The sequence below is a fragment of the Pseudomonas sp. F9001 genome, from assembly GCF_013385435.1.
In the GTDB taxonomy this organism is placed as follows: Bacteria; Pseudomonadota; Gammaproteobacteria; order Pseudomonadales; family Pseudomonadaceae; genus Aquipseudomonas.
The window spans coordinates 437-58107 of the sequence record NZ_JACAPX010000004.1 but is presented as its reverse complement, the minus strand read 5'-3'; the positions used below and the strand labels follow the sequence as shown (position 1 = coordinate 58107).

50 protein-coding genes and 1 pseudogene (1 of these 51 cut by a window edge) are annotated in these 57671 nt (G+C 61.0%); 38 read left to right on the top strand and 13 right to left on the bottom strand.

What is annotated here, in order from left to right; all coding sequences use genetic code 11:
- From HX818_RS02415 to HX818_RS02390, 6 genes are all read left to right on the top strand, one after another.
- Nucleotides 1–1605, top strand: the 3' portion of a protein-coding gene (locus HX818_RS02415; protein WP_023658920.1) for an ABC transporter ATP-binding protein. The gene continues 39 nt to the left of window position 1, outside the view; only the last 1605 of its 1644 coding nucleotides appear in the window; its start codon lies beyond the left edge, outside the window; it ends in the stop codon at nucleotides 1603–1605.
- 112 nt (nucleotides 1606–1717) lie between these two features.
- Nucleotides 1718–2971 (top strand): OprD family porin, encoded by a 1254-nt coding sequence (locus tag HX818_RS02410; protein ID WP_177019421.1) that lies wholly within the window; start codon nucleotides 1718–1720, stop codon nucleotides 2969–2971.
- Between the two features lie 207 nt (nucleotides 2972–3178).
- Nucleotides 3179–4297 (top strand): succinylglutamate desuccinylase/aspartoacylase family protein, encoded by a 1119-nt coding sequence (locus HX818_RS02405; RefSeq protein WP_102369307.1) that lies wholly within the window; start codon nucleotides 3179–3181, stop codon nucleotides 4295–4297.
- Nucleotides 4298–4463: 166 nt separating this feature from the next.
- The gene (gene rocD / locus HX818_RS02400; RefSeq protein WP_087694138.1) at nucleotides 4464–5657 is read left to right on the top strand and encodes an ornithine--oxo-acid transaminase; all 1194 of its coding nucleotides are present in this window, start codon (nucleotides 4464–4466) and stop codon (nucleotides 5655–5657) included.
- The gene (gene acnA, locus HX818_RS02395) at nucleotides 5654–8305 is read left to right on the top strand and encodes an aconitate hydratase AcnA (RefSeq protein WP_177019420.1); all 2652 of its coding nucleotides are present in this window, start codon (nucleotides 5654–5656) and stop codon (nucleotides 8303–8305) included. Before rocD ends, acnA begins: the two co-directional genes overlap by 4 nt.
- Complete coding sequence (locus HX818_RS02390; RefSeq protein WP_003214641.1) at nucleotides 8298–9011, top strand: transporter substrate-binding domain-containing protein; 714 nt, start codon at nucleotides 8298–8300, stop codon at nucleotides 9009–9011. The genes acnA and HX818_RS02390 overlap by 8 nt, the downstream gene beginning before the upstream one ends.
- Here HX818_RS02390 and HX818_RS02385 read toward each other — a convergent pair.
- A complete protein-coding gene (locus HX818_RS02385) occupies nucleotides 9008–9370 on the bottom strand; it encodes an NUDIX hydrolase (RefSeq protein ID WP_102369305.1) in 363 nt (120 codons plus the stop codon). The genes HX818_RS02390 and HX818_RS02385 overlap by 4 nt on opposite strands.
- A gap of 141 nt (nucleotides 9371–9511) precedes the next feature.
- On the opposite strand from HX818_RS02385, the gene HX818_RS02380 reads away from it, so the two are divergent.
- Nucleotides 9512–10492 (top strand): Gfo/Idh/MocA family protein, encoded by a 981-nt coding sequence (locus HX818_RS02380; RefSeq protein WP_087694134.1) that lies wholly within the window; start codon nucleotides 9512–9514, stop codon nucleotides 10490–10492.
- 36 nt (nucleotides 10493–10528) lie between these two features.
- Entirely contained in the window at nucleotides 10529–11167 is a 639-nt protein-coding gene (locus tag HX818_RS02375; RefSeq protein WP_371315687.1) for a ribonuclease, read from the top strand.
- A 6-nt stretch (nucleotides 11168–11173) separates the two neighbouring features.
- Here the strand turns inward: HX818_RS02375 and HX818_RS02370 are convergent, their stop codons facing one another.
- From HX818_RS02370 to HX818_RS02360, 3 genes are read right to left on the bottom strand one after another with little or no spacing between them, the layout of a single operon-like run.
- Nucleotides 11174–12016, bottom strand: a complete 843-nt coding sequence (locus HX818_RS02370; protein WP_177019419.1) for a metal-dependent hydrolase — start codon at nucleotides 12014–12016, stop codon at nucleotides 11174–11176.
- Between the two features lie 15 nt (nucleotides 12017–12031).
- Nucleotides 12032–12931: an SDR family oxidoreductase gene (locus tag HX818_RS02365; RefSeq protein ID WP_003214652.1), complete on the bottom strand. Its 900-nt coding sequence runs from the start codon at nucleotides 12929–12931 to the stop codon at nucleotides 12032–12034.
- Nucleotides 12928–14463, bottom strand: coding sequence for an NAD(P)/FAD-dependent oxidoreductase (locus tag HX818_RS02360; RefSeq protein ID WP_177019418.1), 1536 nt, complete (start codon nucleotides 14461–14463; stop codon nucleotides 12928–12930). The genes HX818_RS02365 and HX818_RS02360 overlap by 4 nt, the downstream gene beginning before the upstream one ends.
- 303 nt (nucleotides 14464–14766) lie before the next feature.
- Between HX818_RS02360 and HX818_RS02355 the strand changes: the two genes are divergently transcribed.
- From HX818_RS02355 to HX818_RS02310, 10 genes are all read left to right on the top strand, one after another.
- Entirely contained in the window at nucleotides 14767–15765 is a 999-nt protein-coding gene (locus HX818_RS02355) for an alpha/beta fold hydrolase (protein WP_023658917.1), read from the top strand.
- 318 nt (nucleotides 15766–16083) lie between these two features.
- A complete protein-coding gene (locus tag HX818_RS02350; protein ID WP_102369301.1) occupies nucleotides 16084–17364 on the top strand; it encodes an alkane 1-monooxygenase in 1281 nt (426 codons plus the stop codon).
- Nucleotides 17365–17511: 147 nt separating this feature from the next.
- Entirely contained in the window at nucleotides 17512–18006 is a 495-nt protein-coding gene (gene praA / locus HX818_RS02345) for an alkane oxidation protein activator PraA (protein WP_177019417.1), read from the top strand.
- 132 nt (nucleotides 18007–18138) lie between these two features.
- A complete protein-coding gene (praB, locus tag HX818_RS02340; RefSeq protein ID WP_177019416.1) occupies nucleotides 18139–18636 on the top strand; it encodes an alkane oxidation protein activator PraB in 498 nt (165 codons plus the stop codon).
- A 154-nt stretch (nucleotides 18637–18790) separates the two neighbouring features.
- Complete coding sequence (locus tag HX818_RS02335; RefSeq protein WP_177019415.1) at nucleotides 18791–20206, top strand: outer membrane protein transport protein; 1416 nt, start codon at nucleotides 18791–18793, stop codon at nucleotides 20204–20206.
- A gap of 287 nt (nucleotides 20207–20493) precedes the next feature.
- On the top strand, nucleotides 20494–23031 hold the full coding sequence (locus HX818_RS02330; RefSeq protein ID WP_177019414.1) for an acyl-CoA dehydrogenase: 2538 nt from the start codon (nucleotides 20494–20496) through the stop codon (nucleotides 23029–23031).
- A 159-nt stretch (nucleotides 23032–23190) separates the two neighbouring features.
- Nucleotides 23191–24534: a 3-oxoacyl-ACP reductase gene (locus HX818_RS02325; RefSeq protein ID WP_087694129.1), complete on the top strand. Its 1344-nt coding sequence runs from the start codon at nucleotides 23191–23193 to the stop codon at nucleotides 24532–24534.
- 2 nt (nucleotides 24535–24536) lie between these two features.
- Nucleotides 24537–25427 (top strand): MaoC/PaaZ C-terminal domain-containing protein, encoded by an 891-nt coding sequence (locus HX818_RS02320; RefSeq protein WP_177019413.1) that lies wholly within the window; start codon nucleotides 24537–24539, stop codon nucleotides 25425–25427.
- Nucleotides 25424–26722, top strand: coding sequence for an acetyl-CoA C-acetyltransferase (locus HX818_RS02315; RefSeq protein WP_177019412.1), 1299 nt, complete (start codon nucleotides 25424–25426; stop codon nucleotides 26720–26722). Before HX818_RS02320 ends, HX818_RS02315 begins: the two co-directional genes overlap by 4 nt.
- A 31-nt stretch (nucleotides 26723–26753) precedes the next feature.
- On the top strand, nucleotides 26754–28457 hold the full coding sequence (locus tag HX818_RS02310) for an AMP-binding protein (RefSeq protein ID WP_003214676.1): 1704 nt from the start codon (nucleotides 26754–26756) through the stop codon (nucleotides 28455–28457).
- Nucleotides 28458–28571: 114 nt separating this feature from the next.
- Here HX818_RS02310 and HX818_RS02305 read toward each other — a convergent pair whose 3' ends face one another.
- Nucleotides 28572–29468 (bottom strand): MurR/RpiR family transcriptional regulator, encoded by an 897-nt coding sequence (locus tag HX818_RS02305; protein ID WP_003214679.1) that lies wholly within the window; start codon nucleotides 29466–29468, stop codon nucleotides 28572–28574.
- A gap of 303 nt (nucleotides 29469–29771) precedes the next feature.
- Between HX818_RS02305 and iolC the strand changes: the two genes are divergently transcribed.
- The 16 genes and pseudogenes from iolC (at nucleotide 29772) to HX818_RS02230 (ending at nucleotide 48065) form a co-directional block, all read left to right on the top strand.
- Nucleotides 29772–31709, top strand: a complete 1938-nt coding sequence (gene iolC / locus HX818_RS02300; protein WP_177019411.1) for a 5-dehydro-2-deoxygluconokinase — start codon at nucleotides 29772–29774, stop codon at nucleotides 31707–31709.
- Between the two features lie 147 nt (nucleotides 31710–31856).
- Entirely contained in the window at nucleotides 31857–32750 is an 894-nt protein-coding gene (iolE, locus tag HX818_RS02295) for a myo-inosose-2 dehydratase (protein ID WP_087694126.1), read from the top strand.
- Nucleotides 32747–33541, top strand: coding sequence for a 5-deoxy-glucuronate isomerase (gene iolB, locus HX818_RS02290; protein WP_003214687.1), 795 nt, complete (start codon nucleotides 32747–32749; stop codon nucleotides 33539–33541). The genes iolE and iolB overlap by 4 nt, the downstream gene beginning before the upstream one ends.
- A 22-nt stretch (nucleotides 33542–33563) precedes the next feature.
- Nucleotides 33564–35066 carry a CoA-acylating methylmalonate-semialdehyde dehydrogenase gene (locus HX818_RS02285; protein ID WP_003214689.1) on the top strand — a complete coding sequence of 501 codons (1503 nt, stop codon included), beginning with the start codon at nucleotides 33564–33566 and terminating at the stop codon, nucleotides 35064–35066.
- A 27-nt stretch (nucleotides 35067–35093) separates the two neighbouring features.
- Entirely contained in the window at nucleotides 35094–35909 is an 816-nt protein-coding gene (locus HX818_RS02280; protein ID WP_177019410.1) for a TIM barrel protein, read from the top strand.
- Nucleotides 35910–35919: 10 nt separating this feature from the next.
- Complete coding sequence (gene iolD, locus HX818_RS02275) at nucleotides 35920–37851, top strand: 3D-(3,5/4)-trihydroxycyclohexane-1,2-dione acylhydrolase (decyclizing) (protein WP_177019409.1); 1932 nt, start codon at nucleotides 35920–35922, stop codon at nucleotides 37849–37851.
- Nucleotides 37852–37870: 19 nt separating this feature from the next.
- Nucleotides 37871–38881, top strand: a complete 1011-nt coding sequence (locus tag HX818_RS02270) for a Gfo/Idh/MocA family protein (RefSeq protein ID WP_008437157.1) — start codon at nucleotides 37871–37873, stop codon at nucleotides 38879–38881.
- 160 nt (nucleotides 38882–39041) lie between these two features.
- On the top strand, nucleotides 39042–39902 hold the full coding sequence (locus HX818_RS02265; protein ID WP_003214697.1) for a sugar phosphate isomerase/epimerase family protein: 861 nt from the start codon (nucleotides 39042–39044) through the stop codon (nucleotides 39900–39902).
- Between the two features lie 131 nt (nucleotides 39903–40033).
- The gene (locus tag HX818_RS02260; protein WP_177019408.1) at nucleotides 40034–41074 is read left to right on the top strand and encodes a Gfo/Idh/MocA family oxidoreductase; all 1041 of its coding nucleotides are present in this window, start codon (nucleotides 40034–40036) and stop codon (nucleotides 41072–41074) included.
- Between the two features lie 365 nt (nucleotides 41075–41439).
- Nucleotides 41440–42375, top strand: a complete 936-nt coding sequence (locus HX818_RS02255) for a sugar ABC transporter substrate-binding protein (RefSeq protein WP_017479903.1) — start codon at nucleotides 41440–41442, stop codon at nucleotides 42373–42375.
- 63 nt (nucleotides 42376–42438) lie between these two features.
- The gene (locus tag HX818_RS02250) at nucleotides 42439–43992 is read left to right on the top strand and encodes a sugar ABC transporter ATP-binding protein (protein ID WP_008437161.1); all 1554 of its coding nucleotides are present in this window, start codon (nucleotides 42439–42441) and stop codon (nucleotides 43990–43992) included.
- A gap of 59 nt (nucleotides 43993–44051) precedes the next feature.
- Complete coding sequence (locus tag HX818_RS02245; RefSeq protein ID WP_003214704.1) at nucleotides 44052–45089, top strand: ABC transporter permease; 1038 nt, start codon at nucleotides 44052–44054, stop codon at nucleotides 45087–45089.
- Nucleotides 45090–45491: 402 nt separating this feature from the next.
- The gene (locus tag HX818_RS02240) at nucleotides 45492–45896 is read left to right on the top strand and encodes a TraR/DksA C4-type zinc finger protein (RefSeq protein ID WP_003214706.1); all 405 of its coding nucleotides are present in this window, start codon (nucleotides 45492–45494) and stop codon (nucleotides 45894–45896) included.
- A 22-nt stretch (nucleotides 45897–45918) separates the two neighbouring features.
- Nucleotides 45919–46005: pseudogene (locus HX818_RS31120) on the top strand (outer membrane lipoprotein carrier protein LolA); the annotation flags it as partial.
- Between the two features lie 60 nt (nucleotides 46006–46065).
- Entirely contained in the window at nucleotides 46066–47736 is a 1671-nt protein-coding gene (locus tag HX818_RS02235) for a methyl-accepting chemotaxis protein (RefSeq protein WP_371315686.1), read from the top strand.
- A gap of 125 nt (nucleotides 47737–47861) precedes the next feature.
- On the top strand, nucleotides 47862–48065 hold the full coding sequence (locus tag HX818_RS02230; protein ID WP_177019406.1) for a hypothetical protein: 204 nt from the start codon (nucleotides 47862–47864) through the stop codon (nucleotides 48063–48065).
- Nucleotides 48066–48069: 4 nt separating this feature from the next.
- Here the strand turns inward: HX818_RS02230 and HX818_RS02225 are convergent, their stop codons facing one another.
- The 3 genes from HX818_RS02225 to HX818_RS02215 all read right to left on the bottom strand — a co-directional run bounded on the left by HX818_RS02225 (nucleotide 48070) and on the right by HX818_RS02215 (nucleotide 49016).
- Entirely contained in the window at nucleotides 48070–48306 is a 237-nt protein-coding gene (locus tag HX818_RS02225; protein WP_003214711.1) for a DUF2789 domain-containing protein, read from the bottom strand.
- An 83-nt stretch (nucleotides 48307–48389) separates the two neighbouring features.
- A complete protein-coding gene (locus tag HX818_RS02220) occupies nucleotides 48390–48620 on the bottom strand; it encodes a hypothetical protein (RefSeq protein ID WP_003214713.1) in 231 nt (76 codons plus the stop codon).
- 141 nt (nucleotides 48621–48761) lie between these two features.
- Nucleotides 48762–49016, bottom strand: coding sequence for a hypothetical protein (locus tag HX818_RS02215; protein ID WP_177008200.1), 255 nt, complete (start codon nucleotides 49014–49016; stop codon nucleotides 48762–48764).
- A gap of 415 nt (nucleotides 49017–49431) precedes the next feature.
- Between HX818_RS02215 and HX818_RS02210 the strand changes: the two genes are divergently transcribed.
- The 3 genes from HX818_RS02210 to HX818_RS02200 all read left to right on the top strand — a co-directional run bounded on the left by HX818_RS02210 (nucleotide 49432) and on the right by HX818_RS02200 (nucleotide 51218).
- The gene (locus tag HX818_RS02210; protein ID WP_003214715.1) at nucleotides 49432–49881 is read left to right on the top strand and encodes a hypothetical protein; all 450 of its coding nucleotides are present in this window, start codon (nucleotides 49432–49434) and stop codon (nucleotides 49879–49881) included.
- Complete coding sequence (locus HX818_RS02205; protein WP_003214716.1) at nucleotides 49881–50078, top strand: hypothetical protein; 198 nt, start codon at nucleotides 49881–49883, stop codon at nucleotides 50076–50078. The genes HX818_RS02210 and HX818_RS02205 overlap by 1 nt, the downstream gene beginning before the upstream one ends.
- A 123-nt stretch (nucleotides 50079–50201) precedes the next feature.
- Entirely contained in the window at nucleotides 50202–51218 is a 1017-nt protein-coding gene (locus HX818_RS02200; protein ID WP_177019405.1) for an ABC transporter substrate-binding protein, read from the top strand.
- 156 nt (nucleotides 51219–51374) lie between these two features.
- Here the strand turns inward: HX818_RS02200 and HX818_RS02195 are convergent, their stop codons facing one another.
- Nucleotides 51375–53501 carry a TonB-dependent siderophore receptor gene (locus HX818_RS02195; protein WP_003214718.1) on the bottom strand — a complete coding sequence of 709 codons (2127 nt, stop codon included), beginning with the start codon at nucleotides 53499–53501 and terminating at the stop codon, nucleotides 51375–51377.
- Nucleotides 53502–53596: 95 nt separating this feature from the next.
- Nucleotides 53597–53986: a DUF2946 domain-containing protein gene (locus HX818_RS02190; protein WP_003214719.1), complete on the bottom strand. Its 390-nt coding sequence runs from the start codon at nucleotides 53984–53986 to the stop codon at nucleotides 53597–53599.
- A gap of 93 nt (nucleotides 53987–54079) precedes the next feature.
- Between HX818_RS02190 and HX818_RS02185 the strand changes: the two genes are divergently transcribed.
- On the top strand, nucleotides 54080–54517 hold the full coding sequence (locus HX818_RS02185) for a DUF3995 domain-containing protein (RefSeq protein ID WP_003214721.1): 438 nt from the start codon (nucleotides 54080–54082) through the stop codon (nucleotides 54515–54517).
- 349 nt (nucleotides 54518–54866) lie between these two features.
- Here the strand turns inward: HX818_RS02185 and HX818_RS02180 are convergent, their stop codons facing one another.
- The 3 genes from HX818_RS02180 to HX818_RS02170 all read right to left on the bottom strand — a co-directional run.
- Nucleotides 54867–55280 carry a hypothetical protein gene (locus HX818_RS02180; protein WP_177019404.1) on the bottom strand — a complete coding sequence of 138 codons (414 nt, stop codon included), beginning with the start codon at nucleotides 55278–55280 and terminating at the stop codon, nucleotides 54867–54869.
- Nucleotides 55281–55486: 206 nt separating this feature from the next.
- Nucleotides 55487–56125 (bottom strand): hypothetical protein, encoded by a 639-nt coding sequence (locus tag HX818_RS02175; protein WP_177019403.1) that lies wholly within the window; start codon nucleotides 56123–56125, stop codon nucleotides 55487–55489.
- Nucleotides 56122–57671 (bottom strand): RHS repeat domain-containing protein (locus HX818_RS02170; RefSeq protein ID WP_177019402.1); only part of this gene is annotated, 1550 nt, incomplete at its 5' end. The genes HX818_RS02175 and HX818_RS02170, both read right to left, overlap by 4 nt.

Here is a 57671-nt window from a genome sequence, read left to right as displayed (position 1 = left end):
AAAATCCGCGTGGGGGCCAACGGCCCGCTGGCGGTCAACGACCTGAGCTTCACCATCGCCCCCGGCGAAATCGTGGCGCTGGTGGGCGAGTCCGGCAGCGGCAAGACCATGGCCGCCCGCGCCGCCATCGGCCTGCTGCCACCGCCGCTTGAGCAATGCAGCGGCCAGGTGCGTTTCCAGGGCCATGACCTGGGCAGCCTTGCGCCGGAGCAATTGCGCCAGTTGCGCGGGGCGAAGATCGGCATGGTGTTCCAGGAACCCATGGTGTCCCTCAACCCGTCCATGAGCATCGGCGAGCAAATGGCCGAGGGCCTGCGCCTGCACACCAGGCTGAGCGATGCGCAGATCCGCGAGCGCAGCCTGGAGATGCTCGGGCATATCGGCATCAAGGACGCCGAGCGTTGCCTGGCGGCGTTTCCCCACGAGTTCTCCGGCGGCATGCGCCAGCGCATCATGCTCGCCTCGGTGATGCTGCTGCGCCCGGCCTTGCTGATTGCCGACGAGCCCACCACGGCCCTGGATTGCCTGGCGCAACTGGACGTGTTGAAACTGATGCTCGACCTTACGCGCGAGCAGGGCACGGCGATCCTGTTTATCAGCCACGACCTGTCGCTGGTGGCGCGCTACGCCGACAAAGTGGTGGTGATGCGCGAAGGCCGCGCGGTGGAGCAGGGCACCATCGAGCAGATCCTGCTGGCGCCCAAGGCCGAGTACACCCGGCAACTGCTCGAGGCCCTGCCGCGGCGCGGCACCCTGGCAGCCTTGCCCAAGGCGGACCGGCCGTTGCTGACGGTCAAGGACGTGTGCATCGAGCACCCGGGGCCGCGCAGCCTGTGGGGCCGCAGCCAGTTCAAGCGGGTGGTGCATTCGGCAAACCTGTCCATCGCCCCGGGGGAAACCCTGGCGCTGGTGGGCGGCAGCGGCTCGGGCAAGACCACCCTCGGCCGGGCGATTGTCGGCCTGAACAGCCCGTGTTCCGGTGCCATCGAGTTTGAGGGCGTGGACATTCTCAAGGCCGGCAACCGTGACCATCGCCTGCAATGCCAGATGATTTTCCAGGACCCGTATTCGTCCCTCGACCCGCGCATGAAGATTGGCGACATCCTCGCCGAACCCCTGCGCCATGTGCCCGGCATGACGCCCGCGCAGCGTCGTGAGCGGGTGGCGAAAACCCTGGTGGACATCGGCCTGGCGGAACAGTTTGTCGACCGCTTCCCGCACCAGTTGTCCGGTGGCCAGCGTCAACGGGTGGCCATTGGCCGGGCGCTGGTGCGGCACCCGCGACTGGTGATTGCCGATGAGCCGATCTCGGCGTTGGACATGACCATCCAGAAGCAGATCCTCGAGCTGTTCGAACGCCTGCAGGCGCAGTACGGCTTTGCCTGCCTGTTCATCTCCCACGACCTGGCGGCGGTGGAACGCATCGCCCACCGGGTGGCGGTGATGAGCGAGGGCAGGGTGGTGGAAATGGGTGCCCGCGACGAGATCTTCGACCGCCCGCAGCACCCCTATACCCGCAAGCTGCTGGCCGCCGCCAGCCCCTTGGAGAAACTTGAAAACGGTGGCTACCGCATCCGCCAGGGCCCCGTACCGCTAGCGCTGTAACCCAGGACTGACGTCACCCGCCGCGCAAATCGCCGATTTGCGCGAACGGCGAAGCCATGCCCGAAGAACAATAAAAACACCAACCCCCACCCCACTGCCAGGAGCTAAAAAAATGAAAAAATCCCTGACTCAACTCATCACCAGCGTCGGCGTTGTCAGCAGCGGGCTGGTCCCGTCACTGGCCCATGCAGACTTCATCAAGGACAGCAGCGGTACGCTGGACTTGAAGAACTACTACTTCAACCGTGACTACCGCGAGGCCGCTTCCCAGTCGATGCGCGCCGAGTGGGCCCAAGGTTTTATCCTCGGTATCAAGTCCGGTTTCACCGAAGGCACCGTGGGCTTCGGCCTGGACCTGACCGGCATGCTGGGGGTGAAACTCGACTCCAGCCCGGGGCTGTCCGGCACCGGTTTGCTGCAGCGTGACAGCGACAAGAATGTCTCCGACGAGTACTCCAAGCTTGGGGTGACCGCCAAGGCCCGCTTCGCCAAAAGCGAGCTGCGTGTGGGCTACCTGGTGCCGGACCTTCCGATCCTGCAACCCAACACCAGCCGTCTGTTTCCGCAGTCCTTCAGCGGCACCCAGCTGGTGTCCAACGATATCAGCAACCTGAAAATCACCCTCGGGCAGATCGACCAGGCCAAGGACCGTGACTCCACCAACTACGAAGACATGAAGCTGACCACGGTGAGCAAGGTCTACAAGAGCACCGCCCTGAGCGACCAGTTTCGCTTTGCCGGTGGCGACTACTCGCTGACCCCCAACACCTTGCTCAGCTACCACTTCGCGGCGCTGGACAGCATCTACCAGCAGCAATACGTGGGCTTCAAGAACAACTTCGGCCTGGGGCCGGGCACGCTGAAAACCGACGTGCGCTACTTCAAGTCGGACAAGGACGGCGCGGGCCTGGCGGGCAAGGTCGACAACAGCGCCTTGAGCAGCCGCCTGACCTACCAGTACGGCGGCCACAGCATCGGCGGCGGCTTCCAGCAGCAATACGGCACCACGCCGTTTACCTACCTGGACGGCTCCATCACCTACCTGTTCACCGAGTACCAGTTCAGCAACTTCACCCAAACCAGGGAGCGAGCCTGGCACGCCCGCTATGACTACAACTTCGCCGATCTCGGCTTGCCCGGCCTGTTGTTTGGGATCAAGTACGCCAAGGGTGATTCGGCTGAAGTGCTCGGTTTCAACCGCGAAGGCCGCGAGTGGGAGCGTGACCTGGACCTGGGCTACGTGGTGCAGAACGGGCCCTTCAAGGGCGTGTCGATGCGCTGGCGCAATGCGCTGAGCAAAGGCAACTACTTCAACGACGTTAACGAGAACCGCGTGATGCTGGGTTACACCCTGGCGCTCTGGTAACCACCCACTGTGGGAGCGGGCTTGCCCGCGATGGCGGTGGGTCAGTCACGGAATAGGCTGGCTGACCCACCGCCATCGCAGGCAAGCCAGCTCCCACACTGATCGGATTACCAGATCAAGATAGTGTGGGCCGCCCTTACAGACGATCACGCCGGCTCGTTAATATTTCTTCAGCGTTCATCACTCGAATATCGAGATTTCCGGTTTATGAAACTTAAATCACACCCCTTGCTGCAAGCGACACAAGGCACCCACAGGCACGTGGACAGTGAGCATTACGGTGCAATGGGTGCAAGTCGAAAAATCTATATCCAGGCGGCGCTGCATGCCGACGAAACCCCGGCGCTGCTGGTGGCCGCGCACCTGCGCCGGCAATTGGTAGAACTGGAAAATGCCAACCGGCTGAATGCGCAAATCGTGCTGGTGGCCGTGGCCAACCCCACCGGGCTGAGCCAATACATCATGGGCGCGCCCAGCGGGCGTTTCGAACTGGGCAGCGGGCGTAATTACAACAGGGGCTTTCCGGTGCCGTACCAGGCAATCGCCGACAAGATCGAGCACCTGCTGGGCCAGGACATCGACGCCAACCGCCAACTGATCCGCCAGGCCTGGGGCGAATGTCTGCTGGACGCGGCGCCGCTGGACGAATTCCAGTCGCTGCAACGCACCCTGATGCTGCTGGCCCACGATGCCGACATCGTGCTGGACCTGCACTGCTCCCGCGAAGCGGCGATGCATGTGTACACCGGCGAGGCAGTGTGGGCGACCGTGGAGCCGCTGGCGCGCTACATCGGCTCTGAAGCCTCGTTGCTGGCCACCGATTCCCAGGCCAACTCGTTCGATGAGGCGCTGTACCTGCTGTGGGTCAACCTGCGTGAGCGGTTTGGCGATCGGTTTCCGATTCCGGACAGCAGCGTGGCGGTGACCGTCGAGCATCGTGGCCAGCGGGATGTGTCCTATGAACTGGCAGAACATGACGCCACGGCGATCATTGATTACCTGACCCACCTGGGCGCGGTTGAAGGCACGCCACGGCCATTGCCAGCCCTGCGCAACCCGGCGACGCCGTTGGCCGGCAGCGAACAGTTTTATGCGCCATGCGCCGGGGTGCTGGTACACCGGGCGGCAGTGGGCAGTCGCATCGAGGCCGGGCAGGCGTTGTTCGATATCGTTGATCCCCACAGTGGGCAGGCCACCACGGTTTGCAGCCACAACACCGGCGTGTTGTACATGCGCCGCGACGTGCGCTTTGTGAAGCCGGGGGATCCGCTGGGCCGGGTGTCCGGTGCCACGCCGATTCGCAGCGGCAAGCTACTCAGCGCCTGATTTGCCAGCTATGGAATACGGTCAAAATGTGGGAGCGGGCTTGCTCGCGAATGCGGAGGGTCAGCCAACATCTCCGGCGACTGACCCTCCGCATTCGCGAGCAAGCCCGCTCCCACATTGGGTCTTTGTTGTTCATTCATTATTTATTCGGCAGGACATCCCCACCATGCACCCCAACCCGGCAATCACCCTCGAAAACCAATTCTGCGCCCACAACTATTCCCCCTTGCCGGTGGTGATCGTCAAGGGCGAGGGCGTCTGGGCCATTGGCGATGATGACAAGCGCTACCTGGACATGATGTCGGCCTATTCCGCCGTCAGCCACGGCCATGTCCACCCGCGCATCCGCGCCGCCGCCGTGGCGCAGATCGACAAGATCAGCGTGGTGTCCCGGGCGTTCTACAGCGAACCCTTGGGCAACTTCCTCAAGACCTTGTGCCGCATCACGGGCTTCGACTCGGCCCTGCCGATGAACAGTGGCGCCGAAGCTGTGGAAACCGCGATCAAGGCGGCGCGACGCTGGGGCTACCGGATCAAGGGCATCCCGGCCAATCAGGCCAACATCGTGGTGGCCGACAACAATTTCCACGGCCGCACCTCGACCATCGTCGGCTTCTCGTCGGAGGCGGACTACAAGGCCGACTTCGGCCCATTCTGCAACGGTTTCACCGAGGCGCGCTTCGGTGACATCGAGAGTTTCCGCCAGGCCATTACCGCCGACACCTGCGCGGTGCTGATCGAGCCGATCCAGGGCGAGGCCGGCATTCGCGTGCCGCCCGCAGGTTTCCTGCGGGAACTGCGCCAGCTGTGCGACCAGACCAACACCTTGCTGATCCTCGATGAGATCCAGTCCGGCCTGGGCCGTACCGGCAAGTGGTTTGCCTTCCAGCACGAAGGCATTCGCCCCGATGCATTGATCCTCGGCAAAGCCCTGGGCGGCGGGATCATGCCGGTGTCGGCGTTCGTCGCTGATCATTCGATCATGGACCTGTTCGACGCCGGCAGCCACGGCTCGACCTTCGGCGGCAACCCGTTAGCGGCGGCCATTGGCCTGGAAGCGTTGAAGGTGCTGGAAGAGGAGGGCTTGATCGATAACAGCGCGCAACTGGGCCATTACCTGGTGGAGCGCCTGAAGGCCATGCACTCGCCGGCCATCCGCGAGATTCGCGGGCGTGGCTTGTGGGTCGGCGTGGAACTGGACCGCGATGCGCGGCCCATCTGCGAAGCGCTGCTGGCCGAAGGGCTGCTGACCAAGGAAACCCACGAAAACGTACTGCGCATCGCACCGCCGTTGTCCATTACCCGCGAAGAACTGGACTGGGGCCTTGAGCGTATCGAGCGGGTATTCAAACAGCTATGAGTGAGTATCTCAGTCACCTCGACATCGACGGCCAGCGCTTTGCCTGGATCGACCTGCACCAGTTGCTGACCCCGACGCAACTGCAGCGCCTGCCGTATTCCGTGCGCATTCTCCTGGAAAACATTGCCCGCTGCGCCCCGGCTTCGTTGCCACAGGTAGTGGCGCGGGCCATCGGCGAAGGGCCGGATTGCGAGGTGCCGTTCCAGCCCAACCGGCTGATGTTCCACGACACCACGTGCCTGCCGGCCCTGGCGGATTTCGCCGGCATGCGCGATGTGGTGGCCGAACTGGGCGGTGATCCCCGGGCGGTGAACCCCTCGATCCCGGCGGTGCTGACCATCGACCATTCGGTGATCGTCGAGCACTACGCCGAGGCGGGCGCGGTGGATGCCAACCTGGACATCGATTTTCGCCGCAACAGCGAGCGCTACCGTTTTATCAAGTGGGCCCAGGCCAGCCTGGATAACTTCAAGGTGATCCCGCCGGGCACCGGGATCATCCACCAGATGAACATGGAGTCCATCGCCCAGGTGGTGTGGGAAAGCGCGCCGCGCAACGGCCACGTGCTGTTGCACCCCGACTGCATGGTCGCCACCGACAGCCACACGCCGATGATCAATGCCATCGGCGTGCTGGGCTGGGGCGTTGGCGGGCTGGAAGGGCAGGCGGCGATGCTCGGCGAACCGGTGCCGATTCCTTATCCGCAGGTGGTGGGCCTTCGCGTCACCAATGCGTTGCGCGACGGCGTGACGGCCACTGACCTGGCACTGACGGTGACTGAACTGCTGCGCCGGCGCAGCATGGTCGGCAAGTTTGTCGAGTTCACCGGACCGGGCCTGGCGTCCCTGAGTTGGGCGGCGCGGGGCACCGTGGCGAATATGGCGCCGGAATACGGTGCGACCGTGGTGTTTTTCCCGTTTGATGACGAGACGCTGGCGTACCTGACCCTGAGTGCGCGCCCGCAGGCCTTGATCAACAAGGTCTCGGCCTACATGTCGGCGCAATCTCTGTGGCGCCGGGACGACGATCCCGAGCCGGTGTTCGATGAGTTGATCGAGCTGGATCTGGCGCAGGTTGAACCGAGTGTCGCCGGCCCGCATCAGCCCCATCAGCGCCAGTCCCTGGCCCACGCCGGGGCGTCGTTTCATCAGCATGTAAGCGCGCAAAAGCAGGATTTCTTCGAGCCGTCATTCCAGGTGCCGATCACCCATGGCGCGGTGGTGATGTCGGCCATCACCAGTTGCACCAACACCGCCAACCCGGCGCAGATGATCCAGGCCGGGCTCTTTGCCCGCAACGCCCGCGCCCGTGGGCTGACGCGCAAACCGTGGGTCAAGACGTCGCTGTCGCCAGGCTCACGGGTGGTGGCCGATTACCTGGAAGCCGCCGGCTTGCTGGAGGATTTCGCCGCGCTGGGTTTCGACCTGGCGGGCTTTGGCTGCATGACCTGCATCGGTAATTCCGGCAGCCTCGAACGCCATGTCGAGACCTTCGCCGAGCAGGGCTTGAAAGGCGTGGTAGTGCTTTCGGGCAACCGCAATTTCGAAGGCCGGGTCAACCCGAAAGTCCCTGCCGGCTACCTTGCCTCGCCCGCGTTGTGCGTGGCCTATGCGATTGCCGGCAGCATCGACACTGACCTGTCGGCCCAACCGCTGGCGATGGATGCCCACGGCCAGCCGGTGTTCCTGCATGAGTTGATGCCCAGCGAAGCCGAGGTGACCGCGCAAGTGGCGGCGGTGGTGCGCCCGGCGCTGTTTCACCAGCGCCAGGCACTGCTGTGGCAAGGCACTCACCATTGGCAGGCGCTGGAAGCCGACGCCAGCGTGCAGTTTGCCTGGCACCCGGCCTCCACTTACCTGCGCCGCCCGCAGTACCTTGCCGGGGTAACGCCGGTGCCGGCCGCGTCCTTGGCCATCAGCAACGCCCGAGCTTTGGTGGTGCTGGGGGATAACGTCACCACCGACCATATCTCCCCGGCGGGCACGATTCCGGCCGACAGCCTGGCCGGGCATTGGCTGCGGGAGCGCGGTGAAGCGCTGGCGGACCTCAACCAGTATTCGACCCGGCGCAGCAACCACGAAGTGATGGTGCGCGGCGCGTTTACCAACCCGCGCCTGAACAATCTGCTGTCCTGCGACCAGCCCCCGCGCCAGGGCGTCTGGGCCTGGAATGCCGACCGCAGCGACTACCTGCCGCTGTACCTCGCCGCGCAAAGCTATGCCGGTACACCCACCGTGTTGTTCGCCGGGATCAACTACGGTGCCGGCTCCAGCCGCGACTGGGCAGCGAAGGTCCTGACCCTGCTGGGGATCAAGGTGGTGGTGGCCCGCAGTATCGAGCGAATCCATCGCAGTAACCTGATCGGCATGGGTGTGTTGCCGCTGGTGTTCGATGAAGGCGCATCGGTGCAGGACTTGAACCTCGACGGCAGTGAGTCCCTGAGTTTCCTCGGCCTGGACGCGTTGCAGGTCGGCGACAACCCGATCACCTTGCAGATTGACCGCGCCACCGGTGAGACCACGCGTACCCCCCTGACCTTGCGCCTCGACTCGTTGCAGGAGGTTGGTTACCTTGAACACGGCGGCGTCTTGCCCTTCGTCATTCGCAAGACCGTGCAAAGAACCGTTCAAGGAGCGCGTAATGATTGACCCGCAGGTACTGCAACAACTGGCCCCCGAGGGTGTGCTCAGAGCTGCCATCAACTTTGGCAACCCGGTGCTGGCCCAGCGCGGCGAGGACGGCCAGCCCCAGGGCGTGTCGGTGGCGCTGGCCAGGGCCCTGGCCGATGAATTGGCGGTCGACCTTGAGTTGATCACTTTTGATGCGGCGGGCAAGGTCTTCGCCGCGCTGGGCGATGACCGCTGGCGCGTGGCATTCCTGGCCATCGAACCGGTGCGCGAGCAGGAAATCGCCTTCAGCGCGCCCTACGTGATCATCAAGGGTACGTACCTGGTGGCGGTGGATTCACCCCTGGGCAGCGTGACCCAACTCGATGCTCCGGGCCAACGCATCGCTGTCGGCCAGGGTGCCGCGTATGACCTGTACCTGAGCCGCACGGTGCAGCATGCCGAACTCGTACGCGCGCCGACCTCGGCGGGTGCCGTAGACCTGTTTATCGAGCAAGGCCTGAACGCCGCGGCCGGGGTTCGGGATTACCTGCGAACCCGGCTGGATGAGCGCTGGCGCCTGCTGGAGGATGACTTCATGAGCATCAGCCAGGCGGTCGCGGTACCGGTAGCGCACGCAGCCGCTGCCGCGTTCGTCAAATCCTTTGTCGAACGGCAGAAAGCCAATGGTCTGGTAAGACAGGCGTTGTTGTGCAGCGGGCAAAGCCCGGAACTGGCGGCGCCTTAGAGACGGCGCAGGAAGGATTTGACGATTTTCTGGGTGGCCTGGGTGGTGTCCAGGTCATCCAGGCGACTGTAGGGATGCCACTGGCATTCCTTGATTTCACTCAGGGGCCGGGCATCTTCGATATTCACCACCGACGCCTCGAACACATGGTGCAGGGTGTCGCTGGCCTTCAGCTCCTGCAATAACAGCAAACCGTCCACGTTCAGCCCGGTTTCCTCTTCCAGCTCCCGCGCGGCCGCGCCCACTGGCCGCTCATCGCGCTCGACCTTGCCGCCGGGCAATGCCCATTTCGAGCGGGCTTTACGCACGAACAGGATGTGCCCGTCGTGCTCGCAAATCACCGTGGCCCTTATTTTCATCGTCTGTGCCCCCGCAGCTGGATGATTGTCATAAAAGTGTAATGCAATTGTCATGCTCAGTCTTTATCCGGCAGGGTGGAGAGGGGGCCGGAAAACACCGATACTGCCCCATCGAAAAAAACTCACCTGAAGGAGATGCAGATGAACACCGTACGCTGGGGCATGATCGGCTGTGGCGATGTCACTGAACTCAAGAGTGGACCCGCCTTCTACAAAGCGCCAGGTTCTGCGCTGGTGGCCGTGATGGGGCGGCGCGAGGAGGCCGTGCGCGATTATGCGGCACGCCACGGCATTGCCCGTTTCTACACTGACGCCCAGGCGCTGATCGACGACCCGGAAGTAGACGCGGTCTACATCGCCACACCGCCCGACAGCCACCTCGAATACAGCCTGATGGTGGCCGCTGCCGGCAAGCATTGCTGCGTCGAGAAGCCCATGTCCCTGAATGCCGAGCAAAGCGCGCTGATGCAGCGCACCTTCGAACAGGCCGGGCTGCACCTGTTTGTCTCCTATTACCGGCGTTCCCTGCCACGCTTCCAGCAGGTGCGGGACTGGCTGCAGGACGGGCGCATCGGCGAATTGCGTCATCTGACCTGGACCCTGTGCAAGCCGCCTTCGGAAGACGATGCCAGCAGTGCCAACTGGCGCACCGACCCGGCGATTGCCGGCGGCGGGTATTTTGCCGACCTGGCCAGCCACGGTTTTGACCTGTTCCAGTACCTGGTCGGGGATATCGTCGAGGTGGCCGGGTTTACCGCGCGCCAGGCCGGGCGCTACGCCGCCGAAGATGCCGTCACCGCCTGCTGGACGTTCGCCTCGGGCGCGCTGGGCATGGGCTGCTGGAACTTTGTCGCCGACCGGCGCGAAGACCGGGTAGAGATGATCGGCAGCAAGGGCCGCATCACGTTTTCGGTGTTCGATGAGGCGCCGTTGCGGCTTGAGGGCGAGACCAGCGAGGTGCTGGAGGTGCCCAACCATGCACATATCCAGTGGCATCACGTGCTGGGGATGAATGCGCATATTCGTGGCGAGAGCAAACACCCGGCACTGGCGATCGAGGCGTTGAAGACCGACCGGGTCATGGACCGGGTGCTACAACGTAACCCCAACCTGGCGGTCTAGCGGTGCTTTGATTTTGTCTTTTTAAGGAATGAACGGATGAAAATGAAAGCAGCCTGGATTGTGCTTTGCCTGGCGTTGGCCGGGGCCGCGACAGCAGCGCCGCGGGCCCAGGGGCAGGCCGGGGAGTTTGACTTTTATGTGTTGTCGCTGTCCTGGTCGCCGACCTTCTGCCTGACGCACCCGGACGACCAGCAGTGTTCGGGCAAGGGCTACGGGTTTGTCCTGCATGGGCTGTGGCCGCAGTACGCGAAGGGCGGCTGGCCGGCGTCGTGTGAGCCGCAGTCGCGCTTGTCGGATGCAGACTTCGCCCGGGGCAGGTCGCTGTTCCCGTCGCCCAAACTGCTCAGGCATGAATGGGCCAAGCACGGCACCTGCAGCGGCCTTGAGGCTTCGGCTTACCTGAACAAGACCGATGCAGCGCTCAGCGTGGTCAAGATCCCGCAGCAGCTTGAGCCCTTCAATGTCCGAAGCGGCCTGGGCGCGCGGGACATCGAAGCGCTGTTTCGCGAGAGCAACCCGGCCATGGGCAACCATGGCCTTGCGGTGATCTGCAAGGGTGCCGTGCTGACCGAGGTGCGGGTGTGCCTGACCAAGGACCTGGCGTTTGCCGGCTGCCCGCGCAGCGTCAAGAGCCAGTGCCGGGATGGCGATATTCGCATCCCGACCCAGCGCTAAGCGGACTCAGGCGGGCCCATAACCTTTATGGGCCTGCTCGATCTCCTCCACCAGGCGGTCAATACCCGCCAGGCGTGCCCGGTTGTCGTGGTCCCAGGGATGGAACCCGGGCTTGAAGTAATGCAACCAGGGCAGCGCCATGCGCGGGAACACGCCCTTGGGCCCGTACAGAAACTTGAGCATCCGCCAGAAGCCCTTCAAATGCCCGCCCGAACGCCGGTCGGCAAACAACAGGCGCAAGTGAAAGTCCAGGATCGTCAGCCAGAACAGCGCCGTGGTGATGAGCATGGTGGAAGTGCGCAGCAGATAACGCTTGGGCCCGGGCTTGATCACGCTGTTCCACACATCAAACGCCACCGCCTTGTGCTCGGTTTCTTCCAGGGCATGCCAGTACCACATCTGCTGGTAACCCTTGACCGAATCCCCGAACCGCGACGGGTCGCTGAGGAGGATTTCCGCGAGCATCGCGGTGTAGTGCTCCAGGGCAATGGTCACCGCCAGGTTGAAGGAGGCGGGCAGGTATTTCTTTTGCGCGTCGAGGATCATCTTCAGCCGACGGTCGAGGGTATTCGCCGGCAGCCCTGCGGCTTGCAGCAGGTCGTTGTAGGCCACGTGCTCGCGGCTGTGCATGGCTTCCTGGCCGATAAAGCCCTGGATTTCTTTCTTCAGCTCCGGGTCTTCGATGCGCTGGCGGTAGTGACGCACGCTGTCCATGAAGAACAGCTCGCCCTGGGGAAACAGCAACGACAGTGCGTTGAAAAAGTGGGTAATGAACGGGCCTTGTTCATGCCAGTCCTTGATGCGTTCGGCCGGCAGGGCAAAACGGAGGTCGCGGCGAATCGGCAGCATGGTCGGTACTCCAGTTCAGAGACGGTGCTCTTCGTTGGTTTCAAGGACGGGCGAGGGCGCATTGCGTTGCTTGGGCGCCATGCGTTTGCTGGCCAACACCACCAGCGCTTGATAGGCGGCAGGCAGGCAGCGCGCGAGCAGGTCCAGAAAATAGGCGTCGCGGCCAATCAGCACGCGGCGTTTGTTTTTGCGTACGCCTTGCAGGATCACTTTGGCGGCCTGGTCGGCGTCGGTGATGAACAGCTTTTCGAAGTCGGCCCGGGCCTGCTGTTCGCTGTGAATCAGGAAGCCGGTCATGTTGGCGTCGATCCGGCTGCTGCGGCAGATGTCGGTGCGGATCCCGCCAGGGTGCACGCAGGTGGCCGAGACCCCGCTTTTTTGCAGGTCGAGTTCCTGGCGCAAGGACTCGGTAAAACCACGCACGGCGAACTTGGTGGCGTTGTAGCCGCTCATGCCCGGCTGGGCGAACAGGCCGAACACGCTGGAAGTGTTGACCACATGCCCATCGCCGCTGGCCTTGAGGTACGGCAAAAAGGCCTTGGTGCCGTACACCACGCCCCAGAAGTTGATCCCGACGATCCATTCCAGGTCGGTGTAGTCCACGCCTTCGACGGTGCTCGACAGCGCGACGCCGGCGTTGTTGAAGATCAGGTTGATCTGGCCATGTTCGGCGGCGCATCGGGCGGCCCAGTCTTCCACGGCCTGGCGCTCGGAAACGTCCAGCACCTGCGAGGTGACCAGCACCGGTGCAAGCACCTGGGCCTTGATCAGTGCGACGGTCTGCTCCAGGCCCTGGCTGTTTTTATCCGCCAGCGCCAGGTGGCAGCCTTCACGCGCCAACGCCAGGGCCAACGCGCGGCCCATGCCGGAAGCGGCGCCGGTAATGGCCGCCACGCGGCCGTTGAATGACTTCATGACAGGCTCCCTTCTGCGGTGGTGTGGGGCGTTGCGGCCGGGCGCGCGGTGGACGGTATCGACACCAGGCTGGCGACGTAGTCCTTGAGGGCGAAATGCCGGGTGACCTGCTTGAAACGCCAGGTGGAGCCGGGCCACAGCGTGGTGTTCTTGCCGGTGCGTGGGTCCAGGTACCAGCTCTTGCAGCCGCCGGTGGACCAGATGGTGCCGTTGAGTTTTTCCTGCAGCCTGGCGTTGTAGGCCAGTTCCACCGCCGGCTTGACGTCCACCGTGGCGATGCGATGACGCTGCATTTGCTGCAGGGCATCGAGGATGTAGGTGACCTGGGCCTCGATCATCAGAATCATCGAGTTATGCCCCAGCCCGGTGTTGGGGCCGACGATCAGGAACAGGTTCGGATAGCCCGGCACCGTGGTGCCCAGGTAGGCGTGGGCGCCGTCTTGCCAGGTGTCCATCAGGTCGATGCCGTGGCGCCCGATGATGCAGTTGCGGGGCAGCGGATCGGTGGCCTGGAAGCCGGTGCCGAAGATGAGGCAGTCGGCCGGGTGCTTGATGCCGTCGGCGGTGATCACCCCGTCGGCCTCGATGCGCAGCACGTTGTCGGTTACCACCTGCACATTGCTGCGGGACAGGGCCGGGTAGTAGTCGTTGGAGATCAGCACGCGCTTGCAGCCGATGGTGTAGTCCGGCGTCAGGGTCTTGCGCAGGGAAGGGCGGGCCACTTGTTTGTGCAGGTGGCGCACGGCGATTTTCTGCACCATTTTCATCAGGCGCGGGTGCAGGGCAAAGCCCACCACGCGACCTTCCAGTGCCCAATAGAACGCGCCGCGTACCAGGCGCTGGGTGAACGGCAGGTGCTTGAAGGCCCAGCGCTCGAAGCGTGAAATCGGCCGGTCGGGCTTGGGCATGATCCACGGCGGGGTGCGCTGGAACAGGTCCAGGTGGGCCACCTGCGGCGCAATCTGCGGCACGAACTGAATGGCACTGGCGCCGGTGCCGATCACCGCCACGCGCTTGCCCTTCAATGAATACTCGTGGTCCCACTGCTGGGAGTGGAAGCGCTTGCCCTTGAAGCTGTCCAGGCCCGGAATATCCGGCAGTGCCGGGCGCGACAGGCCGCCCATTCCCGACACCAGCACCCGCGCACTCACCTGGCGGCCATTGCTGAAGCTCAGGCTCCAGCGCTGTTGCGCCTCATCAAATACCGCCTTCTCCAGGCCCATGCCAAAGCGCAGGAACGGCGCCAGTTCGAAGCGCCGGGCGCACTGCTCCAGGTAGGCGCGAATCTCCGCCTGTGGCGCAAATTGCCGGGTCCAGTCCGGGTTGGGCGCAAAGGAAAACGAATAGACATGGGATTGTACGTCGCAGGCGCAACCGGGGTAGTGGTTGTCCCGCCAGGTGCCGCCGAGAGCATCGGCCTGTTCGGCAATAAAGAAGTCGTGGAACCCGGCTTCCTTGAGCTTGATCGCCATGCACAGCCCGGCAAATCCGGAACCGATGATGGCGATGTCGATGGTGTCATGGGCATTCATAGGCTGTCCCTCATGGGCCGGTGGCGCCTTACGGGTGTCGACATCGGATGTGCTCCTTGTTTTTGTTTTGGCTTTTTAGATAGAACACCATTGCAAAGGAAAATTGAATTATTTATTTTAAAAAAGATTTTAAATAATCTACCTGAAAATATCGTCTAGGCTACGACCCAGTTCCTCATGTGCGACTTATCCGACGGACGAGAGCTTGTACGCACACAGTTAAGGTCCAGGGTGGACGATGGCTGAGGCGTTGACCAATACCGGTCGGGCCGCCAGCAACGCAGGGATGCAGAGGACCGAGCTATGGCTGTCGAATGGGTTGTCGCTGCGGGTGTGTGTGTAGGGTTAAGCGTAGTGTTGTGGGCCTTCAGTGCCCGGATGACACGGCGTATAGAGGCTGCTGTTCCGATCAACGGGCGCTTTCTGGAGATCAACGGCGAGCGCTTTCATTATGTAGACGAGGGCAAGGGCCCACCGCTGGTGATGATCCACGGGCTGATGGGCAGCAGTCGCAACTTGACGTACGCCTTGTCTGCCCAATTGCGTGAGCACTTTCGAGTGATCACCGTGGATCGTCCGGGGTCGGGTTATTCCACCCGGCATGCCGGCACGGCCGCGGACCTGCCTGGCCAGGCCCGGCAAGTCGCCAGCTTTATCCAGACGCTTGACCTGGATAAGCCGCTGGTGCTGGGGCATTCCCTCGGCGGGGCGATTTCCCTGGCCCTGGCCCTGGACCATCCCCACGCGGTGTCCGGATTGATCCTGGTGGCGCCCCTGACCCATCCCCAGCGCCTGCTGCCGCTGGTGTTTATGTCGTTGGCGATACGCCCGGGATGGCTGCGACGCTTTATGTCGCACACCCTGACCATGCCGATCGGATTGCTGACCAAAGGCTCGGTGGTCAAGGGCGTGTTTGCCCCCGACCCGGCCCCGGAAGACTTCGCCACCCGTGGCGGCGGCTTGTTGGGCATGCGGCCCGAGAACTTCTATGCCGCCTCCACCGAGATCAACCTGGTCAACGATTTCCTGCCGGACATGGTCAAGCGCTACCCGCAGCTGACGTTGCCGATCGGGCTGATTTATGGCGCGCAGGACAAGGTGCTGGATTTCCGCAAACACGGGCAGGCCCTGGCCAGCTTGGTGCCGGGCCTGAAGCTGCAGCTGGTGGAAGGGCGCGGGCATATGTTGCCGATCACGGCCACCGAGCGTGTCGCGGCGGTGGTCGAGCAGATAGCCAAGCGCGTCCGGCCGCCGGAAAGCGCCACGGTGTTGCACCCGCCGTTTGCGTTGGCGAGTAAATAATTGTGCGACTGAACTCGCGGTTCGAACTCGTCAATGCTTGCCCTAGACACCTGACCAAACGGCTGAAAAAGAGACTGCCCGGTCACGTTCAAAAGGGTTCAAGAAACTAGTTGACGACCTAACGATTCCGCGCTATTTATTTAAAAAAATTATTTCAATGTCTAATTTGAAACAATTTTTGAAATGCCTAAGAGCGAATAAAATAATGAAAAAAACGCCTTTTATCGCATGGTTGAATTCTCGGGGCAGTCACCGCTCCGTGTACCTGTCCAGTGTTGATTTTTGCTCCCTGCCTGCCTGCGTCGTGCGGAGGCTGCCATGAATCAGACCCTGGCTGCCCCGAACGTCTGGACCGACGGCAAGCGCCACCTGTGGTGGCTCGGCATCATGCCCCTGGCAACCCCAATTCTCTCTGGCGCCCTGGCCATCACTACCGGCGTGCAACAACTGTGGTGGGTCGGTGTGCTGGTGATCTTCGGCCTGATCCCGCTGATCGACGGCCTGCTGGGTGAAGACGTCAGTAACCCGCCCGAGTCCGCCGTCAGCAACCTCGAATCCCAAAGCTACTACCGCTGGATCGTCTACACCGGCGTGCTGTTTGTCATCTCATCCCTGGTGGTCACCGGGTGGCTGGCCGCAGGCGGTATCGACTGGATTATCAATGGTGGCCTGTTGCATGCCACTGCCACCCTGGACCCGTCGAGCTGGCTGGCGAAAACCGCCGCGTTCATCACCGCGCGCACCGAGCTGCATGGCCAGGTGAGCTGGTTCACCTACCTGGGCATGGCAATGTCCACTGGCGCTGCCACCGGCATCGCCATCAACACCGCCCATGAGCTGGGGCACAAGCCGCGCCTGCTGGAAGTCGTGCTGGCCAAGATCACCCTGGCGCCGACCTTCTACGGGCACTTCTACACCGAACACAACCGTGGCCACCACGTGCGCGTCGCCACCCCGGAAGACCCGGCCAGTTCGCGGTTGGGGGAGAGCTTCTGGGCCTTCCTGCCGCGCTCGGTATGGTTCAGCGCCCGCTCGGCGTGGAACCTGGAGCGTGAACGCCTGCGCAAACTCGGCCTGCCGGCCTGGCACTGGAAGAACGCCGTACTCAGCGCCTGGATGTACAGCGTGGTGTTGTGGGGCGCGATGATTGCCTGGCTGGGCGCGGCAGTGATTCCATTCCTGATCATCCAGGGCATCTACGGTTTCTCGCTGCTGGAAGTGGTGAACTATGTCGAGCACTACGGCCTGAAACGCCAGAAGTTGCCCAACGGTCGTTATGAGCGTTGCTCGCCACGCCATTCCTGGAACAGTAATCGGATTGTCACCAATATCTTTCTGTTCCAACTGCAGCGGCACTCCGACCATCACGCCAACCCAACCAGAAGTTATCAGTCACTGCGTCATTTTGATGAATCGCCGCAACTCCCATACGGTTATGCCAGCATGATTGTCTGGGCGTATGTACCGTACTTGTGGCGACGACGCATGGATCACCGGGTACTTAATCATTACGCCGGGGATATCACCCTGACCAATCTTCAACCTTCACAGCGTTTGAAGTACCTGGAGAAGTACAGCAACACCACCAGACCCTTCTAACGAAAGCAGTCAGTTGTAGGGCGTACTCGGGATCTGTGTATCGCGCAGGTTTTCATCGCCCAGGCTTTACCGGTTTCGAGTACGGCTTAGTTGCAAGACAGTTGTTTGACCCGAACAAAAAATAAAATGAAGGGAAGGACGTACACCATGCAAAACCCTGCCAAGTTCACCACGCACATTGTATTGGCCGCGCTGGGCCTGATCGTTTACCACCAGGCCCAGGCCGCCCGTATCGAACCCGCCGGCAGTGCGTTTACTGCCCAGGGCCCCATCAGCTTTTCCAAAGGCGCGCTGATCAGCGCGGACTGCACCATCAAGGTCGCCGGCAAAGTGGCGGCGGATGGCTCGTCGGTGAATGTCGACAAAGTTGAGTTCGACGGCGGGCTCAAGTGCAGCCGGGTGGAAGCGATCAACTTGCCGTGGGTATTGGTGGCTAAAGATACCAGGAGCGGCTCGATGTCGAAGATCGCCGTGGATGTGCATGCCTTTGGTTTGGGCGGCAAGTGCGGGCCTTCTACTGCCGATGGAACCTGGGATAACGCCACCGGTAAGTTGGAAGCGTCGAATGTGCCTATCGGCGAAGACTGCAAGATCAAGACGGTGTCGATCAAGATGCCGCCGAGTTTCAAAGTTGTTGAGTAACAGTGGGATGTTACAGCGGTAATTGAATTGAGATTTGGCTGGAAAGGGAAGTTCTGCTTGTTTCACCGTGACCTCTCGATCATGGCCATTACCCCGGCGAAATGATTCGCCATAACATGTGAGGAAAAAACAATGAAAAGCCTTAAAACCCTCGTTTGTGTAACTTCGTTTGCTCTGTGCTTCGGCGCTGCTTCGATGGCCACCGCGGCGACTATTGGCCCGGTAAATACAAACTTCACCACCCCTGGCGGTACCATCACGGTTAAGTCTCCTTCTTCGCTACAGGCGCCGGTTACTTGCACTATTAACTTCGCCGGGAAGGTAAATGCCAACGGTACAGCCTCGATTACTAACGCAACTGTTTCGGGTTCGAGCCCACTGTGCAGCCTGCCGAAAATGAAATTCCCTGCAGGCGGATGGCTGTTAACTGCCACCAGTACTTCTGCCGGTAATGTGCAAAGCGTGGGTTATACCATCGACTCTGCGATCGACACCGACTGCGGGCCTAGCACTATTCAGGTCGGTTGGACGGGTACTGCCTTGACTGCAACCAACCAGGCTCTGGCGCCTAATTGCACTGTGACCAATCTGTTGGTGACACCAACTCCTGCACTGACCATTACGCCATAAGAGTTACCGGAACACCGGGCTGATCACCCGCAAAAAGGCAGGCGCCTGAATAAGGCGCCTGTCGTTCAAAACTGGTCTGAACCACGCGCGGACGAGAACTTGCTTTAAAGGGCAAGCCGGTTATGCCGGGGCTAAAAATAATAAGGAGTGGTAAATGAATAATAAAAAACAACACGCTCGCACATTATTGGGGTTGGCAATACTGGGGGGATTGATGGGTGCCGGATCCGCCCAAGCTGGTGGCTTTGCCACGCCAACGTTTGGGGCCGAAGGTTGGGGGCGTGCGTTCGGCGGTGGTTCGATGTTCAAGGACGATCCGTCAGCGGCGTATAACAACCCTGCGGCCATGGCGTTCATTGATCACAATATCGCGCAGTTCAACATCGACTACGCGCGCATCAACATCAAATATAAAGGGACCGCGAAAGATTACATGGGGAAAGACCCCTCCGTAACGACGTTTGATCCAGACGGTAATACGACCTCCGTTCCCCGCACAGGCGATGGTGGCCAAGGTGGTTTCACTGCATGGCTGCCCACTGGCTTCATGGTGATGCCTATCGGCGATCGCTTCGCGTTTGGTCTCAGCCAGGTCGTCCCGATGGGCGCACGCACCACTTGGGATGATGATTGGATCGGCCGGGATTTTGCCGTTGATACACGCATCGAAACCGTTGGCGTGACCGGCTCGCTTTCGTTCAAGGTCAACGATCAGTTCTCCATCGGTGGTGGTGCCATCGTTCAGCACACCAAAGGTTTCGTCAGCCAGAACATCGACCTGTATGCCGCTGCAGGCAGCGTTCCGGACATTGGTGTTCCGTTTCCTTCGGGGGTGGGGCATTCGTTGATGCGAGTCAAAGTGGACAATACTTCGGTTGGATGGTTTGCCGGCCTGGCCTGGAAGCCCACGCCGCAAGATACCCTTGGCTTGAACTATCACGCCAAGATCAAGAACAAGCTCGAAGGTAAATACAGCATCTATTCAGACCCGGGATCCAAGGCGCTGATTGACTCCGGTCTACCAGGCCTTTTGTATCCTGGCCTGAGCCTCAATTCCGACGGCGCCAACGCCAGTACCCAGCTGGACATTCCTGCCAATGCGTCGTTTGACTGGGTACACCAGTTCAATGATCGCCTGACCCTCGGTGCCAGTGTTACCTGGACCCAATGGTCTTCGTTCAAGGACCTGACGTTGAAGTCCGAGGGCTCGACAATCGTTTCGATTCCTTACAACTACAAGGACGCGTGGATGGTCTCCCTCGGCGGCGACTACAAGTTGACCGACGATTTCACCCTGCGTGCCGGTGTGGCCACCGACCAGACGCCGACTCGTAACTCCACCCGGGACCCGCGTATTCCGGATGGCGACCGGATCTTCACGTCCCTGGGTTTTGGTTACAAGATTCGGGCGATTCCGGGCTTGGGTATCGACGGTTCCTACTCTCACCAGTTTGTTGAAAAGGCCAAGCTGCAAACCCACAACCAGGACCGCCTGGGCGGTGCAACCCTGGATGGCAAGGCCGATGCTTATGGCGACGTGGTTAGCCTGGGCATGACCTACGAGTTCTGATCCGCTGCGGCAACGCCAAGAGTGGTCGGCAGTCAGCGCATCTTTCTGGCCGGCCTGATACGGGTGTTGCATCGACGGGTCGCCCACGCGACCCGTTCCGATCCCTTTTTCCACTAACCCACCCGGCTGACCCATTCAGCCCGCTTTTTTTTCGCCCAAGCATTAAATAAAAATTTCAAAACAAAATTTGAATTTATCTTTTCAAGTTTGTAGTGTGGCTTTACGTCACAGGTCATTCCGATCTGCCCGGGCGTTGGCCGTACCCTGAATTGAGTAGAGGTATCCCCATGGTTATCTGGTTATTGGCGGGACTCGCAGCAGCGATTGCCCTGGCGTATCGACAAGCCGCTGCCACCCTCTGGCTGGGTGCCGGCCTGGTCTGGCTGGCGGCCGGTTACCTGTTCAACGCAGTCGCCGGTTTCGGCGCCGGCGTCGTGGCGGTGCTGGTGGTGTTGCCCGCGCTGCTGCTGACGATCAAACCCCTGCGCCGCACCCTGTTGACCAGCAAGGCCCTGGGCCTTTTTCGCGGCATCATGCCGGCGATGTCCGACACCGAGCGTGCTGCCATCGAGTCCGGCACCGTGTGGTGGGACGCCGAGCTGTTCAGCGGCAAACCCCGCTGGGAACGCCTGCTGCAAGCCGCACCGGCCAGCCTCAGCGCTGAAGAACAGGCCTTCCTCGACAACGAAGTGGAGACCCTGTGCGACATGTCCAACGACTGGGAAACCACCCAGGTCTGGCAAGACATGTCCCCCGAAGGCTGGCAGTACACCAAGGATGCCGGCTTCCTCGGCATGATCATTCCCAAGCAGTACGGCGGCAAAGGCTTCTCCCACTATGCGCATTCGCAAGTGGTGATGAAGCTCTCGACCCGCTGCTCGGCGGCGGCGATTTCAGTGATGGTGCCCAACTCCCTGGGCCCGGCCGAACTGCTGCTGCACTACGGCACCGACGCCCAGCGCAACTACTACCTGCCACGCCTGGCACGGGGCGAAGACATCCCGTGCTTCGCCCTGACCAGCCCGTATGCCGGCTCCGACGCCGGCGCGATTCCAGACCTGGGCATCGTCTGCAAGGGCATGCACGAAGGCGAGGAAGTACTGGGTTTCCGTGTGACCTGGGACAAGCGCTACATCACCCTCGGCCCAATCGCCACCGTGCTCGGCCTGGCCTTCCGCGCCGAAGACCCGGACGGTCTGCTCGGCCAGCCGGGTTCCCTGGGCATCACCTGCGCGTTGATCCCCACCACCCATCCGGGGGTGAACAGCGGCCGGCGTCACTGGCCACTCAACGCGGTATTCCAGAACGGCCCGACCACCGGCAAGGATGTGTTTATCCCGCTGGAATGGGTGATCGGCGGCCGCGAGCAAGTCGGCAACGGCTGGCGCATGCTGATGGAATGCCTGGCGGCTGGCCGGGCGATTTCCCTGCCGTCGGCCAACGTCGGCCTGGGCAAGGTGGCTGTGCGCGGCACCACCGCTTATGCGGCGATGCGCAAGCAATTCGGCCTGCCCATCGGCAAGTTCGAAGGCGTGCAGGCGCCCCTGGCGCGCATGGCCGGGCATCTGTATGCCTGCGACGCGGTGCGCAAGGTCTCGGTAGCGTCATTGGATGCCGGTGAAAAACCCTCGGTGATCTCGGCCATCGCCAAGTATCACGTTACCGAGCGGGCACGCATCATCGTCAACGACGGCATGGACATCGTGGCCGGCAAGGGCATCTGCATGGGGCCCAACAACTTCCTCGCCCGGGCCTACCAGCAAAGCCCCATCGCCATCACGGTGGAAGGCGCGAACATCATGACTCGCTGCCTGATCATCTACGGCCAGGGCCTGATCCGCTGTCATCCGTATGTGTTCCGCGAGATGGAAGCGGCGCGCAATACGGACCGGCGCAAGGCCCTGGCGGATTTCGACAGCGCAATGTTCGGCCACCTGAGCTTCGTGCTGGCCAATACCGTGCGTGCCGCAGTGTATTCGCTGACGGGCGGGCGGTTGATTTCCGTGCCGGGCAAGACCGATCCGGCGTTGGCGTCCTACTACCGCCAGGCCAATCGGCTGTCGGTGGTGTTGGCGTTGATCTCGGACATTTCCATGGGCGTGCTGGGCGGTGCCCTCAAGCGCAAGGAAAGCATCACCGGGCGGCTGGGGGACATTCTGTCCCAGCTGTACATCCTGTCCTGCGTGCTCAAGCGTTTTGAGGATGATGGCCGGCCACAGGCAGATTTGCCGCTGGTGCATTGGGCGGCCCAGGACGCGTTGCTGCGCGCCCATGAGGCCCTGGCCGAAGTGCTCGACAACTACCCGTCGAAAGCCGCGGCGGCGGTGGTGCGTGGCTTGACGTTCCCGTTCGGTATTCCACAGCGCAAACCGTCGGATCGCCTGTTGGCGCAAGTGGCGGAGCTGGTGCAGGTGCCGGGGGAAACCCGCGACCGCTTGCTGGGCAATTCCTACATTCCTCGGCCGGAAATCGACAAGCTGGCTTACGGCGAGCTGGCCTTGCGCCTGTTGCCGCAAGTGGAGCTGATCGAGGCGCGGCTCAAGGGGGCGATCAAGCAAGGCCTGATCGAGCCAATGCCGATTTCCAGTGCGGCGTTTACTCCGTGGCGAGTCAAGGCGCGGGCGCTGGACCTGATCAGCGAGGAAGACGACAGCTTGCTCGCGCGCTATGTGGAATATGGCGATCACGCGATCCAGGTGGACGACTTCCCGCAGGACTTCGGTTTGCTGGAAGCCTTGCAACAGCGCCAGCAGGCGTTGGAACAGGCCGCCAAACCGAGCGCAAGACGCCGCGCCAACCAAGGCGAAAACGCGCCGGTCAACTGACTGGAACTGGAGGAACACGGCCCCTGTAGGAGCTGGCTTGCCTGCGATAGCGCTGGTTCAGTGCCAGATGTGTTGGCTGACACACCGCAATCGCAGGCAAGCCAGCTCCTACAAGGATCGGGTTTCCATGGCAACACCGTGTTGTGAGTGAGTTTATCCATGAGTGACAGCTACCTTTCTTTCGTCAATTCCCCCTGGGGAGCCTGGTTGGCCCGCACTGCCGGGCTGCCCCAACCCCTGGCATTGCAACGTCACCGCAGCGGCCAGCAAGGCCTGGCCAACCCGGTAATCGTCGCGGGGGTAGGGCGCCTGGGGGCGCAAATCCAGCGCATCTTCACCGCCACCGACACAGTGACCGCCACCGCTGCGACCCTCAAGGCACCCTCCACGGTCAAGGTCCAGGGCGCGGTGTTCGACGCCAGCGACATTGCCGACCTCAAGCAGTTGGACGAGCTCTACGAATTCTTCCACGCCAACGCCAGGCGCCTTGGGCAGCACGCCCGGGTGGTGGTGCTCGGCACCGCGCCGGAGTTGTGCAAGGACCTGCCCCAGGCCATCGCCCAGCGTGCCCTTGAAGGTTTGGTGCGCTCACTGGCCAAGGAACTGCGCCGGGCGATCACCGTGCAGTTGATCTACGTCGCACCGGGTGCCGAGGACGGGCTGGAAAGCAGCCTGCGGTTCTTCCTGTCGCGGCGCTCGGCCTATGTCTCGGGGCAGGTGGTGCGCCTCGAAAAAACCGTCGATAGCCCAACCGAAATCAACTGGGACAAACCCCTCGGCGGCCGCCGTGCCCTGGTCACCGGCGCCTCCCGTGGCATCGGCCTGGCAATCGCCCAGGTGCTGGCCCGCGATGGAGCCCATGTGGTCTGCGTGGATGTGCCCCAGGCCCAGGATTCGCTGCAACAGGCGGCCGGCAGTGTCGCAGGCACCGCACTGGCGCTGGACATCACCGCCACCGATGCCGCGCAGCAGTTGCACGCCCATGTCAGCCAACACGGTGCATTCGACGTGGTGGTGCACAACGCCGGGATTACCCGCGACAAGACCATCGCCAAGATGACTGAGACCGCGTGGCGCAGCGTACTGGCGGTCAACCTGGAAGCACCGTTGCATCTGAGCACGGCGCTGCTGGAAAGCCAGGGCCTGAATCCGGGCGGGCGGATCGTGTGTGTCTCATCGATTTCCGGTATCGCCGGCAACCTCGGGCAAAGCAACTACGCCACCTCCAAGGCCGGGGTGATCGGCCTGGTACAAGGCCTGGCCCCGCAGGCGGCGGCGCAGCAAGTGACGGTGAATGCCGTGGCACCGGGCTTTATCGAAACCCAGATGACCGCGAAGATCCCGCTGATGATTCGCGAAGCGGGGCGGCGGATGAACTCGATGTCCCAGGGCGGGCAACCCATCGACGTGGCAGAAACCATCGCCTGGCTGGCGCATCCGGCATCCGGCGGGGTCAATGGCCAGGTGGTGCGGGTCTGCGGCCAAAGCCTGTTGGGAGCCTGAGCATGGACTATGTGACGCAGATTATTGACCCGCCGCCCTCGCGCTCGCGGCTGTTGCTGGACGGGGTATTGGGGCTGCGCAAACCGAAGCTGGAAGGCGAGCCGACGTTGCCGAAAGAACGCCTGGTGCGTTCGGCCGTCGAGCTGTCTGCCCAAGGGATCGCGGCTTACGGTCGGGCCTGTGGTTTCCGCCGTGAGCAAGGCGTGCCGCTGTCCTATCCCCATGTGCTGGCGTTCCCCTTGCACCTGATGCTGCTGACCCGCCCGAGTTTCCCGTACCCGGCCAGCGGCATGGTGCATTTGGCCAATCGCATCCGCCAGCATCGACGGCTGGAGGCGGGCCAGGCCTTGCGCCTGGAGGTGTATTGCGAACGCTGGGTCGCCCATCCGAAAGGCCAGGCGCTGAGCATCGCCACCCGTGGCTACAGCGCGGGCGCCCTGATATGGGAGAGCGACAGCCTGTACCTGCGCCGTGACGTAAACGCGCCGGTTGGCGAGCCGTGGGACGACGCGTTGCCCTTGCAGGAAGAAGGTTTGCTGCGCACTCAACGCTGGGTGCTGCCGGCGGATCTGGGGCGGCGTTTCGCCAGGGTCTCGGGGGATTTCAATCCGATTCACACCTCGGTGATTGGCGCCAAACTCTTCGGCTTTCGCCGGGCCATCGCCCACGGCATGTGGACCCTTGGCCGCGCCCTGGCCGCCCAGCAATCCCCCGGCGGACTGGACCAGGCCGAGGCCCATTGCGACTTCAAGCTGCCGATCTTCCTGCCCGGCCAGGTGGCGCTGTGGAACGTTCCGCCAACCGGCCCGCGCCGTGAGTTTGAAGTGCGTAATTTCGCCGGTGACAAACCCCATATGCGTGGGCTGTTTATCTGGAATGAGACCGATCGATGAGTGACTACAGTTTCAACCCGGCCCCGACGCGCCGCGTGGCGATTATCGGCGGCAACCGTATCCCGTTCGCCCGCTCCAACACCGTGTACGCCCATGACAGCAACCAGGATCTGCTGGTCGCCGCCCTGCAAGGCCTGGTGGACCGCTACAACCTTCACGGCCTGCGCCTGGGCGAGTTTGCCGCGGGTGCGGTGATCAAGCACTCCCGGGATTTCAACCTGGCCCGGGAAAGCCTGCTGTCTACCACACTGTCTCCCGAAACCCCGGCCTACGACCTGCAACAAGCCTGCGGCACGGGCCTGGAAGCGGCGTTGCTGGTGGCGAACAAGATCGCCCTCGGGCAGATCGAAGTGGGCGTTGCCGGTGGTTCCGACACCACCTCCGACGCGCCCATCGGCATCAACGAGTCCCTGCGCCGCACCTTGCTTTCAGCCAACCGCGCCAAGGGTACCGGCGCCAAGTTGAAGGCCTTGATGGGGGTGCGCCCGTCGATGTTCTTCAAGCCGCTGCTGCCGCGCAATGGCGAGCCGCGCACCGGCTTGTCCATGGGTGAACACTGCGAGGAAATGGCCAAGCGCTGGCAGATCAAGCGCCTGGCCCAGGACGAGTTGACCCTCACCAGCCACCAGCGGCTGGATGCGGCGTACAAGCAGGGTTTCTTCGATGATTTGATCAGCCCGTATCGCGGCCTGGCCCGGGACAACAACCTGCGGGCCGACGCCAGCCTGGAGAAACTTGCCGGCTTGTCCCCGGCCTACGACCGCCAGAACGGCACGCTCACCGCCGGCAACTCCACGCCCCTGACTGACGGCGCGTCGGTGGTGCTGCTGGCCAGCGAGGAATGGGCCGCCGAACGCGGCTTGCCCGTATTGGCGTACCTGCGAACCGGTGAAACCGCTGCGGTGAATTTCGTCGACGGCACCGAAGGCCTGCTGATGGCGCCGGCCTACGCCGTGCCACGCATGCTCAAGCGCGAGGGCCTGACGTTCGCCGACTTCGATCTGTTCGAGATCCACGAAGCCTTCGCCGCCCAGGTGCTGTGCACCCTCAAGGCCTGGGAAGATCCGGATTACTGCCGCGACCGCCTGGGTCTCGACGCGCCGCTGGGCAGCATCGACCGCAGCAAAATGAACGTCAACGGCGGCTCCCTCGGCTGCGGCCACCCCTTCGCCGCCACCGGTGGCCGGCAACTCGCGGCACTGGCCAAGGCGATCCACCAGCGTGGCGGCGGCCGCGGCCTGATTTCGATCTGCGCGGCGGGTGGGTTGGGCATTACCGCTATCGTCGAAAAGTAGTTCCCACCATAAAAACAACAAGGAGACTGCCATGAACGCTGTAAGCCTGGAACAGACCGAACGCCTCTGGTTGAACGCTTACCTGCCCGGCGTACCGGCAGACATCGACGCCGGCATCGAGGATTACCCGTCGTTGCGCGAGGTGTTCCTGGAGCACCTGCACAAATTCCGCGACCGCGTGGCCTACGTCAGCATCGGCACCGAAATGACCTACGCCGACTGGGAGGTGCAGGGCATCGCCTTTGCTGCGTGGCTGCAAGCCCAGGGTGTGAAGAAGGGCGACCGGGTGGCGCTGATGATGCCCAACTGCTTGCAGTACCCGATCTGCCTGCTGGGCACGATTCTCGCGGGTGCGGTGGTGGTCAACGTCAACCCGCTGTACACCGCCCGGGAGCTGCAGCATTTGCTCAAGGACAGTGGCGCAGAGACCCTGGTGATCTTCGAAAACTTCGCCCACACCCTGGAGAAAGTGGTGGCCGCCAGTACCGTCAAACGTGTGGTGATCGCGGCCATCGGTGACCTGCTCGGCACCTTCAAGGGCGCGGCGATGAACTTCATCCTGCGCAGCGTGCAGAAGCAGGTGCCGCGTTTCAACCTGCCGGGGGCCGTGCGTTTCAACCAGGTGTTGAAACAGGGACGCGGGCAAACCCATCTCGCCGTGCCGATGAACCGCGAAGACCTGGCCTTCCTGCAATACACCGGCGGCACTACCGGCGATGCCAAGGGCGTCATGCTCAGCCATCGCAATATCATCGCCAACCTGTTGCAGGCCAAGGCGTGGGTCGGTGATCAGCTCGATCAGAACCAGCAGGAAACCAACGTCACCCTGCTGCCGCTGTACCACATCTTTTCCCTGACGGTGAACTGCCTGATGTTCATGTGCCTGGGCGGGCGCAACATCCTGATCGCCAACCCACGGGATGTGAAGCGGGTGCAGATGATCCTGCGCAAGGAGCGTTTCAACGGGATTGCCGGGGTGAATACGCTGTTCAACGGCCTGCTGGAAAACAAGGAATTCTGCGCCCGGGATTTTTCCGATTTGCGCATGGTGATCGCCGGCGGCATGGCCACCCATACCGCTGTGGCCAAGCGCTGGAAGGAAGTCACCGGCTTGCCGATCATCGAAGGCTACGGCCTCACTGAATGTTCGCCGGTGGTGAGCATCAGCCCCATCGACATCTCACGCATGCGCGAGATGGAATTCACCGGCAGTATCGGCGTGCCGTTGCCGTCGACCTGGGTGCGGTTCATTCGTGAGGACGGTGAGTTGGCGGAACTGGGCGAGCAGGGCGAACTGCAAGTACGCGGCCCGCAGGTGATGCAGGGTTACTGGAAACGCCCGGCGGAAACCGCCGAGGTGCTGGATGCCGAAGGGTGGCTGTCTACCGGGGACATCGGGGTGATGAATGAGCAGGGCTTCATCCGCCTGGTGGACCGCAAGAAAGACATGATCCTGGTGTCCGGGTTCAACGTGTACCCCAACGAGATCGAAGACGTGGTGGCGTTGCATCCGGGCGTGGCGGAAGTGGCGGCGATCGGGGTTGAGGATGGGGTGACCGGCGAACGGGTCAAAATCATCGTGGTGCGCAAGGACCCAAGCTTGACCCAGGAGCAGATTCTGGCGCATTGCCGGGAGTATTTGACGGGGTACAAGGTGCCGCGGTTTGTCGAGTTTCGTACTGAAGAGTTGCCCAAGACGACGGTGGGCAAGGTGTTGCGCCGGGCACTGCGCTAAGCCTTACGATCGTTCCCACGCTCTGCGTGGGAACGCCTCTTGTGACGCTCTGCGTCACGCTTTGGACGCGGAGCGTCCGGGGCTGCATTCCCACGCGGAGCGTGGGAACGATCGTCAGTCGTCGAATCCCACCTGCTCATGAATCTCATCGACCTTCAATTCCAGCCGATACGCCACGGCAATGAACAACGCCTGGCACAGGCACAGCGTCGCACTCAGTGACCTGAACGCAAACGACGAGCCTTCATTCACCAGCAACACCGTGCTCGCCCGCTTGGCCAGGGGCGACAGGTTGCTGTCGGTAATGATCAGGGTCTTGGCCTGATGGTGCTGGGCAATCCGCAGGCAGTGCTGGGTTTCCTTGCCGTACGGCGTAAAGCTGATGGCAATCACCAGGTCGTTGGCCCGCACACTGCGCATCTGCTCGCGATAGCTGCCGCCCAACCCCGAGACCAGATGGATGCGCTTGTTGGTGTGCTGCAGGTTGTACACCAGGTAGTCCGCCACGGCGAACGAGCGGCGCACGCCCACCACGTAGATATTGTCGGCATTCACCACCAGGTCCACGGCCTTGTCGAAGGCTGCGTCATCCAGTTCCAGCCCCAGGCGCTCGATCCCGGAGAGGGTGGCATTCACGCACTCACGCGCCAGGTCGCCGCCGCTGGCTTTCTGCGACTTGTTGGCGATCATGCTGCGGATGCGTTGCTGGTAGTTCTGCACCGGCGTGGTCTTGTGGGTGTAGGCCTCGCGGAACAGCGCCTGCATTTCACTGAAACCACTGAACCCGAAACGCTGGGAAAACCGCACGATGGCCGACGGGTGCACTTCGCATTCACGGGCGATGTCGCTGATGCGGTCGACCATGATCCGGTCGCTCTGCTGGCTCATGTAGCTGGCGATGCGCTTGAGCTGGCGCGGCAGGCTCTCGTATTCATCGGTGATCAGCTGCAACAACCGCTCGGCGTTCAGCGGCGGGCTGGCGAGTGCGTCTTCCGGGGCGCTCTGGGACATAGGGAATCCTTCTGGCTTGTTCTTATAGGGCGCGTCGAGGCGCCCCTGACAATAAGTCGATGTGCGCAAGTCTACAGGGTAGGCGCAAAAAAATACCTCGGCATCCCGCCCCACGGTGCAGCTGAAACGATGCACTGCGGCTGGAACATACCGATGATGGCGTATTGGAAAATATATTCCACAAAAAATATTTATAGAATAAATATTGATTGGCGTCACCAGACGTTCTAGTCTGCTTGCACCAAGAGCGTATGCCGCCACCGCGACGGCACACGCAGGCTGATAAAAATAACAGGAGCCAGCATGGGCCAGACTCGTTTTGCCAGTGGGCGTCAATTGGATCTGATTTGCCTGGGACGCCTGGGCGTCGACCTTTACGCACAACAAGTGGGTGCACGGCTGGAGGATGTCTCGAGCTTCGCCAAGTACCTCGGCGGTTCCTCCGCCAACATCGCGTTCGGCACCGCGCGGCTGGGGCTCAAGTCGGCGATGTTGAGCCGGGTAGGGGACGACCACATGGGGCGTTTCCTGCTGGAGTCCCTGGCCCGCGAAGGCTGTGACGTCAGCGGCATCAAGGTCGACCCGGAACGCCTCACCGCCCTGGTGCTGCTGGGCCTCAAGGACCGCGAAACCTTCCCGCTGGTGTTCTACCGCGAGAACTGCGCCGACATGGCCCTGCGCGCCGAAGACATCAGTGAAGCGTTCATTGCTTCCAGCAAGGCGTTGCTGATCACCGGTACCCACTTCTCCACCGACGGCGTGTACAAGGCCAGCATCCAGGCCCTGGACTACGCCGAGAAGCACAACGTCAAACGCGTGCTCGACATCGACTACCGCCCGGTGCTCTGGGGCCTGGCCGGCAAGGCCGATGGCGAAACCCGGTTTGTGGCCGACCAGAATGTCAGCCAGCACGTGCAGAAAATCCTCCCGCGTTTTGACCTGATCGTCGGCACCGAAGAAGAATTCCTGATTGCCGGTGGCAGTGAAGATTTGCTCACGGCATTGCGCACGGTGCGTGCCCTGACCTCGGCCACCCTGGTGGTCAAGCTTGGCCCCCAGGGCTGCACGGTGATCCACGGCGATATCCCGGCCCGCCTTGAAGACGGCGCGATCTACCCCGGGGTACGGGTGGAAGTACTCAACGTGCTGGGCGCCGGCGATGCCTTCATGTCCGGCTTCCTCAGCGGCTGGCTTGAAGACGCCAGCGACGAGCGCTGCAGCCAGTTGGCGAATGCCTGCGGCGGCCTGGTTGTGTCGCGCCATGCCTGCGCGCCGGCCATGCCGACCCGCGCCGAACTCGATTACCTGTTCAACAGCCCGGTGCCGATTACCCGCCCAGACCAGGACGCGGTGCTGCAACGCCTGCACCAGGTCAGCGTGCCGCGTAAGGTCTGGAAGCAGCTGTTTGTATTTGCCTTCGACCACCGCTGGCAGTTGGTGGAACTGGCCCAAAAAGGCGGCCAGGACCCGGCGCGCATCAGCGCCCTCAAGCAACTGTTTATCCAGGCCGTGGAACGGGTTGAAAGCAAACTGGCGGACCAGGGCGTCGAGGCTGACGTCGGGATTCTGGCCGACCAACGCTTCGGCCAGGACGCGCTGAACGCCGCCAGCGGTCGCGGCTGGTGGATCGCCCGCCCGGTGGAAGTCCAGAATTCACGGCCGCTGGCCTTTGAACACGGGCGCTCGGTGGGCAGCAACCTGATTGCCTGGCCCCGGGAGCAGATCATCAAGTGCCTGGTGCAATTTCACCCCGATGACGAGCCATTGCTGCGCCTGGAACAGGAAGCGCAACTCAAGGCCCTGTATCAGGCGTCCCTGGTCAGCGGCCATGAGCTGCTGCTGGAAGTCGTGCCCCCCAAGGATCACCCGTCCACCTATCCCGACGTGCTCTATCGCAGTCTCAAGCGCCTGTACAACCTGGGCATCTACCCGGCGTGGTGGAAGATCGAGGCGCAGTCGGCCGCAGACTGGAAAAAGCTCGACGAGCTTATCCAGGAGCGCGATCCCTACTGCCGGGGCGTGGTGCTGCTGGGCCTGAACGCTTCCGCCGAATGCCTGGCCGATGGCTTCCAGCAAGCCAGCCAAAGCCAGACCTGCCGCGGGTTCGCCGTGGGTCGCACGATCTTCCAGGAACCGAGCCGAGCCTGGCTGGCGGGGGAGATTGACGATCAAGCCTTGATTGAGCAGGTGCAGTGCATCTTTGAGCAATTGATTAAGGCTTGGCGCAGTTCTCGAAGCTAAACACGCAATCAAATGTGGGAGCTGGCTTGCCTGCGATGGCATCACCTCGGTACACCTGTTAGACCGAGTCGCGCGCATCCCAGGCAAGCCCGCTCCCACATAAAGCAGATCTCAGGCAACTCTGAAAAAACAATAATAGGTGCAGCCATGCCCGCTATCCGAATTGGCATCAACCCGATCTCCTGGAGCAACGACGACCTGCCGGCCCTGGGCGGTGAAACGCCGTTGAGCACGGCCCTCAGCGAAGGCAAGGACATCGGCTACGAAGGCTTTGAACTCAACGGCAAATTCCCCAAGGACGCCAAAGGTGTCGGCGATGTATTGCGCCCCTACGACCTGGCACTGGTCTCCGGCTGGTACTCCAGTCGCCTGGCCCGGCGCTCGGTGGCGGAAGAAATCGAAGCCATCGCCAGCCACGTCGAACTGCTGCGTGAAAACGGCGCCAGCGTGTTGGTGTATGGAGAAGTCGCCGACTCGATCCAGGGTTCGCCGGTGCGCCTGATCGAACGCCCGCGTTTTCACAGCGAACAGGCCTGGCAGGAATACGCCGACAAACTCACCGAACTGGCGCGTTTCACCCTGTCCCAGGGCGTGCGCCTGGCGTACCACCACCATATGGGCGCCTACGTCGAATCCCCGGAAGACATCGACCAACTGATGCGCCGCACCGGCCCGGAAGTCGGCCTGCTGTTTGATTCGGGCCACTGCTACATGGGTGGCGGCGAGCCTATCGAGGTGCTGCGCAAACACATCGCCCGCATCTGCCACGTGCACTTCAAGGATGTGCGCAAGCCGGTGGTGCAACTGGCACGCAACCAGATGTGGAGCTTCCCGGATTGCATCGTCAACGGCACCTTCACCGTGCCCGGCGACGGCGATATCGACTTCGCCGCGCTGCTGGACGTGCTGCTGGCCGCCAATTACCAGGGTTGGCTGGTAGTGGAGGCCGAGCAGGATCCTGCCGTGGCGCCGAGCTACATCTATGCGAAGAAGGGTTACGACACCCTGCGCGCACTGTTGAGCGAGAGGACTGGACAATGAGCCTGTTGGTCAAAAGCAGCAAGCGCGGGCAAACCATGGTGGCGCTGGAAGAAGGGCGCCTGGAATACGTGGGCTTCGCCGCCTACCGCCTGAGCCTGGGTGAAACCTTGCCAGTCACCGCCGGCGACAAGGAACTGTGCCTGGTGCTGCTCAGCGGCCGGGTGACTATCCAGGGCGAAGGCTTCAACTGGGAAAACCTCGGTGATCGCCACTCGGTGTTCGAAGACAAGTCGCCCTTCGCCGCTTATTTGCCGCCAGGCACCGACGCCCAGGTCACCGCGCTGAGCGACGTGCAAATCGCCGTCTGCGCCGCTCCCGGCTCAACCGACGCAGGTCTGGCACCCCGTCTGATTCGCCCCGAGCAATGCAAGCGCAGCGTACGCGGCAAGGGCGCCAACACCCGCTACGTGTGCGACATCCTGCCCGACAGCGAGCCTGCCCATTCGCTGCTGGTGGTGGAAGTGCGCACGCCGTCCGGTCACTCGTCGAGCTACCCGCCCCACAAGCACGACACCGACGATCTGCCGCACCAGAGCTTTCTCGAAGAAACCTACTACCACCAGATCAACCCGCCCCAGGGCTTCGTGTTCCAGCGCGTCTACACCGACGACCGCAGCATCGACCAGGCCATGGCCGTGGAAAACAGCGACCTGGTGGTGGTGCCCAAGGGGTATCACCCGGTCAGCGTGCCGTATGGCTACGAGTCTTACTACCTGAACGTGATGGCCGGCCCCAAGCGCGCCTGGCATTTCCATAACGACCCGCAGCACAGCTGGCTGCTGGATCTTTAAGCACTTTCGACGGAGAACAATAATGAGCAACGCCCCGGTAATCGGCCATTACATCAACGGCCAGGTGCACGACAGCGCCAGTGAGCGTTTCAGCAATGTGTTCAACCCGGCCACCGGCGAAGTCCAGGCCCGCGTCGGACTGGCCAGCCAGAAGACCGTCGATGAGGCCGTGGCGTCGGCGCTGAAAGCCTTCCCGGCGTGGTCCGAGCAATCGTCCCTGCGCCGTTCGCGGGTGCTGTTCAAATTCAAGGAATTGCTCGACCGGCACCACGATGAGCTGGCTGAAATCATCAGCCGCGAACACGGCAAAGTGTTCTCCGACGCCAAGGGCGAAGTCACCCGTGGTATCGAGATCGTCGAGTTCGCCTGCGGTGCGCCAAACCTGTTGAAAACCGATTTCAGCGACAACATCGGCGGCGGCATCGACAACTGGAACCTGCGTCAGCCACTGGGCGTGTGCGCCGGCATTACCCCGTTCAACTTCCCGGTGATGGTGCCGCTGTGGATGATCCCGCTGGCGCTGGCCACCGGTAACTGCTTCATCCTCAAGCCGTCGGAGCGCGACCCATCCGCCAGTTTGCTGATGGCCCGCCTGCTGACCGAAGCCGGGCTGCCCGACGGTGTGTTCAACGTGGTGCAGGGTGACAAGAGCGCGGTAGACGGCCTGTTGCAGCACCCGGACATCGAGGCGATTTCGTTTGTTGGCTCCACGCCGATTGCCGAGTACATCCACCAGCAGGCCACCCAGCGCGGCAAGCGTGTGCAGGCATTGGGCGGGGCGAAGAACCATATGATCGTGATGCCCGACGCCGACCTGGATCAGGCGGCTGACGCCTTGATCGGCGCAGCGTACGGCTCGGCCGGCGAGCGCTGCATGGCGATCTCGATTGCGGTGGTGGTGGGCGATGTCGGCGACAGGCTGATCGAAAAACTGCTGCCGCGTATCGACCAGTTGAAGGTCGGCAACGGTATGCAAAAAGACAGCGAGATGGGCCCGCTGGTTACCGCCGAACACAAGGCCAAGGTCGAAGGGTTTATCGACCAGGGCGTGGCCCAGGGCGCGAAGCTGATCGTCGACGGTCGTGGCTTCAAGGTGCCGGGCGCGGAGGGTGGTTTCTTCGTCGGTGCGACCTTGTTCGATAACGTCACCACCGAAATGAGCATCTACCAGCAAGAGATTTTCGGGCCGGTGCTGGGCATCGTGCGGGTGGCGGATTTTGCCAGTGCCGTGGCCTTGATCAACGCCCATGAGTTCGGCAACGGCGTGTCGTGCTTTACCAGCGACGGCGGCATTGCCCGTGCCTTTGCCCGCACCATCAAGGTCGGGATGGTCGGCATCAACGTGCCGATTCCGGTGCCGATGGCCTGGCATTCGTTCGGTGGCTGGAAGCGCTCGCTGTTCGGCGACCACCACGCCTATGGCGAAGAAGGCATTCGTTTCTACAGCCGCTACAAGAGCGTCATGCAACGCTGGCCCGACAGCATCGCCAAGGGCCCTGAATTCAGCATGCCAACTGCCAAGTAACGTTTTCGAGTGTGGAGCACAACAATAATGAAGTCGCCTCTACGTTTTGCCCTGAACCGCATGGTCGCCCCCAGCCTTTCCCTGCCCGATTTTATCCAGCTGGCGGTGACCCTGAAATGCGACGCCATCGAGATCCGCAACGACCTCAAGGGCATCGAGATTGAAGACGGCACCCCTGCCAGCCGCGTGCGCGAATTGTGCGCGGTGCATGGCATCACGGTGCTGTCGATCAACGCGCTGTACCCCTTCGATGTGTGGGATGACGAACGCCGCGGCCAGGCCATCAAGCTGGCGGCCTATGCCCGCGAATGCGGCGCGCAGGCGTTGGTGATGTGCCCGTTGAACGACCGCGCCGACTCGCGCAACGAAGCCCAGCGCTCGGCCGGTTTGCGCACCGCCTTGAGTGAACTGGCGCCGATCCTGCGGGAATACGGGATTCTCGGTTTTGTCGAACCCCTGGGGTTTGAAGAATGCTCGCTGCGCCGCAAACGCGTGGCCGTGGATGCGATCAAGTCTGTCGGCGGCCTGGATGTGTTCCGCGTGGTGCATGACACCTTCCACCACCACCTGGCCAGTGAACATGAGTTCTTCCCCGAGCTGACCGGGCTGGTGCATATCTCCGGCGTGGAAGATGCCGACGCACCGCTGAACTCGATCCGCGACGGCCACCGCGTGCTGGTGGGCGAGGCTGACATCCTCGGCAATGCCGCGCAGATCGACACGCTGCTCAGCACCGGCTACAGCGGCCACCTGTCATTCGAACCGTTCGCCGAAAGCGTGCACGGCCTGGCAGATATCAAGCAGGCGTTGGGGGCGAGTATCGCCCACCTGCAGAAACGATAAGGGGCACCTCATGACCACAACCCGATTGACCATGGCCCAGGCCCTGGTGAAGTTTCTGGATAACCAGTACATCGAAGTCGACGGTGTGCAGAGCAAATTTGTCGCGGGCATCTTCACGATTTTTGGCCACGGCAATGTGCTGGGCCTGGGCCAGGCCCTGGAGCAGGACAGCGGCGACCTGGTGGTGCATCAGGGCCGCAACGAACAGGGTATGGCCCACGCGGCGATTGGTTTTGCCAAGCAGCACTTGCGCCGCAAGATCTACGCGTGCTCCTCCTCGGTGGGGCCGGGTGCGGCGAATATGTTGACCGCCGCGGCGACCGCGACCGCCAACCGGATTCCGTTGCTGCTGTTGCCCGGTGATGTCTACGCCAGTCGCCAGCCCGATCCGGTACTGCAACAAATCGAACAGTTCCACGACTTGAGCATCAGCACCAACGACGCGTTTCGTGCGGTCAGCAAATACTGGGACCGCATCAACCGCCCGGAACAGCTGATGACGGCGGCGATCCACGCCATGCGCGTGCTCACCGACCCGGCGGAAACCGGCGCCGTGACCCTGGCCCTGCCGCAGGACGTGCAGGGCGAAGCCTGGGATTACCCGGATTACTTCCTGCAAAAACGCGTGCACCGTATCGACCGTCGCCCGGCGACCGAAGCGATGCTGGGGGATGCCGTGGCGGCGTTCAAGGGCAAGCGCAAACCGTTGATCGTGTGTGGTGGCGGGGTCAAATACTCCGGCGCGAATGCCGCACTGCAAGCCTTTGCCGAGCGCTTCGACATTCCGTTCGCGGAAACCCAGGCGGGCAAGAGTGCGGTGGTGTCCAGTCATCCGCTGAACCTCGGCGGTCTTGGTGAAACCGGCTGCCTGGCGGCGAACCTGCTGGCACCCGAGGCAGATCTGATCATTGGTATCGGCACGCGCTATACCGATTTCACCACGTCGTCGAAGTCACTGTTCAAGCATCCTGAGGTGCAGTTTCTCAACCTGAATATCAGCCCGTGCGACGCACTGAAACTCGATGGCGTGCAGTTGCTGGCGGATGCCAAGGTTGGCCTGGAAGCACTGGCTGAAGCCTTGGGCGACTACCGTTCCAGCTGGGGGGATCAGCCACGGGATGCCAAGGCGCAATTGGACGTCGAAGTCGACCGCATCTACCAGGCGGAATACCAGACTGAAAACTTCGTCCCTGAAATCAACGACCACATGGACCCGGCGGTGCTGCGTGAGTTTATCGAGCTGACCGGTTCCTGTCTGACCCAAAGCCGCGTACTCGGTGTGCTCAACGAAGCCCTGGCCGACGACGCGATCATCGTCGCCGCTGCCGGCAGCCTGCCGGGTGACTTGCAGCGCAGCTGGCGCAGCAAGGGCGTCAACACCTACCACGTCGAATACGGTTATTCGTGCATGGGCTACGAGGTCAACGCCGCATTGGGCGTGAAGCTGGCCGAGCCCGAGCGCGAGGTGTACGCACTGGTGGGCGACGGCTCGTACATGATGCTGCACTCGGAGCTGGCCACCTCGATCCAGGAGCGGCGCAAGATCAACGTGGTGCTGCTGGACAACATGACCTTCGGCTGCATCAACAATTTGCAGATGGAACACGGCATGGACAGCTTCGGCACCGAGTTCCGCTTCCGCAACCCCGAGACCGGCAAGCTCGACGGCGGTTTTGTGCCGGTGGACTTCGCCATGAGTGCGGCGGCCTATGGTTGCAAGACCTACAAGGTCAACACCGTGGAGCAGTTGCAGGCGGCGCTGGCCGATGCGCACACGCAAACCGTGTCGACGCTGATTGATATCAAGGTCCTGCCGAAAACCATGATCCACAAATACCTGTCGTGGTGGCGCGTCGGTGTGGCGCAGGTGTCCACCAGCGCGCGCACCGATGCGGTGGCCAAACAACTCAATGAACGCCTGGCCAAGGCCCGGCAGTACTAATAACAAGAGGAGTGTTTTCATGTCTTTGAAGTTGGGTGTTATCGGTACTGGCGCCATCGGCCAGGATCACATTCGTCGCTGCAGCCAGACCTTGCTCAACAGCCAGGTGGTGGCCGTGACCGACATCAACCTTGAGCAGGCGGCCAAGGTCGTCGCTGACCTGAAACTCACCGCCGAGGTGTACCCGGACGGCCACGCGCTGATCAATTCGCCGCAGGTCGAGGCGATCCTGGTGACCTCATGGGGCCCGAGCCACGAAGAATTTGTGTTGGCGGCGATTGCGGCCGGCAAACCCGTGTTCTGCGAAAAACCCTTGGCGGTGACTGCCGAAGGCTGCCGCAAGATCGTCGAGGCCGAAGTGGCCCACGGCAAGCGCCTGGTGCAGGTGGGTTTCATGCGTCCGTATGACCAAGGCTATCGCGCCTTGAAAGCCGTGATCGACAGCGGCCAGATCGGCGAGCCGCTGATGCTGCACTGTGCCCACCGCAATCCGAGGGTGGGTGAGAACTACAAGACCGACATGGCGATCACCGACACCCTGATCCACGAGCTGGATGTGTTGCGCTGGTTGCTGGCCGATGACTACGTGTCGGTGCAGGTGGTGTTCCCGCGTAAATCGAGCAAGGCGCTGGCCCATCTGCGTGACCCGCAGATCGTGCTGCTGGAAACCGCCAAGGGTACGCGCATCGATGTGGAAGTGTTTGTGAACTGCCAGTACGGCTACGACATCCAGTGCGAAGTGGTGGGGGAGACCGGTATTGCGAAATTGCCGGAGCCGTCCCAGGTGCAGATGCGCAGCGGGGCCAAGTTGTCGAATGCGATCCTGATGGATTGGAAAGACCGGTTCATCGCGGCGTATGACGTTGAGCTGCAGGCGTTTATCGACGGTGTGAGGGCAGGGCAAGTGGGGGGGCCGTCGGCGTGGGATGGTTTTGCAGCGGCGGTGGCGGCGGATGCGTGTATTGAGGCGCAGAACAGTGGGCAGATTGTGAAAGTGGGCCTGCCACCCCGTCCGCATTTCTACGGCTAACCACAATCCTCACTGATGTAACGCAGTCAGTGTGGGAGCGGGCTTGCTCGCGAATGCGGCCTTTCAGTCAACATTTGCATCGACTGACCCACCGCATTCGCGAGCAAGCCCGCTCCCACATTTGACCGAGTTCCTACCTCAAATTCGGGAGATCTCAAGCATGCGCATCGCATTAGACCCCTACATGTACCGCCACCTGCCCCTCGGCCAAATGGTCGACAAGGCCGCCGAGCTCGGCTACCAGCACATCGAACTCTCGCCCCGGGAAGACTTCCTGCCGTTCTACAAGGCCCCCCGGGTCGACCGCGCGCGCATCAAGGAGTTTCGCAAGGCCCTGAGCGACGCCGGCGTGCAACTCTCATCCCTGCTGCCCATGTACCACTGGGCCGCCGCCGACGAAGGCCTGCGGGTTGCCGCCGTGCGCAACTGGAAGCGCGCGATCCAGATCGCCGTGGAAATGGACTGCGAGCTGGTCAACACCGAATTCACCGGCCAGTCCGACAACCCGTTGGTGTGCGAAAACCAGTTCATGCGCTCCATGGACGAGCTGATGCCGGAGTTCGAGCGCGAAGGCATCAAGCTGGATATCCAGGCGCATCCGTACGACTTCTGCGAGCGCAACAACGAGTCGGTGGACATCATTCGCGGCCTCGACCGCGACTGGATCAACTACCTCTACGCCGCGCCGCACACCTTCTTCTATGACGACGGCAAGGGCGATATCGCCTCGATGCTCAAGTACGCAGGCTCCAAGCTCAGCCACTTGATCATTGCCGACACTTACAACCACCGGGCGTCGTCCAACCTGCGCTACATCGTCAACCCGCCGGGCGTCACCGCCACCGTGCACCAGCACCTGGACATCGGCCAGGGCGAGGTCAACTGGGAGGCGTTTTTCGGCACTCTGCGGGAAATCAAGTTCGACGGCATTGCCACAGTGTCGGTGTTTGCCTGGGAAGACCGGCCGGATGAGTCCAACCGGATGATGCTGGAGCGGGTGACCCGCGAGTTGTGCTGTTAGACCGTTGTGGCTTGCCCTGTGGCGAGGGAGCTTGCTCCCGCTGGGGTGCGAAGCGCCCCCAAAAGCTTGCGACTGCTACGCAGTCGAGCGGGAGCAAGCTCCCTCGCCACAATTAACCAAGGAGTATTTGTATGCGAATCGGACTGGTTGGATACGGCAAAGGCGGCCGTGTATTTCATGCACCCCTGATAGCCAGCCTGCCGGGGGCGACCTTTGTCGGCGTGGTGACACGGTCAAGCGAACGTCGCCAGCAACTGGCGACGGATCACCCCGGAGTGAAGGCCTTCGACAGTATCGGGCAGATCACCGAGGCCGGTGTCGACGTGCTGGTGATCTCCACCACCCTCAAGGGCCGTCCGGCCCTGGTGCTGGAGGCCATTGAGCACGGTGTGGCGGTGGTCAGCGACAAACCCTTTGCCAGCAATGCCGAACAGGCCCAGGCCTTGATCACCGCCGCCGAGCGCCAGGGCGTGCTGCTCAGCGTCTACCAGAACCGGCGCTGGGATTCGGACTTCCTCACCGTGCGCAAGCTGATCGACGCCGGAGCCCTGGGCTCCGTCACCCGCTTTGAATCCCGGGTGGAGCGCTACAACCCGGGCTCGGTGGGCAATGCCAGCGGCGGCGGCTTCCTGCGGGACCTGGGCAGCCATCTGGTGGACCAGGCCATGCAACTGTTCGGCCCGGTGGACCGGGTGTTCGCGCAGTTGCACTACACCGCCGATGAGCCGAACGTTGACCACGGCTTCTTTGTATCGCTGACCCACGCCAACGGGGTGATTTCACACCTGTGGGGCAGCGCCCTGCAAAACAGCCAGGCCCCGCGGTTTCGGGTGAATGGCACGGCCGGTTGCTACACCATCGAAGGGCTGGACGGCCAGGAAGAGGCGCTGCTGGCCGGCAAGACCCCGAAAACCGAAGGCGAGCACTGGGGCGCTGAAGAACATCGACGCTGGGGCTGGTTCGAGCAGGGGCCGGATCGTGAGCGGGTGCCGTCGGAAAAGGGCCGTTGGAATCAGTTCTACAGTCAGCTGCAAAGCGCGGTGGAAGGCCACGGCGAGTTGCCGGTGAACGTCCTGGATGCGCTGGCAACCACCCGCGTACTGGACGCCGCGCGCCTGAGTTCAGAGCGCCAGCAGGTAGTGGAAATGGCGGCTATGGAGCCTCATGGATGAAAAATAGAATAAAATTCTAAAACAGGTTGATATGGAAATTATTTTCCAATAAAGTCATTCCAGGTTGCATAAAGTACGTTCGGACTCGATTCGGGCGACTCGACAAAAACAAGATCAAAACAACCAGGTACCGTCAGATGAAAATCTTCAACGCTGTACTGCGAGTTTTACGTCCTGCCCTCCAGCCACGCGGTCTGCCCCGCGCCCGGCCGTTTTACTTTTCCCTCCTGAATGTCCTGTGCGTCGAAAGCAAGGGTTCCCTGGTGTGCTGCATTCCGGGGGCGCCGATCGTTCGACTGCCGACCGCTTCGCTCTGAAAAACGCAACGTCCACAAAACCAACAAGAAATTGGAGACAGACCGTTCATGAAGACCCCGATCCGTTTTACCGCGCTGGCCCTGTCCATGATGCTCGCCAGTGGTTTCGCCACGGCGGCCGATATCAAGGTGGGCGTGAGCATGTCGGCGTTCGATGACACCTTCCTGACTTACCTGCGTGAAGACATGGACAAGCAAGCCAAGTCCTACCCCAAGGGTGACGGCGTGCAGCTGCAGTTCGAAGACGCCCGCGCCGACGTGGTCAAGCAACTGAGCCAGGTCGAGAGCTTTATCAGCCAGAAAGTCGATGCCATCATCGTCAATCCGGTCGATACCGCATCGACCAAGAACATTATCACCGAAGCTACCAAGGCGGGGATTCCGCTGGTGTTCGTCAACCGGCGTCCCGACCAGAAAGAATTACCCAAGGGCGTGGTGGCGGTGACCTCCGATGATGTCGAGGCGGGCCGCCTGCAAATGCAGTACATCGCCGAAAAGCTCGGCGGCAAGGGCAAGATCGTGATCCTGCTGGGTGACCTGGCGAACAACTCCACCACCAACCGCACCAAGGGGGTGAAGGAAGTCCTGGCCAAATACCCAGGCATCACCATCGAGCAGGAACAGACCGGCATCTGGCTGCGTGACAAGGGCATGACCCTGGTCAACGACTGGCTGACCCAAGGCCGTGAATTCAACGCGGTGCTGGCCAACAACGACGAGATGGCCATCGGTGCGTCCATGGCGTTGAAGTCGGCGGGCACCAAGCCGGGCACCGTGTTGATCGCCGGGGTGGATGGCACACCGGACGGTTTGAACGCGATTACCAAGGGCGACATGGCCGCGTCGGCGTTCCAGGACGCCAATGGCCAGGCCGTGGGTTCGGTGGAAGCGGCGCGCAAGATGGCCAGGCACGAACCGGTCGAGCAGAACGTGGTGATCCCGTTCAAGCTGATCACCCCGGACAACGTCAAAGACTTCAAGTAGCCCTAAATAACAACAATAAACCGGCAGGGCAGCCACGGCGGCCCTGCTGACGGAGTACCCGATATGTTTGCTCAAGCGACTGCTTCCCAGCCTCCCGGTATCCAGCCCTTGGTACTGGAAGAACCCTATCTGCTGGAGATCTCCAACATCAGCAAAGGCTTTCCCGGCGTCGTGGCCCTGGCCGATGTGCAGCTGCGGGTGCGCCCCGGCTCGGTGCTGGCGCTGATGGGCGAGAACGGTGCGGGCAAGTCGACACTGATGAAGATCATCGCCGGCATCTATCAGCCGGACGCCGGTGAAATCCGCTTGCGTGGCAAGCCGATCAAATTCGAAACACCGCTGGCAGCGCAGAAGGCCGGGATCGCGATGATCCACCAGGAACTCAACCTGATGCCGCACATGAGCATCGCCGAGAACATCTGGATCGGTCGCGAACAGCTCAACGGCCTGCACATGGTCAACCACCGGGAAATGCACCGCTGCACCGCCGAACTGCTGGCGCGGCTGCGGATCAATCTCGACCCGGAGGAACACGTCGGTAACCTGAGCATTGCCGAGCGGCAGATGGTCGAGATTGCCAAGGCGGTGTCCTATGACTCCGACATCCTGATCATGGATGAACCGACCTCCGCCATTACCGACAAGGAAGTGGCCCACCTGTTTTCGATCATTGCCGACCTCAAGTCCCAGGGCAAAGGCATCATCTACATCACCCATAAAATGAACGAAGTATTCGCCATCGCCGATGAAGTGGCGGTGTTCCGCGATGGCGCCTATATCGGCCTGCAGCGGGCCGACAGCATGGACAGCGACAGCCTGATCTCGATGATGGTGGGGCGTGAGCTGAGCCAGCTGTTCCCGGTGCGCGACAAGCCCATCGGCAATCTGCTGCTGTCGGTGCGCGACCTGCGCCTGGATGGGGTATTCCAGGGCGTGTCGTTCGACCTGCATGCCGGGGAAATTCTCGGTATCGCCGGGCTGATGGGCTCCGGGCGGACCAATGTGGCCGAAACCATTTTCGGCATCACCCCAAGCTCCGGCGGCGAGATCCAGTTGGACGGCAAGACCGTGCGCATCACCGACCCGCACATGGCCATCGAGAAGGGCTTCGCGCTGCTGACCGAAGACCGCAAGCTCAGCGGCCTGTTCCCCTGCCTGTCGGTGCTGGAAAACATGGAGATGGCTGTGCTGCCGCATTACTCCGGCAATGGCTTTATCCAGCAAAAAGCCCTGCGTGCCCTGTGCGAAGACATGTGCACCAAGCTGCGGGTGAAAACCCCGTCGCTGGAGCAGTGCATCGACACCTTGTCCGGTGGCAACCAGCAAAAAGCCCTGTTGGCCCGCTGGCTGATGACCAACCCACGGCTGCTGATCCTCGACGAACCCACCCGCGGTATCGACGTGGGCGCCAAGGCCGAGATCTACCGGCTGATTTCCTACCTGGCCAGCGAAGGCATGGCGGTGATCATGATTTCCTCGGAGCTGCCCGAGGTGCTGGGCATGAGCGACCGGGTGATGGTGATGCACGAAGGCGACCTGATGGGCACCCTGGACCGCGCGGATGCGACCCAGGAAAAAGTCATGCAACTGGCTTCCGGTATGACGGCGGTCCACTAACGAACAGACGGCGCCGGCCCGTTGTGGCCGGCGCAACGCGATAAAAAAGGTGAGTGGTTATGAACGCGATACTGGAAAGCAAACCCGAGGAAAAGAAGCCCGCTGCGGCGCCGGTCAAGCACCGTCGACGCATGCCCACCGAGCTGAGCATCCTGCTGGTGCTGATTGGCATCGGCCTGGTGTTTGAGTTGTTCGGCTGGATCGTGCGCGACCAGAGCTTCCTGATGAACTCCCAGCGCCTTGTATTGATGATCCTGCAAGTGTCGATCATCGGCCTGCTGGCGATTGGCGTGACCCAGGTGATCATCACCACCGGTATCGATTTGTCCTCGGGCTCGGTGCTGGCGTTGTCGGCGATGATCGCCGCCAGCCTGGCGCAGACTTCCGACTTTTCCCGTGCGGTGTTTCCGTCATTGACTGACCTGCCGGTGTGGATACCGGTGGCGATGGGCCTGGGCGTGGGGCTGCTGGCGGGGGCGATCAACGGCAGTATCATTGCGGTCACCGGGATTCCACCGTTTATTGCGACCCTCGGCATGATGGTCTCGGCCCGTGGCCTGGCGCGTTACTACACCGAAGGCCAGCCGGTGAGCATGCTCTCGGACTCCTACACGGCCATCGGCCACGGCGCGATGCCGGTGGTGATCTTCCTGGTGGTGGCGGTGATCTTCCATATCGCCCTGCGCTACACCAAGTACGGCAAGTACACCTACGCCATCGGCGGCAACATGCAGGCGGCGCGCACCTCGGGCATCAACGTCAAGCGCCACCTGATCATCGTCTACAGCATCGCCGGCCTGCTGGCAGGCCTGGCCGGTGTAGTGGCGTCGGCACGGGCAGCCACCGGGCAGGCGGGGATGGGCATGTCCTATGAGCTGGACGCGATTGCCGCCGCGGTGATCGGCGGCACCAGCCTGGCGGGCGGAGTAGGGCGCATCACCGGCACCGTGATCGGCGCGCTGATCCTCGGGGTGATGGCCAGCGGGTTTACCTTCGTCGGCGTGGATGCCTACATCCAGGACATCATCAAGGGCCTGATCATCGTGGTGGCGGTGGTGATCGACCAATATCGCAACAAGCGCAAACTCAAGCGCTGATACGGTCCTCAAGGCCGCATCGGTCAAAATGTGGGAGCGGGCTTGCCCGCGAAGACGGTGTATCAGTTAAACATTCAGTGACTGACACACTGCCTTCGCGAGCAAGCCCGCTCCCACATTTAACCGTTTGTCTTCTATATAGCTCCACAACACTGAATTTCTTGCTATAAACGCACTCCGATGACCATTCGCCGAGCCCGTCCTGGTGCCTTTGCGGGTTATCTTGGAAAAAATGCCTGTCATTTCAGTTGCTGAGCCCTCAAGTCGGCCTTAGACTGCCGCCCCTCGTAAATTGAGTGCCGGGTGGCGCTTGAAATGGACGGCGCCTTTCCGAGACCTGCAGAGGTCGGCCGGAACGCTCCCTTATTCGCCTTAATGCACGTATTTTTTATAGAGAAATCAATGACAAAGGAAAAGTTGCTGGCCATGCCGGCGGATGACTACATGAATGCCGAGCAGCACGCTTTTTTCGAGAAGTTGTTGCAGGACATGAAAGTGGAACACCACGAGCGCATCGAGCAGAACCGCATCGCCATTGAAAGCCTGGACACCCCGGCAGACCCGGCCGACGCTGCTTCTGTCGAAGAAGAGCGCACCTGGCTGGTGAACGCCATCGACCGCGACCAGCGCATGCTGCCGCAACTTGAGCAGGCCCTGGGCCGTATCAAGGAAGACTCCTTCGGCTGGTGCGATGACAGCGGCGAGCCTATCGGCCTCAAGCGCCTGCTGATCAGCCCGACCACCAAGTACTGCATCGAAGCGCAAGAACGCCACGAGCAAATCGACAAGCACCAGCGTCAAGCCTGATGCCCCCCGTGTAGGAGCGAGCTTGCTCGCGAAGGTCGTTCACGATAACGCGGGAAACCTGATACCCAACGGTGCTCTCAGGTTCTTCGCGAGCAAGCTCGCTCCTACATAGATTTCGCCCGTATTACCGCTGTCTATTGATCTGCTGCAAGCCCCCCACTAAAGGCCCATGGATAATGGCCACATAGTGGCGTCTAATGCAGTCACAATAACGACAAGCAGCGGGGTAACGAACATGGCTGGAGACGGATCTCTCATGGGCGCAGCAGTGTCACCACCCGTGGTGGCGCGACAGTTGCCCGGCTGGTTTACACCGCTCCTGCAAAGTACCGCCCTGGTGCTGTTGCTGCTGGGCCTGGCGTTCGCCCAACTCTCGATTTACCTGTGCCTGCCGGTGGCCCTGCTGCTGATCTGGCTACCTCGCCTGACACATCGCACCCCCAGCGTTGCCGCGTCCGAAGCCACCGATGCAATCGGCGAGCTGACCCGCGACCTGTCCTACACCACCAGCCATAACGCACTGTCTGCTGCCGGCGTGGCCTATTCGGTCAAGCAACTGGCGGCCAGGCTGCAATCTCAATTGGGCGCGGCGAAGCAGATCGTCAGCAGTGCCGAAGTGATGATCGGCACCGAGCAGGTCACCTCGCAACTGAGCCGCCAGGCCCTCGGCGCGGCCAGCCAGGCCCATCAGCGCAGTACCGAAGGGCGCGAGGTGCTGGCGCAATCCATCACCCGTATGCACCAGCTCAGCCAGCGCGCCAACGACAGCCGTCAATTGATCGAGGCCTTGAGCCAGCGCAGCGAAGAAATCCAGCGCGTCACCCTGGTGATCCAGTCGATCGCCAGCCAGACCAACCTGCTGGCCTTGAACGCGGCGATTGAAGCCGCGCGGGCCGGTGAGCATGGTCGCGGGTTTGCGGTGGTCGCCGACGAGGTGCGTGGCCTGGCTGGGCGAACCGCCACGGCGACCGATGAAGTCGGGGTGATGGTGGCGGATATCCAGCAGCGTACCGCCCAGGTGGTGGAGCAGATCCGGCAATTGTCGGCGGATCTGCAATCCGGTGTAGAGCAGGTGGAGCACGCCGGCGAGCAACTGGACAGCATCGCCAGCCTGGCGGCGGATGTGGAAGGCCAGGTCAATGAAATCGCCCAGGGCACCGACACCAACCGCGCCCAACTCGATAGCTTGTTCCATGCGGTGGAGCAGATGCGCAGCGATTTGACCGTCAGCGACCAGCAGACCCAACAGTTGGCCGCCGCCGCCGTACAAATGGAAGGCCAGGCCGAAACCATCAGTGAACGCCTCGCCGAGGTCGGCCTGGATGACTACCACCAGCGCATCTATGACCTGGCACGCGAAGGCGCGAGCCGCATTGCCGCGCAGTTTGAAGCCGACGTCCTGCAAAACCGCATCAGCCTCGATGACCTGTTCGACCGCAGCTATACCGCCATTCCCAACACGCGGCCAAGCAAGTACCACACGCGTTTTGACGGCTACACCGACCAGGTGCTGCCGGCCATCCAGGAAGCTCTGTTGCCCCGGCATGAGGGCCTGGTATTCGCCATCGCCTGCACGCCACAGGGTTATGTGCCAACCCACAACAAGGTGTTCTCCCAAGCGTTGACCGGCGATGCCCAAGTGGACGCGTTACAAAATCGTACCAAGCGCAAGTTTGAAGACCGCACGGGAATCCGCTGCGGCAGCCACCAGCAGGCGGTGTTGTTGCAGACCTACACCCGCGATACCGGGGAGTTGATGCACGACTTGTCCGTGCCGATCACGGTCAATGGCCGGCATTGGGGTGGCTTGCGCCTGGGCTACAGGCCTGAGGGCCGCTGACCCACGAGGGCGATTGTTGCAGGTAATGCAAGGGAGCTATTCCGGGGATAGCTTTTTCCAACTGGAAGAAAACCGTAGCATGGCGAACATTGTTAGCCAGCTAACTAATTTTCCGGAGGCGCTCCATGCAAACCAAAGTCGATGTGGCTGTGATGATTGGCAGTGGCGTACCGCCCACCCTGCGTGCGCAGGGGCAAAAGGCCTGTTGGGTAGTGTTGCTCAATGGCGAGCAGCGCGGCACGGCGTTCGCCAGCCGCGATGAGGCTGAAGAGTGCAGGGCTGCCTGGGAGGCGCTGTTGCACCTGGAGCAGTCAGACAGCCTGCATTGAAGGCTCAGGGTTGCTGGTGCAGGCGCTGGTTCAGTTCGTCGACCGCGATCGCCCAGACTGCGTCTTCACGCAGTTCATCCTTAAGGAATTGGGCTTGTTGCGGTGACCAGAAATCCGCGTCAATCAGCTTTACGTCATTGGGCAGGGTGTGTTTGCCGATAAAATCGTCAATCCCTTCGGGTGACGAATCTTCTCCAAGTTGTTCAAACAGGTCTTCGAGGGTGTAGGTCTGCGCTTCCATATCGTTCTCCATGCGGGCTGATCATCGTATGCATGGGAGGGTTGTTGCGGGACAGAGTTCGATCGGATTGTCGCGCCGGGTAATCAGGAGGTCAGCGCGCCGGAATCAACGGCGGCCTTAAGGGCTTTTGCGGCTTCCTTGGCAGCCGTGTTGGCAGCGTCTACGGTTTTGAACCAGCGGTCCTTTTCTACCTGGTGAGTCGTCACGGTGGTCAGGGGAGCCTTGGCCCGCATCACAATCACGGCCTGGAACTCACCGTCTACTTCCCTGGCTTCGCCATGGATGAAAAATTCGCCAATATCAAATTCCGTCACGTATAGCCTTCCCTTGGAGGTAATTGCGCTGATGAAACCTGAACCGCAAGGGCACAAATCTCAATGGACGGACCAGTATGGCAGTTGTTACGCGCTGGCGGCGCAGTAAAGTCAACCAGATGACGAAACGCTAGCCGCGCCTCAGCCGTGTGGCGCTTGCAGGATGGCTTCCAGCTGTCGGGCCAGTTCGCAGGCCTGGCTATGGCCGCTGCGAAAACCTTTGATCCGCCCACTGGGCACTTCAAGGATATGGAAAAAGTTTCTCCCGGCGGGGACTACCCGATAGAGCGCCGAATGCAGGCAACTGTCGTGGGTGTATAGGGAGTAGAATTCCCCGTCATCGATAAAAGATGAACCTGTGTTCGAAGGTGTGGCAATCGGTTGAGGTCGTTGCATAATCAGCTCCTGTCGATCGACATTGCGTACCCGCTTGCAGTATTTCGAGTGGTTTTGACCTGTGTTGCTGTTTTAGTATTGTCGTCAGTGTCCGGCGTCCGGTTCCATCCAAAGCATTAGTTTCTGTGTTGGATGTCGGAAACTGCATTTTTTAAAGGGTTATTGTCTGAAGTGGGTCGGCCAGTATTCTCTGGTCGTTAAACTTGTGATTTCCTGCAACGCCTGGCGACCTGCGTAAGGTGCGTCGGGCACGCCTGTACTAGTCTCATGGCCTGGCAGCGTGATCTTCTTCAGTTTTTATCAGTGGATTTGTTGTGTGATCGTGCCGTTTCCGGCCGTTTTTTTGTGCTGCCCGCTTGGGCGGACAGCACCCTTTTGATGTGGGGGCGTTTCCTTGGCAGTCAGTAATCTGGATATGCACGCGTTATTCGTGCTGGGTGATTTGCGCGCAAAGTTGGTCAAGCAGTTTCAATCCCGTTTCGTCTACGTCACTGAGCAGACACCTGAAGGTATCTATATCGCCGAGATCGATACTGAAGCTGCGCTGGTGGTAGACGACAAACCGCGCCTGGAACTCAAGGTCGGTGATCATTTCCGGGCCGCTGTGTTGCCCAGCCGCGAAGGCGGCAAGTTCGAACTGAAGTTTCGCGATATCAAGTTGACGGTGTATGGCCTGGGCGATTACGCCTTTGTGTCCTCGGCCGAAGGCCAGGGCATTGTGTTCAAGGAAGGCCACAGCGTGATGCTGGTGTTTGCCGCCAATGAGCAGTTGGTAGAAGGCCTGACCAAGACCCTGAAGGCCGTCACCGGCAAGGCCGCCAAATGGCGCAAGGGTGAACTCGTGACCTTCAAGGCCAGCGAGTAATGAGCCAGGGTAGGGCACAGTTCCACGAGCAGCACCTGCTCGATGCCCAAGCCACGGCGGCTCAATTGTTTGACCGCAAGGCCGAGTTGCAGGGCGCCTGGTTGAGCTGGGTCGCCGGCCAACTGTATGAACTCAAGCCCGCCGAATTCGCCAGCATGGTGCGCCGCGAGTTGCAGCGGCTGAACAATCCTGCGTAAAAACCGGCAACCTGCCATGTTCCCCGGAACCTCTACTACAGTTGAGTTGACTTAAGTATTCAGAGGCTTCGCGGTGTTACAGCAAAGCCATTCGCGATTGCTGTAAGGCATGAGGTGCAAAGCATGAAAGGAATTCGAGCACTGTTGGCAGCCTCACTGACGACCCTGAGTCTGTCGGTGGCGTCGCTGCCGGTATCAGCGGCCCAGGCGCCGATTCATTTTGCCGACCTGAACTGGGAAAGCGGCAGCCTGATCACCGAGGTGCTGCGGGTGATTGTCGAAAAGGGCTATGACTTGCCCACCGACACCTTGCCCGGCACCACCATCACCCTGGAAACCGCCCTGGCGAAAAACGACATCCAGGTGATCGGCGAAGAGTGGGCCGGCCGCAGCCCGGTGTGGGTCAAGGCCGAGGCCGAAGGCAAAGTGGTGGGCCTTGGGGATATCGTCAAGGGCGCCACTGAAGGCTGGTGGGTGCCGGAGTACGTGGTCAAGGGCGACCCGGCCAAAGGCATCAAGCCCCTCGCGCCGGACCTGCGCAGCGTGAAGGATCTGGCGCGCTACAAGGACGTGTTCAAGGACCCGGAAGCACCGAGCAAGGGCCGTTTCCTCAACAGCCCGATTGGCTGGACCTCGGAAGTGGTCAACAAGCAAAAGCTCAAGGCCTACGGGCTTGACGACAGCTATGTGAATTTCCGCAGTGGTTCGGGTGCTGCGCTGGATGCCGAGATTGCTTCCTCGATCCGCCGGGGCAAGCCGGTTCTGTTCTACTACTGGTCGCCTACACCGTTGATGGGGCGCTACAAGCTGATCCAGCTGGAAGAGCCGCCATTTGATTCCGAGGCGTGGAAAACGCTGACCGATGCAGACAATCCTGACCCGAAACCTACACGTTCCCTGGCCTCCAAGCTGAGCATCGGAGTGTCCACGCCGTTCCAGAAGGAGCATCCGCAGATCGCCGAGTTCTTTGCCAAGGTCGACTTTCCGATCGAGCCGCTGAACAAGGCGCTGGCCGAAATGAGCGAGAAGCACAGCCAGCCGCGAGAGGTCGCCCAGGCATTTCTCAAGGATCATCCGGAAGTCTGGAAGGCGTGGCTGACTGAGGATGTGGCGCAGAAGGTCGAAGCCAGCCTGAAGTAACACCGATATAACAGCCCGATTGCGATCAAAAATGTGGGAGCGGGCTTGCTCGCGAAAGCGGTTTTTCAGCCAACATTTGTATTGACTGACTCACCGCTTTCGCGAGCAAGCCCGCTCCCACACTGACCTCATTCTTGCCTTGAAACTTGCTGGGCTTTAGAACTTCGTCTGCACCGCCAGCTCAAACGTCCTCGGCGACCCCAGGTAATACGCCGGCGACACATGGGCAAACTCGGCGTACACCTCATTGGTCAGGTTGCGCACCCGGCCCGTCACGGAGGTGTGTTGATCCACCTTGTAAGTCAAAAACGTCCCGAACAAGGTATAGGCCGGCACCGTCAGGGTGTTGGCGTTATCGGCGTACACCGACGCCACATACCGCGCATCCACACCTCCTTGCCAATCCTCCGCAAAGTCATAGGTCAGCCACAGATTACCCACCTGCCTGGGCACATTGGTCGGCGTATTGCCCTTGCGCGACACCACGGCACCGCTGGCGGTTTTCTCGTTGAAGTCCTCGTATTCGGCATCGACCCAGGCGTAGTTGCCCTCCAGCAATAGCTTGGGCGTGACCCGCAACGAACTGGCCAGCTCGATACCCTTGGACGTCTGCGCGCCCACCGGAATGCTATTGGTCGGGTCCAGCGGGTCGGTGACGGCGAAGTCCTTGCGCTCGATCCGGTAGGCGGCCACCGTGGCGGAGCCGCGACCGTCCATGTAATCGAACTTGCTGCCCACTTCCCATTGCTTGCCGGTGGACACATCGAACACCTGGGTGGTGCTGCTCGGCTGTTCGGCAGCGGTGCTGTATTGCACGTAGACATTGGCTTGCGGGATGAACTGATACGTCAGGCCAATCCGCCCGGTCACCGGCTCCCAACTGCGTTTGACATGCCGCGGATTGCTGGCGGTGATATCCCGGTGGTTGGTGACTTCCAGGTCAATCGCGTCGTAGCGCAGGCCGGTGAGCAACGACAGCTTGTCAGTCAGGCCCAGGCGGTTCTCGAGGAACAATGCCTTGGTGGTGACGGCGTTGGTCTTGTCCGGATCGAAACCGGGCTTGGTGCCCGGGATGTCATAGAAATGCCCGGGATCATAGTTGTTCGGGTCCACCGTACTGTTGCCTGCCACATTCAACGGATTGTTGGTGGTGCTGTTGACCCTGTACTCGAAGCCGCCCGACCACGTAGTGCTCAAGCCGAAGAACGTGTCGTCATGGCGCAGCTCGAACTGGTTGCCGTTCTGCTCACCCTGGTGCCGTACCTGATAGGCCGTCGAGCGATTCACTGCGCTGTTATCAGCGTTGTACTGGTAGGTTTCCAGGTTGCGATAGTCGCGCTGGCTGTCGAGGTGATAGAGGGTATTTTTCAGCGTGGTGCTGTCATTGATCCGGTAGTCGATGATCGAGCGCACCCAGATCGTGCGTTGCTCATAACGACCGTCGGCCACGTTGTAGTTGTTGAAGCGGTTGTGTTTGTCGATCTTCAACTCGCCCGACTTCGGGTTGAGCACCGGTGTGCCCCAGTAGGGGCTGTCCTCGTGTTCGTCCTGATATTCCAGGGCCAGGGTGTGGGACAGGTTCGGGGTGAAGTCACTCAGCAGGGAAAACGCCACGCTCCAGGCATCGCGCTGTTGGCGATCGATATAGGTGTGGTTGGTGTTGCGGCTTACGTCCAGGCGCGCGTAATGCTGGACCTCGGCGCCCGGCTCGGTCAGGGCGTGGTTCAGGCCGAAGGCCATTCCGGCAGTGTCGTAGCTGCCATAGGTGAGCTGACCTTCGGCGGCCTGTTCCTCACGGGTGGCCAGCTTGGTCACGTAGTTCAGCGAACCACCGACGGAGCCGGCGCCGTTGATCAGCGAGGAGGGCCCGCCCACCAGTTCGACCCGGTCATAAATCCACGCATCCACGGGGCGAGCCAGGCCGCCGGACACCGCGACGCCATTGAACATCTGGGTAATCTGGCTGCTGGTAAACCCTCGATAGGAAATGAAACCGCCAAACCCCGGCGGCGCGCTGGCGTTGACCCCGGGCAGGGTATTGGCCGCGTCCTGGAAGGTCTTGGCGCCTCGGCGCTCGATGTCATTGCGGTTGGCAATGCTGATGGACGCCGGGGTTTCCCGCACGCTCAGCCCCAGGCGCGAGGCCATGCCACTGGACTGATCCAGGGCCAGGCCGGCATCACCGGTTTGCTCGCCATCAATGGTGGTCGGTGCCAGCTCAATCGCCCAGGTGCTGACAGGCAGGCAGCCGAACAGGCCCGCCAAAAGGGGTAAATGTTTCATGGTTGAATCCTGAAAAACTTGGCTTGAAAACAACCCAGTGCTGTCCGCACTCCCGGGGGAGGCAGCCGCGTGGGCCAATCAGAAAAGCGCAGGTATCAGGCGAAGGCGGGCGGGGCGCGCGGATTAGCCGCAGGCCAGGTGAAGCGGGCAGGGATGTCGGCACTGGCAACGATGGCGGGCGGCGGCGCATGGGGTTGCGGAAGCACCGCCACGTTGAGGCTGGAGTTGAGCGCCGGGCCCATGCCGCCGGTGGAGCACAGCGGGCAACCGAAGGCTTTCGAGAGCGTGGGCAGGGATTCATCGGTGGACTTGTAAGGCGCCGGCGCCTGGGTGCGCGGGTCCACCGTACAGAACTGGCCGCCGATGCCGTTGAGCTGCATCCCGACCATTTGCCCGTGGCCGATGCTGCAGGCGAACACATTGAACAGGACGCAGCAGTAGAGCATCCAGGCAATGAGCGAGCGGTCGGTACGGGCGAGTTTCATGGGGCGGCACTTTACCATCAGCCGCCGACGAATTGCCTGCAAAAAATCTCAAGAGGGCTATCCTCTCTCGGACTTTTCCAAGGATATCCAGCCATGAGCTTTTTAGTCGCGCGATGGATCGTCGGGGTTTTTGGCTTTATCAGCCTGGTGCATTTGTACTGGGCGGCCGGCGGCAAATTGGGTGTGACGGCGGCTATTCCGCAGCTGCCGGGTGAATTCGCCAGCGGGCCGCGACCGGCGTTCAAGCCGTCGGCACTGGGAACGTTGCTGGTGGGTGTGGGGTTGGTGGCGATTGCGGTGCTGGTGTGTTTGCGGGCCGGGCTGTATTTCGAGCCGGTGTCCAACCATGCGTTGCAGTGGGGGATTAGTGCAGTAGCACTGGTGATGTTTGCCCGGGCGATTGGGGATTCGGAGCTGGTAGGGTTTTTCAAGAAGGTCGGCGGGTCGCGGTTTGCGCGGCTGGATACGTTTTTTTACTCGCCGCTGTGTTTGGTGTTGGGGGCGGGGTTGTTGGTGGTGGCGTGGAGTTGAGGGGAACGTTTGCCGCAGTAGAGTGAGGGCTGCGTTGTATAAACTACATGCCCGCCTGATGATACGACGTCAGGTGGCCCACAGAAATCAAAGGCTTAGGAAGTAGTTCGTAGGGTATAGGTTAGGTGATCCGTCCGGGCTGCAAAATTTTGTTGTTACACCAGAGCTGGATTTTTTTGTTTCGAATCTGTACTCAAATAAGTCGATAGCATTTTTTTGCCCGATCTAGATATTAAAATATTTAATTTCTCGGTTTTAAATTTTCATTGTGTTACATGCGCAATGGCTCAATTTTTTTGAGCGTTGGTTTAAGTAAGGCAATCGGTATTTTTATCTGTTTGTTGGAATGTCAGTGAAAGCTCACGTCAATTCTCTCTACTTCCAATCTGATAAGTTGTTCGTTTAATGCTGGATGCTCGTAGTGCAAGTCTTGATCGTCAAGTGGCGTAAACGTGTGAAAAGTCTCGTTGCAAAGCCTTCCAGACAGAAAATAAGCATAGCCATGGCCTGTTTTTTCAACCAGACAATCGACTGTGTCGACCCTGATGACTTCGTAGTCGTCGGGTAGATTTATTGTCAGATCTGCATCATAGGTTTTTCCTACTTCGATCTCATAAGGGAAAAAGCTGACGAAGCAATTCAATATGGTGCCGTCGATGAGCAACGTCGCATCCTCTTCAACGTGCTCGCTGAGCGCCACCACCTGTGTTTTTTTGTGATTGTTCGATGTGAAGCCTGATGGTTTTTTCAGTGAGATCGCCATTTATCGTCCTCCAAAAACCGTTTCCGCTTTTGGTGTGTAGTATTGTTTTTTGGTCACGGCAAGTAGTCGCAGCAAAGAAACAGAGTGAGGCGGATTTATTTGGTTAAAATATCCTGCGTCAAGAGTAGAGACTCTTTTTTGAGTCAAACGTTTAGGTACGTCGCAATTCATGATGTTTGGTGGGAAGTTTGGCTTTCGGCTATTCTTCATGTGTGAATATAACTGTAGACCTCTCGTTGGGTGATTTCTCGGATCTCATTTTTTTGAATCGCGCTGACTAGTTTCTCTTGAACATCAATCATGCTTATAAATTGAGCGGCGGCATGTGTTTCTGAATCAAAGAACCTGCAAAGCACGGTTTGTGGATGAATCTCAAGAAAATTTTTTATATTTTTGGTAGTCACTTTTTTTTCGAAAATAGTCATGTCGGTCCAAAGCTGTTCTATTGAAGTGACTGACTTTTGCATAATCAAAATTGTTTCGCTTGAACCTTCCAGTGCGGAATTTGTTATATCTCTGGGCAAGGTTGGAATGTTTTTTATTATCGAATATATGTTGGTTCTATCATTTTTTCCGAATAGATCTCCATTTTTTATCTGACCAGCCAGTTCCTTTTTTAGTAGGTATTCCTCGGTCCTGGAGTAAAAATCTCCCCACCCTATCGACCGCCATTCCCGCTTGATCGGCCATTCTTCTACTAAGCACTCCGCCACGTTGCACCAGGAATCCCAAACGCAGCGAAAGTCATGGTCAATTAAGGTTAATGTGGAAAACTGAGAGTCATCTATCTGTTCTACCCCGTTCCAAGGTTTTACTCCAGTTTCATTTATATATGCGGTTTTCATGGTTTTCTCTTGAAGTATGTATGTGAGTCATCGCCAATCCTCAAAGGCACCTTTATTCCTCCAATCGTGTTTTTTGTGTTGAAGTGTGGACCGTGATTGCCCTCTACATGACCTAGGGAGTGTTCATAAATCTTAGTGACATGACCTTTTTTAAGGCTGAAAACATATATCCTGCCCGATATGTATCTATCTTGATCACGGATCTTATCCCTTTCAACCGCTATAGGCTGTGCGCTTCGTGGAATACCACCAATCTCTTTAGCTCTTCTCAGCGCTCCATTTCTTGAGAGCTTACTATCGAGTCCTTTAGGTGGCTCTACGTCGCCTTCGTTTACCTTGGCTTTGCTCGTGGGATCTTCAGCGCGGTGCGTCGGCTTACATCCATCCCCACCCGGACAGGTATTCAACCCCAACGGATCCACCCACCCCGTCGGGTTGGGCACGTATTGATATCCGTTCAGCCCACCCGCGAGCTTCACGGGATCGGGCGTCAGGTAGCGGCCAATATCCGGATTGTAGTAGCGATGTCGGTTGTAGTGCAGCCCGCTTTCCGGGTCGAAGTACTGGCCCTGGAAGCGCAGCGGGTTGGTAACGGTGTTGACGTCCAGCTTCGCGATTTGGCCGTAGGCGCGGTAGTGCGCTGACCAGACAATTTCGCCGTCCGGCGCGGTGAGTTCTTGTGGGGTGCCCAGGTGGTCGAGTTGGTAGTGGAAGGGTTTTACGTCTTCCGGGCCGTAGCCCTTCAGCAGAACTAACGGACGGAAGCTGTTGGGTTCGTAGATATAGCTTTGGTGGTTATCAGTGCTGTGTTCGGCGATTAATGTTTCGCCTTGCCAGAAGAACTCGGTGGTCTGACCGTTGAGGGTTTTGGCGATACGCCGTCCAAACGGGTCGTAGCGATATGTGGCTTCGGTACCGTCCGGCTGGGTGACGCTGATCAGGCGATGCTGACAGTCGTAACTGTATTCGGTAACTAACTGCTGCGCCCGACCCCGGCGTTCCCGCAGAAGGTTGCCGAAGGCGTCGTAGTCGTAATGGCGGTCACCTTGCATCAACAGGCGATTGCCTTTGACGACGCTCGGACCGACGCGGTCTTGCATCAGCAGGTTGCCCGCCGGGTCGTGGACGAAGCGTTCCTGCAGGTCGTGCGAGTGGTTGGCGCGAGTCAGGCGGTCGAGCGGGTCGTAGTGGTAGTCGTGCTGACCTTTTCGAGTGTCGAGGATGCGGGTGAGGTTGCCGCGTTTGTCGTAGTCGTATTGGCGGCGCTGCTGGCGTTGTTCCTGTTGAGTGATCGCGTGGGCGTGCAGGCGGCCCTGGTCGTCATAGTGGTAGTGGCTGAGGAGTTGGCCCTGCTGGCGTTGGTGTTCGCGGCCGGATTTGAACAGGTGCGAGGTGAGCAGGTTACCGTTGAGTTCGACGGTGGCGAGGTCGCCGCCTTTGTCGTGGTGAAAGGTGAGGCGGTTGTTATCCGGAAGGCGTAGTTTTTCGAGTTGGCCGCATTCGTCGTATCCATAGCGCAACGTTCCCCAGCCCTGGTGTTCGGCGG

Coding starts and splice junctions, on each gene's coding strand:
- HX818_RS02410 (WP_177019421.1), top strand. CDS start 1,718: ATGAAAAAATCCCTGACTCAACTCATCACCAGCGTCGGCGTTGTCAGC.
- HX818_RS02405 (WP_102369307.1), top strand. CDS start 3,179: ATGAAACTTAAATCACACCCCTTGCTGCAAGCGACACAAGGCACCCAC.
- rocD (WP_087694138.1), top strand. CDS start 4,464: ATGCACCCCAACCCGGCAATCACCCTCGAAAACCAATTCTGCGCCCAC.
- acnA (WP_177019420.1), top strand. CDS start 5,654: ATGAGTGAGTATCTCAGTCACCTCGACATCGACGGCCAGCGCTTTGCC.
- HX818_RS02390 (WP_003214641.1), top strand. CDS start 8,298: ATGATTGACCCGCAGGTACTGCAACAACTGGCCCCCGAGGGTGTGCTC.
- HX818_RS02385 (WP_102369305.1), bottom strand. CDS start 9,370: ATGAAAATAAGGGCCACGGTGATTTGCGAGCACGACGGGCACATCCTG.
- HX818_RS02380 (WP_087694134.1), top strand. CDS start 9,512: ATGAACACCGTACGCTGGGGCATGATCGGCTGTGGCGATGTCACTGAA.
- HX818_RS02375 (WP_371315687.1), top strand. CDS start 10,529: ATGAAAATGAAAGCAGCCTGGATTGTGCTTTGCCTGGCGTTGGCCGGG.
- HX818_RS02370 (WP_177019419.1), bottom strand. CDS start 12,016: ATGCTGCCGATTCGCCGCGACCTCCGTTTTGCCCTGCCGGCCGAACGC.
- HX818_RS02365 (WP_003214652.1), bottom strand. CDS start 12,931: ATGAAGTCATTCAACGGCCGCGTGGCGGCCATTACCGGCGCCGCTTCC.
- HX818_RS02360 (WP_177019418.1), bottom strand. CDS start 14,463: ATGAATGCCCATGACACCATCGACATCGCCATCATCGGTTCCGGATTT.
- HX818_RS02355 (WP_023658917.1), top strand. CDS start 14,767: ATGGCTGTCGAATGGGTTGTCGCTGCGGGTGTGTGTGTAGGGTTAAGC.
- HX818_RS02350 (WP_102369301.1), top strand. CDS start 16,084: ATGAATCAGACCCTGGCTGCCCCGAACGTCTGGACCGACGGCAAGCGC.
- praA (WP_177019417.1), top strand. CDS start 17,512: ATGCAAAACCCTGCCAAGTTCACCACGCACATTGTATTGGCCGCGCTG.
- praB (WP_177019416.1), top strand. CDS start 18,139: ATGAAAAGCCTTAAAACCCTCGTTTGTGTAACTTCGTTTGCTCTGTGC.
- HX818_RS02335 (WP_177019415.1), top strand. CDS start 18,791: ATGAATAATAAAAAACAACACGCTCGCACATTATTGGGGTTGGCAATA.
- HX818_RS02330 (WP_177019414.1), top strand. CDS start 20,494: ATGGTTATCTGGTTATTGGCGGGACTCGCAGCAGCGATTGCCCTGGCG.
- HX818_RS02325 (WP_087694129.1), top strand. CDS start 23,191: ATGAGTGACAGCTACCTTTCTTTCGTCAATTCCCCCTGGGGAGCCTGG.
- HX818_RS02320 (WP_177019413.1), top strand. CDS start 24,537: ATGGACTATGTGACGCAGATTATTGACCCGCCGCCCTCGCGCTCGCGG.
- HX818_RS02315 (WP_177019412.1), top strand. CDS start 25,424: ATGAGTGACTACAGTTTCAACCCGGCCCCGACGCGCCGCGTGGCGATT.
- HX818_RS02310 (WP_003214676.1), top strand. CDS start 26,754: ATGAACGCTGTAAGCCTGGAACAGACCGAACGCCTCTGGTTGAACGCT.
- HX818_RS02305 (WP_003214679.1), bottom strand. CDS start 29,468: ATGTCCCAGAGCGCCCCGGAAGACGCACTCGCCAGCCCGCCGCTGAAC.
- iolC (WP_177019411.1), top strand. CDS start 29,772: ATGGGCCAGACTCGTTTTGCCAGTGGGCGTCAATTGGATCTGATTTGC.
- iolE (WP_087694126.1), top strand. CDS start 31,857: ATGCCCGCTATCCGAATTGGCATCAACCCGATCTCCTGGAGCAACGAC.
- iolB (WP_003214687.1), top strand. CDS start 32,747: ATGAGCCTGTTGGTCAAAAGCAGCAAGCGCGGGCAAACCATGGTGGCG.
- HX818_RS02285 (WP_003214689.1), top strand. CDS start 33,564: ATGAGCAACGCCCCGGTAATCGGCCATTACATCAACGGCCAGGTGCAC.
- HX818_RS02280 (WP_177019410.1), top strand. CDS start 35,094: ATGAAGTCGCCTCTACGTTTTGCCCTGAACCGCATGGTCGCCCCCAGC.
- iolD (WP_177019409.1), top strand. CDS start 35,920: ATGACCACAACCCGATTGACCATGGCCCAGGCCCTGGTGAAGTTTCTG.
- HX818_RS02270 (WP_008437157.1), top strand. CDS start 37,871: ATGTCTTTGAAGTTGGGTGTTATCGGTACTGGCGCCATCGGCCAGGAT.
- HX818_RS02265 (WP_003214697.1), top strand. CDS start 39,042: ATGCGCATCGCATTAGACCCCTACATGTACCGCCACCTGCCCCTCGGC.
- HX818_RS02260 (WP_177019408.1), top strand. CDS start 40,034: ATGCGAATCGGACTGGTTGGATACGGCAAAGGCGGCCGTGTATTTCAT.
- HX818_RS02255 (WP_017479903.1), top strand. CDS start 41,440: ATGAAGACCCCGATCCGTTTTACCGCGCTGGCCCTGTCCATGATGCTC.
- HX818_RS02250 (WP_008437161.1), top strand. CDS start 42,439: ATGTTTGCTCAAGCGACTGCTTCCCAGCCTCCCGGTATCCAGCCCTTG.
- HX818_RS02245 (WP_003214704.1), top strand. CDS start 44,052: ATGAACGCGATACTGGAAAGCAAACCCGAGGAAAAGAAGCCCGCTGCG.
- HX818_RS02240 (WP_003214706.1), top strand. CDS start 45,492: ATGACAAAGGAAAAGTTGCTGGCCATGCCGGCGGATGACTACATGAAT.
- HX818_RS02235 (WP_371315686.1), top strand. CDS start 46,066: ATGGATAATGGCCACATAGTGGCGTCTAATGCAGTCACAATAACGACA.
- HX818_RS02230 (WP_177019406.1), top strand. CDS start 47,862: ATGCAAACCAAAGTCGATGTGGCTGTGATGATTGGCAGTGGCGTACCG.
- HX818_RS02225 (WP_003214711.1), bottom strand. CDS start 48,306: ATGGAAGCGCAGACCTACACCCTCGAAGACCTGTTTGAACAACTTGGA.
- HX818_RS02215 (WP_177008200.1), bottom strand. CDS start 49,016: ATGCAACGACCTCAACCGATTGCCACACCTTCGAACACAGGTTCATCT.
- HX818_RS02210 (WP_003214715.1), top strand. CDS start 49,432: ATGCACGCGTTATTCGTGCTGGGTGATTTGCGCGCAAAGTTGGTCAAG.
- HX818_RS02205 (WP_003214716.1), top strand. CDS start 49,881: ATGAGCCAGGGTAGGGCACAGTTCCACGAGCAGCACCTGCTCGATGCC.
- HX818_RS02200 (WP_177019405.1), top strand. CDS start 50,202: ATGAAAGGAATTCGAGCACTGTTGGCAGCCTCACTGACGACCCTGAGT.
- HX818_RS02195 (WP_003214718.1), bottom strand. CDS start 53,501: ATGAAACATTTACCCCTTTTGGCGGGCCTGTTCGGCTGCCTGCCTGTC.
- HX818_RS02190 (WP_003214719.1), bottom strand. CDS start 53,986: ATGAAACTCGCCCGTACCGACCGCTCGCTCATTGCCTGGATGCTCTAC.
- HX818_RS02185 (WP_003214721.1), top strand. CDS start 54,080: ATGAGCTTTTTAGTCGCGCGATGGATCGTCGGGGTTTTTGGCTTTATC.
- HX818_RS02180 (WP_177019404.1), bottom strand. CDS start 55,280: ATGGCGATCTCACTGAAAAAACCATCAGGCTTCACATCGAACAATCAC.
- HX818_RS02175 (WP_177019403.1), bottom strand. CDS start 56,125: ATGAAAACCGCATATATAAATGAAACTGGAGTAAAACCTTGGAACGGG.